The organism is Providencia sp. R33, assembly GCF_019343475.1.
Taxonomy (GTDB): Bacteria; Pseudomonadota; Gammaproteobacteria; order Enterobacterales; family Enterobacteriaceae; genus Providencia.
This window is the reverse complement of the sequence record NZ_CP072453.1, coordinates 1,894,719-1,952,389: the sequence shown is the minus strand read 5'-3', so window position 1 is coordinate 1,952,389 and position 57,671 is coordinate 1,894,719. Positions and strand designations below refer to the sequence as shown.

The 57,671-nt window shown below is 40.6% G+C and carries 53 protein-coding genes, 3 tRNA genes and 1 other RNA gene (1 of these 57 only partly in view); 26 read left to right on the top strand and 31 right to left on the bottom strand.

Annotated features, from left to right (window positions below):
* Nucleotides 1-64: 64 nt before the first annotated feature.
* The 6 genes from J6836_RS09190 to ppsR all read right to left on the bottom strand — a co-directional run bounded on the left by J6836_RS09190 (nucleotide 65) and on the right by ppsR (nucleotide 6,788).
* Complete coding sequence (locus J6836_RS09190; protein WP_219248700.1) at nucleotides 65-880, bottom strand: heme/hemin ABC transporter substrate-binding protein; 816 nt, start codon at nucleotides 878-880, stop codon at nucleotides 65-67.
* A 15-nt stretch (nucleotides 881-895) separates the two neighbouring features.
* On the bottom strand, nucleotides 896-1,945 hold the full coding sequence (locus J6836_RS09185; protein ID WP_219248698.1) for a hemin-degrading factor: 1,050 nt from the start codon (nucleotides 1,943-1,945) through the stop codon (nucleotides 896-898).
* Nucleotides 1,946-2,037: 92 nt separating this feature from the next.
* Nucleotides 2,038-4,200 (bottom strand): TonB-dependent receptor domain-containing protein, encoded by a 2,163-nt coding sequence (locus tag J6836_RS09180; protein WP_219248697.1) that lies wholly within the window; start codon nucleotides 4,198-4,200, stop codon nucleotides 2,038-2,040.
* An 85-nt stretch (nucleotides 4,201-4,285) separates the two neighbouring features.
* Nucleotides 4,286-4,519, bottom strand: coding sequence for a hemin uptake protein HemP (hemP, locus tag J6836_RS09175; RefSeq protein ID WP_255586365.1), 234 nt, complete (start codon nucleotides 4,517-4,519; stop codon nucleotides 4,286-4,288).
* Nucleotides 4,520-4,750: 231 nt separating this feature from the next.
* Complete coding sequence (locus tag J6836_RS09170; protein WP_219248695.1) at nucleotides 4,751-5,800, bottom strand: 3-deoxy-7-phosphoheptulonate synthase; 1,050 nt, start codon at nucleotides 5,798-5,800, stop codon at nucleotides 4,751-4,753.
* Between the two features lie 124 nt (nucleotides 5,801-5,924).
* On the bottom strand, nucleotides 5,925-6,788 hold the full coding sequence (ppsR, locus tag J6836_RS09165) for a posphoenolpyruvate synthetase regulatory kinase/phosphorylase PpsR (RefSeq protein WP_282560641.1): 864 nt from the start codon (nucleotides 6,786-6,788) through the stop codon (nucleotides 5,925-5,927).
* Between the two features lie 262 nt (nucleotides 6,789-7,050).
* Here ppsR and ppsA point away from each other — a divergent pair, with 262 nt between their 5' ends.
* Entirely contained in the window at nucleotides 7,051-9,429 is a 2,379-nt protein-coding gene (gene ppsA, locus J6836_RS09160) for a phosphoenolpyruvate synthase (protein WP_219248693.1), read from the top strand.
* Between the two features lie 373 nt (nucleotides 9,430-9,802).
* On the opposite strand, the gene rprA is transcribed toward ppsA, so the two are convergent.
* Together rprA and ydiK are read right to left on the bottom strand one after the other, a co-directional pair.
* An RNA gene (gene rprA / locus J6836_RS09155) (antisense sRNA RprA) lies at nucleotides 9,803-9,912 on the bottom strand.
* Between the two features lie 226 nt (nucleotides 9,913-10,138).
* On the bottom strand, nucleotides 10,139-11,254 hold the full coding sequence (gene ydiK / locus J6836_RS09150; protein WP_219249462.1) for an AI-2E family transporter YdiK: 1,116 nt from the start codon (nucleotides 11,252-11,254) through the stop codon (nucleotides 10,139-10,141).
* A gap of 255 nt (nucleotides 11,255-11,509) precedes the next feature.
* Between ydiK and ydiJ the strand changes: the two genes are divergently transcribed.
* The 9 genes from ydiJ to J6836_RS09105 all read left to right on the top strand — a co-directional run bounded on the left by ydiJ (nucleotide 11,510) and on the right by J6836_RS09105 (nucleotide 22,318).
* Nucleotides 11,510-14,563, top strand: a complete 3,054-nt coding sequence (gene ydiJ / locus J6836_RS09145; RefSeq protein WP_219248690.1) for a D-2-hydroxyglutarate dehydrogenase YdiJ — start codon at nucleotides 11,510-11,512, stop codon at nucleotides 14,561-14,563.
* Nucleotides 14,563-14,979: a 1,4-dihydroxy-2-naphthoyl-CoA hydrolase gene (menI, locus tag J6836_RS09140; RefSeq protein WP_219248688.1), complete on the top strand. Its 417-nt coding sequence runs from the start codon at nucleotides 14,563-14,565 to the stop codon at nucleotides 14,977-14,979. The genes ydiJ and menI overlap by 1 nt, the downstream gene beginning before the upstream one ends.
* 413 nt (nucleotides 14,980-15,392) lie before the next feature.
* Nucleotides 15,393-15,761 (top strand): Fe-S cluster assembly scaffold SufA, encoded by a 369-nt coding sequence (sufA, locus tag J6836_RS09135; protein ID WP_219248686.1) that lies wholly within the window; start codon nucleotides 15,393-15,395, stop codon nucleotides 15,759-15,761.
* A gap of 16 nt (nucleotides 15,762-15,777) precedes the next feature.
* Entirely contained in the window at nucleotides 15,778-17,277 is a 1,500-nt protein-coding gene (sufB, locus tag J6836_RS09130) for a Fe-S cluster assembly protein SufB (protein ID WP_219248685.1), read from the top strand.
* Between the two features lie 45 nt (nucleotides 17,278-17,322).
* Nucleotides 17,323-18,069, top strand: a complete 747-nt coding sequence (gene sufC / locus J6836_RS09125) for a Fe-S cluster assembly ATPase SufC (RefSeq protein ID WP_219248684.1) — start codon at nucleotides 17,323-17,325, stop codon at nucleotides 18,067-18,069.
* Nucleotides 18,044-19,351: a Fe-S cluster assembly protein SufD gene (sufD, locus tag J6836_RS09120; RefSeq protein ID WP_219248683.1), complete on the top strand. Its 1,308-nt coding sequence runs from the start codon at nucleotides 18,044-18,046 to the stop codon at nucleotides 19,349-19,351. Before sufC ends, sufD begins: the two co-directional genes overlap by 26 nt.
* Before the next feature lie 4 nt (nucleotides 19,352-19,355).
* Nucleotides 19,356-20,594 (top strand): cysteine desulfurase SufS, encoded by a 1,239-nt coding sequence (sufS, locus tag J6836_RS09115; protein WP_219248682.1) that lies wholly within the window; start codon nucleotides 19,356-19,358, stop codon nucleotides 20,592-20,594.
* A 36-nt stretch (nucleotides 20,595-20,630) separates the two neighbouring features.
* Nucleotides 20,631-21,047, top strand: coding sequence for a cysteine desulfuration protein SufE (gene sufE, locus J6836_RS09110; protein WP_219248681.1), 417 nt, complete (start codon nucleotides 20,631-20,633; stop codon nucleotides 21,045-21,047).
* 206 nt (nucleotides 21,048-21,253) lie between these two features.
* The gene (locus J6836_RS09105; RefSeq protein ID WP_219248680.1) at nucleotides 21,254-22,318 is read left to right on the top strand and encodes a L,D-transpeptidase family protein; all 1,065 of its coding nucleotides are present in this window, start codon (nucleotides 21,254-21,256) and stop codon (nucleotides 22,316-22,318) included.
* A 96-nt stretch (nucleotides 22,319-22,414) separates the two neighbouring features.
* On the opposite strand, the gene J6836_RS09100 is transcribed toward J6836_RS09105, so the two are convergent.
* From J6836_RS09100 to J6836_RS09075, 6 genes are all read right to left on the bottom strand, one after another.
* Entirely contained in the window at nucleotides 22,415-22,651 is a 237-nt protein-coding gene (locus J6836_RS09100) for a major outer membrane lipoprotein (RefSeq protein ID WP_047756290.1), read from the bottom strand.
* 415 nt (nucleotides 22,652-23,066) lie between these two features.
* Entirely contained in the window at nucleotides 23,067-24,479 is a 1,413-nt protein-coding gene (gene pykF, locus J6836_RS09095) for a pyruvate kinase PykF (protein ID WP_219248678.1), read from the bottom strand.
* A 405-nt stretch (nucleotides 24,480-24,884) separates the two neighbouring features.
* A tRNA-Val gene (locus J6836_RS09090) sits at nucleotides 24,885-24,961 on the bottom strand.
* A gap of 32 nt (nucleotides 24,962-24,993) precedes the next feature.
* Nucleotides 24,994-25,070, bottom strand: a tRNA-Val gene (locus J6836_RS09085).
* A gap of 30 nt (nucleotides 25,071-25,100) precedes the next feature.
* Nucleotides 25,101-25,177 (bottom strand) — tRNA-Val (locus J6836_RS09080).
* 156 nt (nucleotides 25,178-25,333) lie between these two features.
* Nucleotides 25,334-26,707 (bottom strand): MATE family efflux transporter, encoded by a 1,374-nt coding sequence (locus J6836_RS09075; protein ID WP_219248676.1) that lies wholly within the window; start codon nucleotides 26,705-26,707, stop codon nucleotides 25,334-25,336.
* 276 nt (nucleotides 26,708-26,983) lie between these two features.
* Between J6836_RS09075 and J6836_RS09070 the strand changes: the two genes are divergently transcribed.
* Nucleotides 26,984-27,649: a riboflavin synthase subunit alpha gene (locus J6836_RS09070; RefSeq protein ID WP_219248674.1), complete on the top strand. Its 666-nt coding sequence runs from the start codon at nucleotides 26,984-26,986 to the stop codon at nucleotides 27,647-27,649.
* Nucleotides 27,650-27,844: 195 nt separating this feature from the next.
* Here J6836_RS09070 and J6836_RS09065 read toward each other — a convergent pair whose 3' ends face one another.
* The 3 genes from J6836_RS09065 to punC form a co-directional block, all read right to left on the bottom strand.
* The gene (locus J6836_RS09065) at nucleotides 27,845-28,117 is read right to left on the bottom strand and encodes a putative quinol monooxygenase (RefSeq protein ID WP_219248672.1); all 273 of its coding nucleotides are present in this window, start codon (nucleotides 28,115-28,117) and stop codon (nucleotides 27,845-27,847) included.
* Between the two features lie 24 nt (nucleotides 28,118-28,141).
* Nucleotides 28,142-28,900: a helix-turn-helix transcriptional regulator gene (locus J6836_RS09060; protein ID WP_255586364.1), complete on the bottom strand. Its 759-nt coding sequence runs from the start codon at nucleotides 28,898-28,900 to the stop codon at nucleotides 28,142-28,144.
* Between the two features lie 316 nt (nucleotides 28,901-29,216).
* The gene (gene punC, locus J6836_RS09055; RefSeq protein WP_219248671.1) at nucleotides 29,217-30,437 is read right to left on the bottom strand and encodes a purine nucleoside transporter PunC; all 1,221 of its coding nucleotides are present in this window, start codon (nucleotides 30,435-30,437) and stop codon (nucleotides 29,217-29,219) included.
* Between the two features lie 123 nt (nucleotides 30,438-30,560).
* Here punC and punR point away from each other — a divergent pair, with 123 nt between their 5' ends.
* Nucleotides 30,561-31,466 carry a DNA-binding transcriptional activator PunR gene (punR, locus tag J6836_RS09050; protein WP_219248668.1) on the top strand — a complete coding sequence of 302 codons (906 nt, stop codon included), beginning with the start codon at nucleotides 30,561-30,563 and terminating at the stop codon, nucleotides 31,464-31,466.
* A 6-nt stretch (nucleotides 31,467-31,472) separates the two neighbouring features.
* On the opposite strand, the gene purR is transcribed toward punR, so the two are convergent.
* From purR to J6836_RS09035, 3 genes are all read right to left on the bottom strand, one after another.
* Complete coding sequence (gene purR / locus J6836_RS09045) at nucleotides 31,473-32,498, bottom strand: HTH-type transcriptional repressor PurR (protein WP_219248667.1); 1,026 nt, start codon at nucleotides 32,496-32,498, stop codon at nucleotides 31,473-31,475.
* Nucleotides 32,499-32,927: 429 nt separating this feature from the next.
* Complete coding sequence (sodB, locus tag J6836_RS09040; RefSeq protein WP_219248665.1) at nucleotides 32,928-33,506, bottom strand: superoxide dismutase [Fe]; 579 nt, start codon at nucleotides 33,504-33,506, stop codon at nucleotides 32,928-32,930.
* Between the two features lie 263 nt (nucleotides 33,507-33,769).
* A complete protein-coding gene (locus J6836_RS09035; protein ID WP_219248663.1) occupies nucleotides 33,770-34,549 on the bottom strand; it encodes a nucleotidyltransferase domain-containing protein in 780 nt (259 codons plus the stop codon).
* A gap of 1,124 nt (nucleotides 34,550-35,673) precedes the next feature.
* Between J6836_RS09035 and J6836_RS09030 the strand changes: the two genes are divergently transcribed.
* A complete protein-coding gene (locus tag J6836_RS09030; RefSeq protein WP_206084046.1) occupies nucleotides 35,674-36,018 on the top strand; it encodes a Grx4 family monothiol glutaredoxin in 345 nt (114 codons plus the stop codon).
* A gap of 99 nt (nucleotides 36,019-36,117) precedes the next feature.
* On the opposite strand, the gene rnt is transcribed toward J6836_RS09030, so the two are convergent.
* Nucleotides 36,118-36,762: a ribonuclease T gene (gene rnt, locus J6836_RS09025; RefSeq protein ID WP_219248661.1), complete on the bottom strand. Its 645-nt coding sequence runs from the start codon at nucleotides 36,760-36,762 to the stop codon at nucleotides 36,118-36,120.
* A gap of 126 nt (nucleotides 36,763-36,888) precedes the next feature.
* A complete protein-coding gene (gene gloA / locus J6836_RS09020; RefSeq protein WP_206084048.1) occupies nucleotides 36,889-37,296 on the bottom strand; it encodes a lactoylglutathione lyase in 408 nt (135 codons plus the stop codon).
* 174 nt (nucleotides 37,297-37,470) lie between these two features.
* On the opposite strand from gloA, the gene J6836_RS09015 reads away from it, so the two are divergent.
* Both J6836_RS09015 and slyA read left to right on the top strand, forming a co-directional pair.
* Nucleotides 37,471-37,710: a DUF1289 domain-containing protein gene (locus J6836_RS09015; protein WP_219248659.1), complete on the top strand. Its 240-nt coding sequence runs from the start codon at nucleotides 37,471-37,473 to the stop codon at nucleotides 37,708-37,710.
* Nucleotides 37,711-38,242: 532 nt separating this feature from the next.
* On the top strand, nucleotides 38,243-38,677 hold the full coding sequence (gene slyA, locus J6836_RS09010; protein WP_219248658.1) for a transcriptional regulator SlyA: 435 nt from the start codon (nucleotides 38,243-38,245) through the stop codon (nucleotides 38,675-38,677).
* 497 nt (nucleotides 38,678-39,174) lie between these two features.
* Here slyA and J6836_RS09005 read toward each other — a convergent pair whose 3' ends face one another.
* Nucleotides 39,175-39,642, bottom strand: coding sequence for a glycine zipper 2TM domain-containing protein (locus J6836_RS09005; protein WP_219248657.1), 468 nt, complete (start codon nucleotides 39,640-39,642; stop codon nucleotides 39,175-39,177).
* 528 nt (nucleotides 39,643-40,170) lie between these two features.
* Here J6836_RS09005 and anmK point away from each other — a divergent pair.
* The 4 genes from anmK (at nucleotide 40,171) to pdxY (ending at nucleotide 44,461) form a co-directional block, all read left to right on the top strand.
* Nucleotides 40,171-41,292, top strand: coding sequence for an anhydro-N-acetylmuramic acid kinase (anmK, locus tag J6836_RS09000; RefSeq protein ID WP_219249458.1), 1,122 nt, complete (start codon nucleotides 40,171-40,173; stop codon nucleotides 41,290-41,292).
* A 19-nt stretch (nucleotides 41,293-41,311) separates the two neighbouring features.
* Complete coding sequence (pdxH, locus tag J6836_RS08995; RefSeq protein ID WP_219248655.1) at nucleotides 41,312-41,965, top strand: pyridoxamine 5'-phosphate oxidase; 654 nt, start codon at nucleotides 41,312-41,314, stop codon at nucleotides 41,963-41,965.
* A gap of 162 nt (nucleotides 41,966-42,127) precedes the next feature.
* Entirely contained in the window at nucleotides 42,128-43,402 is a 1,275-nt protein-coding gene (gene tyrS / locus J6836_RS08990; protein WP_219248653.1) for a tyrosine--tRNA ligase, read from the top strand.
* A 195-nt stretch (nucleotides 43,403-43,597) separates the two neighbouring features.
* Entirely contained in the window at nucleotides 43,598-44,461 is an 864-nt protein-coding gene (gene pdxY, locus J6836_RS08985; protein WP_219248651.1) for a pyridoxal kinase PdxY, read from the top strand.
* A 66-nt stretch (nucleotides 44,462-44,527) separates the two neighbouring features.
* On the opposite strand, the gene gstA is transcribed toward pdxY, so the two are convergent.
* Complete coding sequence (gene gstA, locus J6836_RS08980; RefSeq protein ID WP_219249456.1) at nucleotides 44,528-45,133, bottom strand: glutathione transferase GstA; 606 nt, start codon at nucleotides 45,131-45,133, stop codon at nucleotides 44,528-44,530.
* A gap of 304 nt (nucleotides 45,134-45,437) precedes the next feature.
* Here gstA and J6836_RS08975 point away from each other — a divergent pair, with 304 nt between their 5' ends.
* Nucleotides 45,438-46,304 carry a DUF817 domain-containing protein gene (locus tag J6836_RS08975; RefSeq protein ID WP_219248649.1) on the top strand — a complete coding sequence of 289 codons (867 nt, stop codon included), beginning with the start codon at nucleotides 45,438-45,440 and terminating at the stop codon, nucleotides 46,302-46,304.
* A 17-nt stretch (nucleotides 46,305-46,321) separates the two neighbouring features.
* Here the strand turns inward: J6836_RS08975 and sapF are convergent, their stop codons facing one another.
* From sapF to pspF, 7 genes are all read right to left on the bottom strand, one after another.
* Nucleotides 46,322-47,125, bottom strand: a complete 804-nt coding sequence (gene sapF / locus J6836_RS08970) for a putrescine export ABC transporter ATP-binding protein SapF (protein WP_206084057.1) — start codon at nucleotides 47,123-47,125, stop codon at nucleotides 46,322-46,324.
* Nucleotides 47,125-48,120 (bottom strand): putrescine export ABC transporter ATP-binding protein SapD, encoded by a 996-nt coding sequence (sapD, locus tag J6836_RS08965; protein WP_206084058.1) that lies wholly within the window; start codon nucleotides 48,118-48,120, stop codon nucleotides 47,125-47,127. Before sapD ends, sapF begins: the two co-directional genes overlap by 1 nt.
* Complete coding sequence (gene sapC / locus J6836_RS08960) at nucleotides 48,120-49,010, bottom strand: putrescine export ABC transporter permease SapC (protein ID WP_219248647.1); 891 nt, start codon at nucleotides 49,008-49,010, stop codon at nucleotides 48,120-48,122. The genes sapD and sapC overlap by 1 nt, the downstream gene beginning before the upstream one ends.
* Nucleotides 48,997-49,962: a putrescine export ABC transporter permease SapB gene (sapB, locus tag J6836_RS08955; protein WP_219248645.1), complete on the bottom strand. Its 966-nt coding sequence runs from the start codon at nucleotides 49,960-49,962 to the stop codon at nucleotides 48,997-48,999. The genes sapC and sapB overlap by 14 nt, the downstream gene beginning before the upstream one ends.
* Nucleotides 49,959-51,644: an ABC transporter substrate-binding protein SapA gene (gene sapA, locus J6836_RS08950; RefSeq protein WP_219248643.1), complete on the bottom strand. Its 1,686-nt coding sequence runs from the start codon at nucleotides 51,642-51,644 to the stop codon at nucleotides 49,959-49,961. Before sapA ends, sapB begins: the two co-directional genes overlap by 4 nt.
* Nucleotides 51,645-51,996: 352 nt before the next feature.
* Nucleotides 51,997-52,602: a hypothetical protein gene (locus J6836_RS08945; protein WP_219248641.1), complete on the bottom strand. Its 606-nt coding sequence runs from the start codon at nucleotides 52,600-52,602 to the stop codon at nucleotides 51,997-51,999.
* A gap of 513 nt (nucleotides 52,603-53,115) precedes the next feature.
* The gene (gene pspF, locus J6836_RS08940; protein WP_219248639.1) at nucleotides 53,116-54,129 is read right to left on the bottom strand and encodes a phage shock protein operon transcriptional activator; all 1,014 of its coding nucleotides are present in this window, start codon (nucleotides 54,127-54,129) and stop codon (nucleotides 53,116-53,118) included.
* 287 nt (nucleotides 54,130-54,416) lie between these two features.
* On the opposite strand from pspF, the gene pspA reads away from it, so the two are divergent.
* The 6 genes from pspA to J6836_RS08910 form a co-directional block, all read left to right on the top strand.
* Nucleotides 54,417-55,082 carry a phage shock protein PspA gene (pspA, locus tag J6836_RS08935; RefSeq protein ID WP_206084064.1) on the top strand — a complete coding sequence of 222 codons (666 nt, stop codon included), beginning with the start codon at nucleotides 54,417-54,419 and terminating at the stop codon, nucleotides 55,080-55,082.
* A 70-nt stretch (nucleotides 55,083-55,152) separates the two neighbouring features.
* Nucleotides 55,153-55,383, top strand: coding sequence for an envelope stress response membrane protein PspB (gene pspB / locus J6836_RS08930; protein ID WP_206084065.1), 231 nt, complete (start codon nucleotides 55,153-55,155; stop codon nucleotides 55,381-55,383).
* Nucleotides 55,383-55,739, top strand: coding sequence for an envelope stress response membrane protein PspC (gene pspC / locus J6836_RS08925; protein ID WP_219248637.1), 357 nt, complete (start codon nucleotides 55,383-55,385; stop codon nucleotides 55,737-55,739). Before pspB ends, pspC begins: the two co-directional genes overlap by 1 nt.
* 85 nt (nucleotides 55,740-55,824) lie before the next feature.
* Nucleotides 55,825-56,004 carry a hypothetical protein gene (locus tag J6836_RS08920; protein ID WP_219248635.1) on the top strand — a complete coding sequence of 60 codons (180 nt, stop codon included), beginning with the start codon at nucleotides 55,825-55,827 and terminating at the stop codon, nucleotides 56,002-56,004.
* A gap of 83 nt (nucleotides 56,005-56,087) precedes the next feature.
* On the top strand, nucleotides 56,088-57,485 hold the full coding sequence (locus J6836_RS08915) for a YcjX family protein (protein ID WP_219248634.1): 1,398 nt from the start codon (nucleotides 56,088-56,090) through the stop codon (nucleotides 57,483-57,485).
* Nucleotides 57,482-57,671 carry the start of a YcjF family protein gene (locus J6836_RS08910; protein WP_219248632.1) on the top strand. It continues 866 nt past the right edge of the window, so only the first 190 of its 1,056 coding nucleotides appear in the window; it begins with the start codon at nucleotides 57,482-57,484; its stop codon lies off the right edge, out of view. Before J6836_RS08915 ends, J6836_RS08910 begins: the two co-directional genes overlap by 4 nt.

Sequence of the window (57,671 nt, the reverse complement as noted above, 5' to 3'; positions counted from 1 at the left end):
TAAATTCATTAAAATCAAAAGGTAATGAATTTTATTGCCAGTGATTAGCTTATATTGCTGAATTTTATTCAGGTAATTTTTCTAATGCTTGACGTATCTGCGCCATCACCTGGGGTGTGCTTAGGCCGAAGTGTAGCATGCCTGTTTCATCCACTATCACTAATGACTTATTCTTGCCCGCAGGTGTCATTGACATGCCGGGGAGCCGCCAAATACTTTTTGCGCCTCCAAGCGTTTTAGCACTCTCATGGCTTACGACAATTAAATCTGGTCGTCCTTCAATAACGGCTTCGGGCGAAAGAGGCTGATAGAGTGCCACGTTTGCCATGGCATTTTTAGCGCCAATTGCGGTAATCAATTTATCTGCTGTTGTATTCGTTCCTGCAATTAAGGGTAGGGCACCACCTTTATTGCTAATAAACAGGATATTTTTATTTATTGGGGATATTTTGATTTTACTGAGGTCATCCTGAAAGCTTTGGATAAGTTGTTCCCCTAAATGGACTTGATTTATTTGTTTGGCAATGATGCGAATTTTGTTAGGGATGGCTTCTAATGTCATTCCACGAGCAACTTTAATAACGTGTATTCCTTGGTTTTGTATATGTAATAAGGCTGACGAATGCCTAGCTTGGTCGCTGGCTAAAACAAGAGTAGGCCGCATTGAAACAATACGTTGAGGATCAATACGTTTTATATCTTCAATAGTTGGAGAAATTTGTGCTAAAGAGCCTAAAGTGCTTTGAGCAATGATGTTGTCACCAAAATTAAGCGCAAAAATAATTTCGGTGATATCGTTACCCAAAGACACTATGCGCTCTTTCGACATCGCATTATTTGATACACAAAGCGTTACGAGCACTAGAAGCCAGTATTGCATAAAATGACTCAGTAATTAAATATGGGGCAGAGAAAGTATTTGTTGGTTCCACAACGCTTGCTCAGGAACACCTTCAGTACGCTGCCCATACATTTGTATGATTTGATTACCTTGGTTATCGAAGACTTCCAGACTTGTCACAAACCCATCTTGTGTCGGTTTTCGAGTCACCCAACATTCAGAAATACCATTCTCAATAATATGCAAATTAAAATCATTGCTAGAAGCATTAAGCCAATCTGTTTGTGAGCTTTCAATTCTCAGTGATGAAATTTTATTGATAACACCAGTGAAAATTTGTACACAGCCACGATTGCCAACAAAAAGCATAATCTCATTTTTAGCTTGATGGGCAAGTGATAGTAATTGCGATAGTGAGTTTGTTGGTACCTGCCAAGCGAGTTCATTACTGACAATGCGAAAAATTTGCTGCCGACTTAAATTATGTGCTTTTAATAAGGTGAAAAACTGATGCACATTTGACATGTCGCGCCATTGTTGTTCAATCTGTTGCTTAGTTTCATCACTGATTTCGTTATCTGAAAATGATAAAACTGTATCGAGTTGCAGCGGAGGGTTATCAGTGGATGTATAGTGGGTAATGATGTCTTGCCACACATTCATATCGGTGTGTTCACAGGTATAAACTTTATGTATGGCATCGCCATTTTTATCAAAAAATTGAATGCTGTGCCGAATTTTATTTCCTATTTGTTCTGTAAGCGTAAACATGGAATCCCATTGAGCAAAAAACATACGTAAATCTAATTGCCCCGGATTTAAGAAAAGGCCTGCATGATCACTAAAACGGGGATTATCATATAACCCTGTTTGAATGTTTACGACATAATCATTACGTGTAATTGCTTTTGCTTGGCCAATGGTCGAGAGTGCATGGAGTAATTCAGGTAAATTGCCTGAAAGCCGTTTTGCATCATCATAGCCGACTCTATGATATAAAAGCTCGGCTTCAGTGATGTTAAGTTGATTTGCTAAGTCCCGAGCATGTTTGTCAGGGAACTGTTGTTTAATCTGCTGGTAATTTTCATAACATATTGAATTCATATTAATCTCCTTTTTCTTGATTGTTTGCAACGGCAATTAGTTGGGGTTATTCACCGTATTAATAACCCCAACTTGCCGACTTAATTATTTCGTTACCATTTATAATTCACGTTAAAATAGAAATTACGGCCTTCTTGTGGAATGCCCGTAGAAGAAACGTAGTTTTTATCAAATGCATTTTTAAGAGCTAATGTTGAACTGAGACCTTCGATAAACTGATCTGCTTTGTAGTTGATATAAAAATCATGGATGCCGTATCCCGCGTATTGCACAACTTCCTTGTGATAGCGGTCTAACCCTTGTTTCGATTTATGCTTTGGTAACTGGTAAGTTGTATTTCCTTCAAATTTTGTTTTTGCTGAAAACTCACCAACCCAACCAAGATTAAGGCCTGTTGTTAAAATAGGTGCATTAAAGCGCACAACTAGGCTTTCGGGGCGTATAGCTGAAAGTGAGTAGTTGTCTTTGTCTTCTTTACCTATGGTTTGGTTATAACTGGCATTTAAGTCAAACCAGTAGGTACTATATTGAATAAAGCTATCAAACCCATAAATCGTTGCAAAAGGGACGTTGATGAAAAATGTTTCATCGGGGAAGTAACCGCGTATGGTTTTATCATCGTTTTCAAGTGCTGAATATTTACTGTCTACGGTGATATGATTTTTGGCTTTTGTGCTAAAAAATGTTGAGCCAAATTGCAAAGAATCACCAGTAAAAGCGATTTCATCAAAACTGAAGTCTAAACCAGCTTCATAAGTTTTGTTTGTCTCAGGCTGTAAGTCCGGAGAGACTCGAAAATTAGACACCATTTTGGTGAAAGGTATCGAGAAATGATGTGAGTTATTGTATAACTCAGCCATTTTTGGAGTACGGTAGCCTTCCGAATATGATGTGCGTAATGTTAGCCAATGAACAGGGGTTGCACTAACCGCAAACCGTGAGGACCAATTTGTTTGTGTATTTGTTGCAAATTCTTTACGTGACGTTTGGTAATGGGTAAATCGTGTACCTGCTGAGAAGGTGACTGGGTAGCGAGCCAGAGTGAAGTCATCTATTAACCAGAAAGATGTATTAGCTAACTCAGAAGGGGGGTAACTTGTCGCATGGGCATTTGATTTTTGTTGTTGCTTAATATAGTCGAAACCACTTTGGATATATTGGTTTCCGATGTCGTTAATAGGAAGGTTGAAACTATTAGAAAATGTGGTTCCATAGCTATATTGATGGCGCTTTTCTTGATCATATTTATTGATTTTATTGAAAATACTATTGACCTTAACAATATCAAGCTGTTCAAAATGAAGATCTGAATAGTAAGTATCCCAGTCAGCTTGCCAGTTATATTGATTATTAAGGTTAACGTGCTGATTGATGATAACATCCCGCTGATGGCTTTTTCTCTCATGAGGCGTATTTTTGTATCGCGTCATATCGACCTGAACAGAAGGTTGCTTTAGCGTAATACTTTCGTTGCGATATTCTTTGAGCTGTAATGTAATTTGATATTCAGGGCGGGCAAACCAAGTGGTTTTTACCATCCAGTTATCAATATTTTCATCGTGGTTTAGGCTTTTTGAAGCAAACACATCATCGAGTTGTTTTTTGCGTTTACTGTAGCTTAGTAGGGTATCTAAATTACCAGTACGCCCATATAGTGCACTACCTGCATAATAGCTATGGTCATTACGGTTAATTCCGCTGTAGATTTGCCCACCTAATTTCTGACCCGGTTTCAGTAAGTCAGTGGCGTTGAGAGTTTTAATTGAAACAAGCCCTGCCAATGCCCCACCACCATGGTGAAGTGAACCACCACCTTTATGAACAGTGACTTTTTTCACTAAGGTCGGGTCAATAAAAGTGGCATCAAACAAGCCCGAGCTAAAATCCTGCGTGACATTATCGACAGTGATTTTTACACCTCGGCTATCATAACCTCGCATTTGCAGGTTTTGCCCATACGTACTTCCTGCGCCTGTAACGAGTATCCCTGATTGCCCTTTGAGTAAATCTAAAACGGAAGTGGCAGATTGTAATTCAGGGGCTTGGACGTCGATAACATCTACTTGCTGAGCAACAGCAATTTTTTCATGATTAAACGGTGATTGGCTAACATGAATAATGTCGCTGGTTTCTTGTTGTGCAAGTGTGATTTGGCTGGTAGTGGTAACGGCTAAAGCAGTAGCAAGCGTTGAAAAACGGAACTTATATTTATGTTGATGATTAGAAATTGGTGCTGGCATCAGGTTAAATAGCATAGGAAATCCTTTCCTTATGTGTAGTTTAAGCTGGCTGCCTTGATAGTATCTGGGGGGCGTGCTATAGATTATCGGTATAACTTATTTATTTCGTTAGAATTAATTTACCTGAGCGTGTTTGCTTTAGTTGGTAAATTTCCCCGTGGTGTAAAATTTCAACTTTGCCATCCTTATTAAGTAACTGCTGACTATCAACCATGCGTGTTGTTAATATCGCCTGAGTTGGTTTTGTTTCAATAGGTACCGAATGTCGTTCTTCATTTTTATCTGAAAAAAGGTTCTTCGATACCATTTGATTTGTCTTTTTTAATAAGGTCATAAAATTTTTCTCATGCGTTTTCTAACGAGTAGCGTGTTAGCAGTGAGAATTATTATCGTTAACAGAGTGAGTGGTCAAGGGTTTTTTGGAGTAAATTGGGTGATAATCAAAAATTAATAGTTATTAATATTGTGGTGAATATTGATTTTGTTTTTTTATTTTCTGAGGTGATGGTTTAAGCTCGCTTTGATAAGAAATTAATCAAAGCGAGTGGGGAGATTGAGTGAGGAATTACTTAAAGCGATGCTCCACTGCTTGAGCAAGAATTTCAATCAGTTGTTCAGTATCATCCCAACCAAGACAAGGGTCAGTAATTGATTGACCATAAACCAAAGGTTGTTCAGAGCTGACTTTCTGTGTGCCTTCAACTAAAAAGCTCTCGGCCATCACGCCGCTAATTGTGGTTGAGCCATCTTTAATTTGTTCTGCAATATCACGTGCAACTTCAAGTTGGCGACGATGAATTTTTTGGCAATTACCATGGCTAAAGTCAACGACTAAGTGCTCTGGTAATTCAAATTTACGCAATTTGTCGCACGCTGCTGCAAGGTCACCAGCACTGTAATTTGGCTGTTTACCACCACGCATAATGACATGCCCATGTGGGTTACCGCTGGTTTGGTAGATGGTCATCTGGCCATTTTTATCTGGAGATAAAAACATATGCTGCGCTTTTGCGGCTCTGATAGCGTCAATGGCGATGTTAATATTACCATCCGTCCCATTTTTAAAACCAACAGGGCAAGACAATGCGGAGGCCATTTCACGGTGAATTTGGCTCTCAGTTGTGCGCGCACCAATTGCGCCCCAGCTAATCAAATCAGCAATATATTGACCCGTTACCATATCGAGAAATTCAGTGGCAGTGGCTAACCCTATTTGGTTAACTTCAATCAATAATTTACGGGCAAGGCGAATACCCGTATTGACTTGGCATGAATTGTCTAAGTTCGGATCAGAGATTAAGCCTTTCCAGCCGACAACAGTGCGCGGTTTTTCAAAATAGGTGCGCATGACGATTTCTAAGCGGTCTTGATGGCGCACTTTTAGTTCATTAAGTTTCTTTGCATATTCGATGGCAGCATCAATATCATGAATAGAACATGGGCCAATAATCACCAGCAAACGCGGGTCTTGCCCTGATAAAATCTGTTCAATACGTTTTCGTGACGCTGTCACGTTTTCGGCAACTTCTGCGGAAATAGGAAATTCATCAGCGAGAGCTTGTGGCGTGATTAAACTGTCCACTCTCGCAGTACGTAACTCATCAGTTTTGTGCATTTTTGTTCTCAAAAACTTGAATAGGCTGTCGCCATATAAGTGATAAAGATCACAATAAACGAATATGGCTTAATTTCAACCTCCAACGTAAATTGAGTGAATATTTTTTTTTATTTTATATTCACTAAAATATACGTCTTTGAAGCCCCATGGTATCAATCACTTTTGCAGAAATTTCTTCTACAGAATAGTTAGTGGTATTTAAGTAATTGATTTTATTCTGTCTAAATAGCGCTTCCACTTCAGCAATTTCAATTCGACACTGCCTGATAGAGGCATAGCGGCTATTTTCACGACGTTCTTCACGGATTGCGGCTAACCGCTCTGGGCTAATGGTCAAACCAAATAATTTGTGGGTATAGGGACGTAGTGCTACTGGTAACTGCAAGTTATCCATATCATCCGCTGTGAATGGGTAGTTTGCCGCTTGAATGCCAAATTGCATGGCTAAATAAAGGCTGGTGGGTGTTTTACCACAGCGGGAAACTCCAATTAAAATTACCTGAGCTTGGTCGAGATTTCTTAGGGAAATTCCATCGTCATGAGCCAGTGTATATTCAATTGCGGCAATGCGTGCATCGTATTGATTCATATTCTGCATAGATAAACCGTGGGTTCGATTTAGTTTAGGCTCAGGCTCCAGACCAACTTCCTTTTGAATCGGCGCAACGAGACTTTGCACGATATCTTGGCAAAACCCAGAGCTCTGGGTAATTATCTGTTTAACTTCAGGGGAGATGATGGAATAAAACACCAAAGGGCGAATTTGCGTCTCTTCGTAGAGTAGATTAATTTTTTGTTTTATTTCTTCTGCACGGGTTAGCGTAGTGACAAAGGGCAATGTATAAGAGGTAAATGACAAGGGAAACTGTGAAAGTACAGCATGCCCTAAAGTTTCAGCTGTAATCGCTGTACCATCAGAAATAAAGAAAACAGTGCGTTGAACTTGGCTGGCCATCGTATTCATTGCTCCTAATTCGGTCATCATTATTAGTCTCTTATTGTATTTATCACTGGTTATCGAGAGATATTATCTTTGTTTAAAGTTTAAAAATTAGTTTATAGGGGGAAGTATAGCCATTTTTTGAACGATTTTTAGAACAAAAAAGTTTTCTTATTTGATGGAACGATTCACCTGTCCATCTTCTATTAGCGTCTGTGCTAGTCTATTTCACGAGGCGATATTTCGCCAACGAGATTTTTTACGATATGTACTCTGTCACTAAATTGCTATAAAAGGATCGCTTTCAATGTCCACAAATGGCCTCACTCCGTGTAATGTACTTTGGTATAACCAATTAGGGATGAATGATGTTGACCGTGTAGGGGGTAAAAATGCCTCTCTCGGTGAAATGATCACTAACTTATCTGATCTGGGTGTATCCGTACCTAACGGTTTCGCGACAACCGCACAGGCGTTTAATGATTTTCTGGAGCAGAGCGGTGTAAATCAGCGCATTTACAACCTGCTAGATGAAACGGATATTGATGATGTGAACCAACTGGCTGTAGCAGGTGCTCAGATCCGTCAATGGGTGATTGATACCCCACTGACGAAGGAGTTGGAACAAGATATTCGTGATGCGTTTGCTCAGCTTTCTGAAGGTGAAGCGGAAGCTTCATTTGCTGTGCGTTCGTCTGCTACCGCAGAAGATATGCCAGATGCTTCATTTGCAGGGCAGCAAGAAACATTCTTAAACGTTCAAGGTATTGATGCCGTTTTAGTTGCGATTAAACACGTATTTGCATCTTTATTTAACGACCGTGCGATTTCATATCGTGTACACCAAGGTTACGACCATCGCGGCGTAGCATTATCTGCAGGTGTTCAAAGAATGGTTCGTTCTGATTTAGCGTCATCGGGTGTGATGTTCACCATTGATACCGAATCTGGTTTTGATCAGGTTGTTTTCATCACTTCAGCTTATGGTTTAGGTGAGATGGTAGTGCAAGGTGCTGTGAACCCAGATGAGTTCTATGTTCATAAACCAACACTGAAAAATAACCGCCCTGCAATTGTGCGCCGTACCCTTGGCTCTAAAAAATTACAAATGGTGTATGCCAACAGTAAAGAGCACGGCAAACAAGTGCAAATTGAAGATGTACCAGAAGCGTTACGCAATCGTTTCTCTTTGACTGATCTTGAGGTTGAAGAGCTAGCTCGCCAAGCATTGCAGATTGAAAAACACTACGGCCGCCCAATGGATATTGAGTGGGCAAAAGATGGTCATAATGGGCGTCTGTATATTGTTCAAGCAAGACCAGAAACTGTACGTTCCAATCAACAAGTGATGGAGCGTTATCAGTTAAAACAGCAAGGCCAAGTGCTGGTAGAGGGCCGTGCCATTGGTCATCGTATTGGTGCTGGTAAAGTGAAAGTTATCCATAACCTTAGTGAAATGGATAGAATTCAGCCAGGTGATGTGTTGGTCACTGACATGACAGATCCTGACTGGGAACCTATCATGAAAAAGGCCGCCGCTATCGTAACTAACCGTGGTGGGCGTACATGCCACGCTGCAATTATTGCTCGTGAACTGGGTATTCCTGCGGTAGTAGGCTGTGGCGATGCAACAGAGCGCTTACAAGAAGGCCAAAATGTGACGGTTTCTTGTGCCGAAGGTGATACTGGGTTCGTATATGACGGTGAGTTGGCATTTGAAATTCACAGTTCAGAAGTGAGTGATATGCCTGACCTTAATGTCAAAATTATGATGAACGTGGGTAACCCTGACCGTGCATTTGATTTTGCCTGTTTACCAAACGAAGGTGTAGGTTTAGCGCGTTTGGAATTTATCATTAACCGCATGATTGGGGTTCACCCAAGAGCATTACTGGAATTTGATAAACAATCGCCTGAATTACAAGCTGAAATTCGTGAAATGATGGCAGGTTATGAAGACCCGATTGAGTTTTACATCGGCAAATTAACTGAAGGGATCTCAACGTTAGCTGCGGCATTCTGGCCAAAACGTGTGATTGTTCGCTTATCTGACTTTAAATCTAATGAATACGCTAATTTAGTGGGTGGCGATATTTATGAGCCAGAAGAAGAAAACCCAATGTTAGGTTTCCGTGGTGCAGGGCGCTATGTTTCTGATAGCTTCCGCGCATGTTTTGCGTTGGAGTGTGAAGCGGTTAAACGCGTGCGTAATACCATGGGGCTCACTAATGTTGAAGTGATGATCCCGTTTGTGCGTACCGTTGCACAAGCGGAATCTGTTATTGCAGAACTGGCGAAGCATGATTTAAGGCGTGGTGAGAACGGCTTAAAAGTGATTATGATGTGTGAAATCCCATCAAACGCACTGTTAGCCGATCAATTCCTTGAGCATTTTGATGGTTTCTCTATCGGCTCTAACGATATGACTCAGTTGACATTAGGCTTAGATAGGGATTCTGGCGTTGTTTCTGAACTATTTGATGAACGCAACGATGCTGTTAAAGCGATGCTTTCTATGGCGATAAAAGCGGCGAAACGTCAGAATAAATATGTGGGAATTTGTGGTCAAGGTCCATCTGATCACCAAGACTTTGCTCAGTGGTTAGTTGACGAAGGTATTGATAGCTTATCATTGAACCCAGATACTGTGGTTCAAACGTGGTTAACAATCGCAGAAAACCAATAACAACACTATTTATTAATTGAAAGGCCGATTGGGTATTCCCCAGTCGGCCTTTTTACTTAATTTGAAATATCTATTATTGCAATTGGTAATAACGATTACGTAATAAGATAGATATAAAAAATAGCGAATGATTATGCATTTAATATGACATACATATTTTAATTTCGCATACATTATTACACATAATAAGCGTAATGATGTATGGGTTGTGGTGCATCACTGATGTGATCAATTAAAAAGAAAGTATAGGGAATAATACATAGGGAGTATGTTTACTTAATTAAAGCAAGCAAATTGAAAGTTGATTTCAATCAATGCTTATAAAGTGATGATTTAATTTAGACATGAATATTATTCATTTTGAATGTTTACGCAAAAAAAAAGCCTATCATGGGCTGACAGGCAAAGACTACACACAGCAATTCGTTTGTCATTACGCCAAGAAAGGGAGGCAGCATAATGATTAAATTCATTTAATTCAGTGATTGGATAATAAACTAATTAAATTATACAATCATTAAGAACACTCTCAATATTAATATTACCTATTGTTACGTAAAGAGAAATATTCAGTAGTTTTATGTTAACATAAATTAAGCTGAATACTAACGTTAGAATGTTAAATATTGTTTCTAAATATTAATGAGAGAAGAACCATTATTGAAACAGACATGCTTAACGATAAACATATCTGCTTCACTTAATAAAATTATTTCTTAATCAAGAATTCTTCTGCGAGAAACTTTTCGGTTTCACTTAGATCTTCATTAGGTGGGGCGACTTCGTTCATCCAAGCCTTCAATAAACTGTAGGAAACCGCTAAAACAACAGGGCCAATAAACAATCCAATCATACCAAATGATAAAATCCCGCCGATAACCCCAACAAGGATCAGTACCATTGGTAAATCAGCCCCCATCTTAATCAGCCATGGGCGAAGTACACCATCCATGGTTGCAACAATGGCGGCCCAAACCGCTAAAATAATGCCCCACGTGGTATCGCCAGTCCAAAATAACCATAATACTGATGGGATCATAATTAATAGGGGCCCTAATTGCGCTACACAGCAGATAAACAGCAATACGGTCAGAATAGCCGCATAACTAATACCCGATAGTGCAAGGCCAACACCACCAACAATCGCTTGAATCAACGCGGTCACAACTACACCAAGTGCAACTGCGCGAATGGATTGTGCGGCTAAGACAACGGCAGCATCACCACGGATCCCTGCTAAACGAACGGCAAAATGGCGCATGCCTAACATGACCGTTTCGCCTTTCAGGTAGAGTAGTCCACTAAAGAGCAGCATTAATACTAAGTGGAAAACAAAACGCCCAGCACTAATTGCTTGTGTTGCAAACCAACCAGCAGCCTGCCCAAAGTAAGGCTGAATTTTAGCAAGTAGGGCATTACCACCACTGGCAACGAGGCTATGCCATGCGTAATAAATCTTTTCGCCAACCATAGGGATAGTGTTTAACCACTCTAAGTCAGGCAATGTGAGGCTTGATGGGGACTTTGCCAGCTCAATGAGTGGAGAGCTGTTTTCAATGATACTGCCGATTAAAATGCCAAGAGGGATCACAAACAGCAGTAAAATGAGAAGAACCATCACTAAGGCTGCAAGCCATCTTTTATTCCACAGGCGAGCTTCAAGGCGCAATAACAGCGGCCAAGTTGCAATGACCATCATTCCTGCCCAAACAAAACCAAGAATAAAGGGATTAAGTACCCAAAAGCAGGCGGCTATCAGTAAAACGATGGATAGCAGCCCGAAAATAAGTTTGGGTAGATCCAAACGTTTTTGCGATTTTTCCATTAATGATTGATCCTTAACAAATGAAAATTCTGCATGTGTCGGGTTTTTTAAGGCGAAAATAACGTAATTATTTTTCACGGTTAAAAAAAACAATATTGTGATATGGTTCATGACGACAATGTCATCAGCGGCTGTACTGTCTTTACAGGCTGTGAATACGTTTTTCATAAACCTAAGACACTATTGTGCAACTTAAAATAAAGATAGTACATAACGAGTAATGCGAACACTAAACAACAAGAGTCATCGTTAATAATGATCCCGCGTATATCAGAAGCACCTCATCTCAGCCAACTCGTCATCACGTTCTTGCATGAGCTACAAGAACAAGGTTTTACGGGTGATACTGGCACCAGTTATGCAGAAAGATTATCCATGGCGACAGACAACAGTATTTATCAGTTGCTGCCTCAAGCTGTCGTTTTCCCGCGCTCTAGTGCGGACGTGCAAATTATTACACGTGTTGCAGGGCAAGAAAAATACCGTGAGCTCACTTTCACACCTCGTGGCGGTGGTACGGGAACAAACGGGCAATCCTTAACTGAAGGGATTGTGGTCGATATGTCCCGCTATATGAACCGCATTTTAGAAATTAACCCAGAGCAGGGTTGGGTTAAGGTTGAGGCGGGGGTCATAAAAGACCAGCTGAACCAATTTCTAAAGCCATACGGCTATTTTTTCTCACCTGAATTATCAACCAGTAACCGTGCCACACTAGGTGGGATGATTAATACAGATGCATCAGGACAAGGTTCGCTGGTTTATGGTAAAACCTCTGATCATGTATTAGGCGTTAAAGCGATGGTATTGGGAGGTGAATGCCTCGATACCCGAGCTATGCCTATTGCTCTCGCCCAAACGATTGCGTCTGAAGATTCGGTGGTGGGGCGTATCTATAAAACGGTATTAGAGCGCTGCCTTGAACAACGTCCGTTAATTGAAGCAAAATTTCCCAAGCTTAACCGTTTTTTAACGGGCTATGATTTACGCCATGTGTTTAACGATGAGTTAACGGAGTTTGACCTCACCCGTATTCTAACGGGGTCAGAAGGGTCTCTTGCGTTTATCACGGAAGCGACGCTGGATATTACGCCACTTCCTAAAGTACGCCGCTTAGTAAATGTGAAATATGACTCGTTTGAGTCTGCACTACGTAATGCGCCTTTTATGGTGCAGGCTAAAGCATTATCCGTTGAAACGGTTGATTCAAAAGTGCTTAACCTTGCGAAGGAAGACATCGTTTGGCATTCCGTCAAAGCCTTAATTACTGATGTGCCAAACAAAGAAATGTTAGGGTTAAACATTGTTGAATTTAGCGGCGACGATGAAGATGAAATCAATCAATTGACTGAAAGTTTGTGTCAACGCTTAGATGAATTAATGGCAAGCAATCAAGCAGGCGTAATTGGTTACCAAACCTGTCATGATCTTGAAGATATCACACGTATTTATAATATGCGTAAAAAAGCGGTTGGTTTACTGGGTAACAGTAAAGGGGCCGCTAAGCCTATTCCATTTGTTGAAGATACATGTGTTCCACCTGAGCATCTTGCTGATTATATTGTTGAATTCAGAGCGTTGCTAGACAATCATAAACTCAATTATGGCATGTTTGGCCATGTGGATGCAGGGGTTTTACATGTGCGCCCTGCGTTGGATATGTGCGATCCACAGCAAGAAGTATTAATGAAACAAATTTCTGATGAAATTGTTGCATTAACTGCGAAATACGGTGGTCTTCTTTGGGGGGAGCACGGTAAAGGTTTCCGCGCGGAGTATAGCCCTGAGTTCTTTGGTGATGTGCTGTACGGTGAATTACGTAATATTAAAGCTGCATTTGACCCCGACAATCGTTTGAATCCGGGGAAAATTTGCCCGCCAGCGGGTTTAGATGCACCAATGAAACAAGTTGATGGCATCAAACGCGGTACATACGACCGCCAAATTCCGGTGCAGATGCGCCAAGAGTTCCGTGGTGCAATGGACTGTAATGGAAACGGGCTCTGTTTTAACTTTGATGTGAAAAGCCCAATGTGCCCATCGATGAAAATCAGTGGCCAGCGTATTCATTCACCAAAAGGGCGCGCCACATTAGTGCGCGAATGGTTGAGGTTACTTGCCGAGCAAGGCGTGACACCGGAGCATCTTGAAAAAGGTATCACGCAGAGCCAACCATCATTACGTGGATTGATTGAAAAAACACGCAATACGTGGCGAGCTAAACAAGGGGATTATGATTTTTCCCATGAAGTCAAAGCCTCGATGTCAGGGTGTTTGGCGTGTAAGGCGTGTTCAACACAATGCCCAATTAAAATTGATGTGCCATCGTTTAGAGCGAAATTTTTAGCGTTATATCACGGCCGCTATTTGCGCCCTGTTCGTGACCATATCGTTGCAAATGTGGAAGCAAGTGCGCCGTTACTGTCAAAAGTGCCTGGTGTTTTTAACTTTTTCTTGCGTCAAAATATCGTGCAAAAATTAAGTGAACGCACTATTGGGATGGTGGATTTGCCGCTGTTTTCGCAACCGACTTTAAAACAAGAGCTTTCAGGCCACGCTGCAGTCACAGTGACGTTAGAGCAACTTGAAGGAATGAGCGCAGGGCAACGGGAAAATTATGTGCTGGTGGTACAAGACCCATTTACCAGCTATTACGATGCGAAAGTCGTTGCAGATTTTGTGCGATTAATCGAAAAATTAGGTTATAAGCCCGTGTTGTTGCCATTTTCACCCAATGGTAAAGCGCAACATATCAAAGGCTTTCTAGCTAAATTTGCGAAAACGGCTCGTAAAACCGCGGACTTTTTAAACCGTGTGGCAAAATTGCAATTGCCCATGGTGGGAGTCGACCCTGCATTAGTTTTGTGCTATCGCGATGAATACCATGAAATTTTAGGTAAAGACCAATGCCAATTTACGGTAATGCTGGCTCATGAATGGTTAATTACCTTGCCTGAACCACAAATTGCACAAACAGGTGAAGCACAGCCATGGTATTTTTTTGGTCATTGTACCGAATCGACAGCACTGCCAAACAGTGCAAACCAATGGGCGTCTTTATTTGCACGCTTTGGGCAGCAACTTAACAATGTGAGTGTAGGCTGTTGTGGAATGGCGGGAACTTATGGACACGAGGTTGCAAACCTAGAAAACTCGAAAGGAATTTATAACTTATCTTGGAAAGGGGCGATGTCGTCACTGCCAAAAGAGCGCTGTTTAAGTTCAGGCTACTCTTGCCGCAGCCAAGTAAAACGCATGGAAAACACGTTAATAAAACACCCGATTCAAGCTTTGTTGGAGATTGTTTAATGATTTGGAAACGTCAATTTGATTTAGCACAATTAGCTGAAATGTCAAAAACTTGCATGTTAGGGCACATTGGTATCGAAATCACCAAAGTGGGTGATGATTATATGGAAGGCACGATGCCGGTGGATGCGCGAACAAAGCAGCCTTTTGGTTTGCTGCATGGTGGCGCATCCGTGGTATTGGCTGAGTCATTAGGCTCTATCGCAGGCTATATGTGCACTGAAGGTGAACAGCGCGTGGTGGGTGTTGAAATCAATGCTAACCATGTTCGTGCAGCGCGTTCAGGTGTTGTACGTGGCGTTTGCAAGCCCATTCATCTCGGCCGGCGTCAGCAAGTCTGGAACATTGAAATTTTCAATGAGCAAGGCAAGTTATGTTGCACATCACGTCTAACAACTGCGGTTTTATTTGAGTAACACCCTTCGTTTCTTTGTCTAACTCGTTTTCGGGAAAATATCTCGAAAACGAGTTGTTGTTTTTATCAATTGCCCCCACCTATATATTCAGATGAATGCATTTTCATTTTTATCAAATAAATTAAGTTGTATAATAAATGCATCTTTATTAATTTGTGTCATTTTTGTGTATTTATTAGTACAAAATTAAATAAAAAATGTAACTCTATTTATCTGTTATTTTTCATCGTGTTAAGTTCTTTTTTGGCTGTTTTTGCTTAGTAAATAAGCTCATTTCGATCAAAAAAAGCACTAAAATAGCTATAACCTCTTAAAACAAATGGTTGAAGTAGCATAGGTAATCATTACCATAGGGTAGACAGAGTTAATCTCCTGATAACAGGCTGAAAAGCCATAAGAAATGTGGGGTCAATATGACTGACGGTGTAGAGACATTTTCATTTGATGAAAACAATTGGCAGGGAGTTTGCCTGACACAAAGCGCTGCAAAACAAATCAAAAAATTGATGGTGCAAAACCCAAATACTAAAGGGCTTTCACTCGGCGTTAAACAGTCTGGCTGCGCAGGCTTCGGTTATGTATTTGAAATGATCGAAAACCCAACCGACAACCACCTGTTATTTGAACTCGATGGGGCGCACCTTTATGTGCCAAAAGAAGCAATGCCATTTATAGATGGCACAGTCGTTGATTACGTCCAAGAAGGGCTGAATCAAATTTTCAAATTCAATAACCCGAAAGCCCAACATGCCTGTGGGTGTGGTGAAAGCTTCGGCGTTTAACATGTGAAGTCAGATTATGTCACAGAGCAATGTAGAAGTTGGCGATGATGTTCAAAGCTGGCTTGATGACCAGCGTTATAAAGAGGGCTTCTTTACGGAAGTCGCAACAGATGAAATGGCAAAAGGGATCAACGAAGATGTTGTCCGCGCTATTTCAGCGAAACGTAATGAGCCTGAGTGGATGTTACAATTCCGCCTTGATGCCTTTAATCACTGGAAAGGCATGGAAGAGCCCCATTGGCTCAAAGCCCAATACCCAAATCTTGATTATCAGGATTACAGCTATTATTCCGCGCCATCTTGTGGCTCGTGTGATGATACCTGTGGTTCACAATCTGGGGCAACCCAAGCAACAGGCGTTGCTGAAACCAATAATTATTTAACGGCGGAAGTTGAAGAAGCGTTTAATCAACTGGGTGTGCCTGTTCGTGAAGGTAAAGCCGTTGCCGTTGATGCCATTTTTGACTCCGTGTCAGTGTCGACCACATACCGTGAAGACCTTGCGAAACATGGCGTGATTTTCTGCTCATTTAGCGAAGCTATCCAAGAATACCCTGAATTGGTTCAGAAATACTTGGGCAGTGTCGTTTCAAGCCACGATAACTTTTTCGCAGCGTTAAATGCGGCGGTCGCTTCTGATGGCACCTTTGTGTACATCCCGAAAGGGGTGCATTGCCCAATGGAGCTTTCCACTTATTTTCGCATTAACGCTGCTAAAACAGGGCAGTTTGAACGCACTATTTTGATTGCGGACGAGGGCAGTTACGTCAGTTATATCGAAGGGTGTTCAGCGCCTGTTCGTGATAGCTACCAATTGCACGCTGCGGTAGTTGAAGTCATTATCCACAAAGATGCAGAGGTTAAATACTCTACTGTTCAAAACTGGTTCTCGGGTGGGGATAGCGAAGAAGGTGGTATCCTAAACTTCGTGACTAAGCGTGCATTGTGTGAGGGTGAAAATTCCAAAATGTCGTGGACCCAATCTGAAACAGGTTCAGCGATTACGTGGAAATACCCAAGTGTGATCCTTAAAGGGGATAACTCAGTTGGTGAGTTCTTCTCTGTGGCACTGACCAACGGTAACCAGCAAGCAGATACCGGAACCAAGATGATCCACATCGGGAAAAACACCCGATCAACGATTATCTCAAAAGGAATTTCTGCAGGTAAGAGCCAAAACAGCTACCGTGGTTTAGTCAAAATTCTGCCAAGCGCCCAAAATGCGCGTAACTTCACGCAGTGTGATTCCATGTTAATTGGTACACAGTGTGGGGCGCATACATTCCCTTATGTGGAAGTCAAAAATAATACGGCACAGCTTGAACATGAAGCCACAACGTCACGTATTGGCGAAGACCAGTTGTTTTACTGCTTACAACGTGGAATTAGTGAAGATGATGCTATCTCTATGATTGTAAATGGTTTCTGTAAAGATGTGTTCTCGGAACTTCCTTTAGAGTTTGCCGTAGAAGCACAAAAATTGCTGGCGATCAGCTTAGAGCATAGCGTTGGCTGATCCTTATCGAGTTTATTTGCGCGCAAGCGCTAAAGGCATGTAAATATGTTAAGTGTTAAAGATTTACACGTGAGTGTAGAAGGTAATGAGATTTTAAAAGGGTTATCACTGGAAGTTAAACCAGGGGAAGTTCACGCCATCATGGGCCCAAATGGTTCAGGTAAAAGTACATTATCGGCAACACTTGCTGGTCGCGAAGAATATGAAATTGATAGCGGTTCAGTGACCTTTAAAGGCAAAAATTTATTTGAATTAGATCCAGAAGAACGTGCGGGAGAAGGGGTATTCTTAGCATTTCAATACCCAGTCGAAATTCCTGGTGTGAGTAATCAATTTTTCTTACAAACAGCGGTTAATGCAGTGCGTGAATATCGTCAACAAGACGCATTAGACCGTTTTGATTTCCAAGATTTTATTGAAGATAAAATTAAATTATTGGAAATGCCAGAGGATTTATTAGCGCGTTCTGTTAACGTCGGTTTCTCCGGTGGTGAGAAAAAACGTAATGATATCCTGCAAATGGCGGCACTAGAACCACAGCTTTGCATTCTTGATGAAACAGACTCAGGTCTGGATATTGACGCCCTGAAAATTGTGTCTAACGGTGTGAATTCACTGCGTTCTCCTGAGCGCTCATTTATTATTGTGACACACTATCAACGCATTTTAGATTATGTAAAACCTGACTTCGTCCACGTTTTATATCAAGGGAAAATCATCAAATCAGGTGATTTCAGTTTAGCGAAAAAACTGGAGGAGCAGGGTTATGGCTGGCTTATTGACCAACAGTGAAAGAGCACAAAAGCGTGCTGAAGTTGCTGCGCTCAATGAGCAAGCAATGTCACGCTTTGCAACGCTGTTCGAACAACGCTTAGGCGAAAATTCGCAGCATGCAAAAAGCCATTGGGAGCTGGCTAAACAGGTCGGCTTACCTACATTTCGTCATGAAGATTGGCATTACACGCCACTGAATAACGTATTGAATACTCAATACCATTTTAGTGATACAGATGCTGTTACGAGTGAATGTGAAAAGCTAGCGTTACCGATTGATGCTTACCGTATTGTATTAATTGATGGGCGCTATAGTTCAGCACTTAGTTCTATTGATGTCGGGCCATTCCAAGTGTCTCTGCTCGATAATCAAGATTTACTTCCTGCACCCGTCAATAGCGAAATCTTTTTACATTTAACGGAAAGCTTGGCGGTACAGCCGTTAGTTATCCACTTAGCAGCAAATAAAATAGCGGAAAAACCGTTGTATTTACTGAATATTTCGAGTGGCAGAAATGATGAACAGGTGATGAATATCAGCCAATATCGTCATCATTTAACCTTAGATACCAACAGTAAAGCGCAGGTCATTGAGCACTTTGTCAGTTTAAATGGCCAAGCGCATATGACGGGAAGCCGTTTAACCGCGGAAGTGGGTGATAACGCAGACTTTAGCCACTTCAAATTGAATGTGGAAAATTCACAGGCGCAACATTTCGCCCATAACGACATTGTGGTTGGACGTGATAGCCGCGTTAAAAGCACCAGCTTTTTGTTAGGTGCAGGCTTAACACGTAACCATACAAGTGCACGCCTTGATGGTGAAAATACTGAGCTTGAGCTTAACAGTTTACTGTTGCCAAAAGGTAATGAAATTGCGGATACACGAACGTATTTGGAGCACAACAACAGTTTCTGTAATAGCCGTCAATTGCATAAAGTGATTGGGATGGACAGCAGTAAAGCGGTGTTTAATGGGATGATCAAAGTTGCCCCAAATGCGCTGAAAACTGATGGCCAAATGACGAACAATACCTTGTTGCTCGGTGATAAAGCTGAAATCGATACTAAGCCACAACTCGAAATTTATGCAGACGACGTGAAATGTGGTCATGGTGCGACAGTAGGTCGAATTGATGATGAACAATTGTTTTATCTGCGTTCAAGAGGGATTGATGGCAAAGCGGCTAAGCATATGATCATCATCGCATTTGCCGCAGAATTGACAGAGTCTATTGAGTCGGAAGAGTTAAAGCACGCTGTGATGGCAAACATCCGCCAGCGCTTAGCGGAGGTTTAATCCCATGTCATTTGATGTTGCGTTAGTCAGGCGGGATTTTCCTGCCTTATCACAATCTGTGAATAACCATCCACTCGTCTATTTAGACAGTGCAGCGAGTGCGCAAAAACCGTTGCAAGTTATTGAGTGCGAGAGTGAGTTTACGTTACATCAGTATGCCGCGGTTCACCGCGGCATTCACACACTCAGTGCCAATGCGACAACCATGATGGAAGAGGTGCGCCAAAAGGCCGCAGATTTCATCAATGCGGGCTCTAATGAAGAAATTATCTTTGTTAAAGGAACCACAGAAGGCATCAACCTCGTTGCCAATAGCTACGGGCGCAAGCATTTCTTTGAAGGCGATAATATCGTCATTACTGAGATGGAGCACCATGCCAATATCGTTCCTTGGTTTTTATTAGCTGAAGAAATTGGTTTTGAAGTCCGCGTGATCCCTATTTCCGATGATGGAACATTACAGCTAGATAAGCTCAATGAATTAATCGATGCGCGGACACGGTTACTGAGTTTCACACATATTTCGAATGTGTTAGGCACTGTAAATCCGGTCAAAGAAATTATCCAACAAGCACGTGAAATTGCCTTACAAAACGGCAGTGAACTGGCAATTCTAGTGGATGGTGCACAAGGTGCGATGCATCAGCAGGTTGATGTACAGGATTTGGATTGCGATTTTTATGTGTTTTCAGGACACAAATTATACGGGCCAACTGGTATCGGTATTCTATTTGGCAAAAAGGCTATCTTAGATGTGATGCCACCATGGGAAGGCGGCGGGGCGATGATCCGCCAAGTTAGCTTAACTAAGGGAATTACTTTTGCTGATGCGCCTTGGCGTTTTGAAGCGGGTACGCCAAATGTGAGTGCAATTATTGGGTTAGGTGCAGCATTCGACTATTTGACTGCATTAAACTTACGTGATGTGTTTGCTTATGAAGCGCAAATCATGGCGTATGCATCGCAAAAGCTCAAAGATATCCCGTCTATCAGGTTATACGGTAACGACCAACGTGAAGGTGTTTTGGCCTTTAACCTTGGTGAGCACCACGCCTATGATGTTGGGTCTTTTTTGGATAGGTATGGTATTGCTATTCGAACAGGGCACCACTGCGCTTTACCTTTGATGGAGCATTACCATGTTCCTGCTATGTGCCGCGCGTCGGTGGGAATTTATACCACTAAAGAAGATATTGATGCGTTATTCAATGCGTTACAGCGCATTAAAAAATTGTTAGGCTAAGCACAAAGAATTAAGTGAATGGTAAAGGAAGTGAGTATGCCCGCATTACCCGATGAAAATAAATTATTACGTAATTTTGCGCGTTGTCAGGATTGGGAAGAACGTTATTTGTATATGATTGAGCTAGGTGGGCGTTTGCCTGAGCTTAATGAAACACAAAAAAGTGATAGCAATCTAATTGCGGGTTGCCAAAGCCAAGTATGGATTGATATGCAGTTACAATCTGATGGCACAATTACCTTTGCAGGGGATAGTGATGCTGCAATCGTTAAAGGGTTAGTGGCGATTGTCATTATTCTTTTTCAAGGTAAAACACCACAGCAAATTTTAGCGTTAGATGTAAAATCCTTTTTTGAGCAATTGGCGTTAGAACAACATTTAACCCCTTCACGAACCCAAGGGTTGAATGCCATGATCCGCACTATCTTAGCGCGTGCAAATGAATTAGTTTAGTTTGACCGAGGGAGCAACTTAGTTCCCTCGTCTATTTTCCCTCCTTACCTCAGTGTGTTGTCAAAATCTGATCATCCAATAAAGGCTTACTCAATAATATTAGTTAATTAAAATATTCATTAAGTATTAAAGATATTAAGAATAGTTGCTATTATGAGCAATAATCATTGCGTTATTGTAAGTACACTATTTTCCTTGGAGTAGGTATGAAAAGAGTTTTAACAGTGGCAAGTTTGTTTGTCATGAGTGCATTGTTTGCGCCAGCTCAGGCAAAAGAGTACCCATTGCCTGATAGTAACACCCGCCTAATCGGGGAAAATTACACGTATATCGTGCCGAACGATGGTCGTCCCCTTGAAGCGATTGCTAGTGAACATGAAATTGGTTTATTAGGGATGCTTGAAGCAAACCCAGGTACTGACCCTTATCTGCCAGAAGCAGGTAAGGAGCTGATTATTCCTGCACAAATGTTATTACCATCAACGCCAAGAACAGGGATTGTGATTAACTTGGCAGAGTTGCGTTTATATTACTACCCTGCAAACAGCGATAATGTCATTGTTTATCCAATTGGTATTGGCCAATTGGGACGTGATACACCTGAAATGGTCACATCAGTCAGCCAGTCGATTAAAGACCCAACATGGACACCAACCGCAAATATTCGTAAAAATTACGCAAAAGAAGGGATTACATTACCCGTTGTTGTTCCAGCGGGCCCTGAAAACCCAATGGGATTATATGCCTTACGTTTAGCCTATGGTCGTGGTGAGTATCTAATCCATGGTACCAATGCAGACTTCGGTATTGGAATGCGTGTCAGTTCCGGTTGTATCCGTTTACGTCCTGATGATATTGAAGCGCTATTTAAAACAGTTCCGAAAGGAACTCGCGTCCAAGTTATTGATCAAGCTGTGAAATATTCAAAAGAAGCAGATGGTAGCTATTACATCGAAGTGCATCAGCCATTATCTCGCTCGAGTAAGGATGATCCACAAACCATGCCAATCAAGCTCTCTGACGATTTCAAGCGTTTTCTTGAAAATGAAGGGGTAGATAAGGCTTTAGTACAAAAAGAGCTTGCTAGACGTTCTGGGATGCCTGTGCGTGTAAATAATGATCAGGGTACTAATGAACCAGCGCATGAAAACCAATATGAAGGGCTAATACCGATTGAGCCGTTCACTATTTCGCAGCCTGGCCCGATTTACGATGGTAAAATTGGCGCATTATTACCCACCAAATACCGTTCCTCTTTAGCTGTACAATAATCAGACAAAAAATTAGGGCCTATTTTCATAGGCCCTTATAAATACTATCAGCTTCTAAAAAAGCGTCGTTTCAACTAGATAACGACCAAATCGAACTTATTTTTTGTAAGTACGAACTTGGTTGTCCAGACGTTGGTTAGCACGTGCTGCTTCTTCTTGAGCTGTCTGAACATCAGAACGCAGTGACTGAACGTCGTTGCTCAGTTGATCAACTTTACCATTCAGAGTTTGTACGTCTGAAGAGAGTTTTTGCACTTCAGTGCTGTTAGAACAACCCGCTAGTAATGCTGAAGCTAATACGATAGAGCCCAGTAGAATTTTAGTACGAATCATTATTTTACCCTCTAGATTGATTATCTTGAAAATATAAAAAGCAAGTCACCAAATAATAGAGCCAAGACGATTATCTTTAAGCTTGCTATATCCCTTTAAAACAACCTAATGAAAATTAGGGTATGGCACTTACTAGGTCTTATGCTAGTACTTAATTTAAAGATTTGCTAGAAATACTTTACATTTAGTCGTAGGAAAAAGAAGAAAAATTTCAATTAAGATTAATGAAGGTTGTTATTTGAACAATTAACGAGCATTTTATGATATTACACTTAAATAGAGATAGGATATTTGCTAAGGAAATCTAAACAGACGAATAGTTAAGCCAAGATAGCATTAAATGTTCAATAAAAATAAAAAAGGCCGATAATTGAATTAACAGTTATCGGCCTTTTAGCATTCTATAAAATATTAATTACAACACGTGAACAGAAGAGGTATTAGTTGTGCCGCTCTGGACTAATGCACCCGATACCATGACAACTGCATCACCTTCAGCCGCTAAACCACTTTCTAATGCAGCACGTTTACCTTCGCGGTAGAAATCATCTGTAGAAGTGAAACCACCCACAATCATTGGGATCACACCTTTAACTAACAGTAACTGGCGTGCTGTTTCTTCATTCGTGGTTAATGCAAGAATTGGCGCAGTCGGGAAGTATTTACGAACAGACTTCGCGGATTTACCACCGTAAGTTGCAACAACAATCAGCGGAACGTCTAATTTTTCAGACATTTCAACCGCACCACGACATACCGCTTCAGTAACGCGTAAACGTTGGCTTGGTTTTTGGTTGTCAATGCGGGTTGGCATTACGCGATCAGTACGTTCACAGATAGTTGCCATGATGGTCACAGCTTCTACTGGGTATTTACCTTTCGCACTTTCACCTGACAACATAACTGCGTCAGTACCGTCTAAAATGGCGTTAGCCACGTCGCCTGCTTCAGCGCGAGTAGGGCGTGGGTTTTTGATCATTGAATCTAACATTTGTGTTGCAGTAATAACGACTTTGCGAGCCTTAACACATTTTTCAATCATCATTTTTTGCGCGAAAATAACTTCTTCGACTGGGATCTCAACACCTAAGTCACCACGAGCAACCATGATGCCGTCAGAGGCTTCTAAGATCTCATCAAAATTGTTTAAACCTTCTTGGTTTTCAATTTTAGAAATAATTTGGATGTTTTCGCCACCGTGTTTTTTCAGATGAGTACGAATTTCTTCAACATCAGAGCGTTTGCGGATGAAAGATGCTGCAACGAAATCAACACCTTGTTCGCAACCAAATACGAGGTCTTCTTTGTCTTTTTCTGCTAAGGCTGGTAGGCCGATTGAAACGCCTGGTAGGTTGACGCCTTTTTTCTCGCCCAGGTCGCCGTTGTTTAAGACTTCACAAACCACTTCAGTTGCGGTGACATTGGTAACTTTCATACCAATAAGGCCATCATCGACTAACACTGTGTTACCGACTTTTAGGTCAGCTGTTAAGCCAGCGTAAGTGACAGCAACTTTATCTTTATTACCGACGACAGATGTGTCAGTGGTAAACGTAAAGGTTTGACCTGCAACGAGAGAAACATCGTTACCGCCTTCTAATTTCATGGTGCGGATTTCAGGGCCTTTAGTGTCCAGCAGGATAGCTGCTTGTTTACCAGTTTTTGCACAAACAGAGCGAAGATTTTTGATACGTTGACCGTGTTCTTCATAGTCACCGTGGGAGAAATTCAGACGCATGACGTTCATGCCTGCATCTAACAGTTGGGTCAGTTTTTCTTCAGATTCGGTTTTTGGACCGATAGTACAAACAATTTTGGTTTTTTTCATGGCAGTCTATCTAAGGTTATAAAGGAAATCGGTATTGCCGCCGATGCTTAGTGCGCATGATAAAACTTGTTGCGCAACTCATTTATAAGAATAGGCGACAGTCTGGTGTTAAATTCAATATTATAATGAAACTTGTCACAATTTGATTCTAATTATAGTGTAGTCGACAAACTTCATTAAAGCTAACATACTGATTTATTGCTGGTGAAACCTTTCAGCCAGCGCGAGTATTATAGACAACAAAAAACTGTGAGACAAATCAAATTTTACTAAATTGAATGAAGAAATAGCTAAGATCAATTATTCGGTTGATTTTATATGAGTTAAATTGTTGCGCAACAAAATAAGACAAGTTTAAGTGACAATCAAGGAAAATATTGGAATATAAATGAAGGTGTTAGGAAATGGTGCGTCCGAGTAGACTCGAACTACCGACCCCCACCATGTCAAGGTGGTGCTCTAACCAACTGAGCTACGGACGCACTGAGAATTAACGCATTGTGTTAACTTGAAATGGTGCGTCCGAGTAGACTCGAACTACCGACCCCCACCATGTCAAGGTGGTGCTCTAACCAACTGAGCTACGGACGCACTGAAATTAACGTGTTGTGTTAACTAGAATGGTGCGTCCGAGTAGACTCGAACTACCGACCCCCACCATGTCAAGGTGGTGCTCTAACCAACTGAGCTACGGACGCGCTTAAAACTTCTAGGTGACAACGGGGACGAATATTAACGTTATGCCGTGAATCTGGCAAGGGGAAAATGTAATTTCGCGACAGTTTGCTCGTATTTAAAACTATCTGGTGCGAAATACATCTTCCCACACAATAAATTGCTTAAAAAACCGACAATTAGCGTGTTGAACGAAGTAGGACAACTTGCTCTGGTTGCTTATGGATCCACATAATGCGTGTTGCCATACCCACCGCAGCGGCACTTAGCCCAACAATAAAGCCTATCCAGAAACCTTTTGGCCCCATTGCAGGTCCAATATAGTCAGTTAAGGCTAAAATATAGCCGGTAGGTAAACCTAATAACCAATAAGCAGTGAACGTAATAAAGAAGATTGAGCGAGTATCTTTATAGCCACGTAAAATCCCTGCGCCAATAACTTGCACGGAATCCGATAATTGATAGATAGCAGCGTAAAGCATTAAACTGGATGCTAAAACAACCACTTCAGGGTTTTTGTTATACATCATTGCAATTGGTTCACGGAAAACAGCGGTAAAAATTGCAGTAATCGTTGCGACCATTAAGCCAACAGCAAGGCCTGTATAAGAAGACACTTTAGCAGCTTCGGTGGATTGCTGACCTAAGTTATAACCTACGCGAATGGTTGCAGCGATCCCCAGTGATAATGGGAACATAAACATCACCGAGCTGAAGTTAAGCGCAACTTGGTGGCCAGCAACGGCAACAACGCCTAATGGTGCAACTAACAGTGCAACAACGGCAAATAACGTGACTTCGAAGAACAGCGCTAAGCCAATTGGCGTACCTAGCACAATAATTCGCTTTAAAATTAATGGATTTGGCGATGTGAAAGGAACAGTAGGGCGAATATCGCGCTGAGCAGAAGCACGTTTCACATACCATCTCATCATCATGCACATAGCCCAATACACTGAGGCAGTTGCCACACCACAGCCTACGCCGCCAAGAGCAGGGGCACCGAAGTGACCATAGATAAAGATATAGTTAATTGGAATATTGACCATTAAGCCCAGAAAACCAATCACCATCCCCGGTTTAGTTTTCGAAAGGCCTTCACATTGGCTACGGTAGACTTGATAGAATAAATACCCCGGCGCACCCCACATGATGGCATGCAAGAAACGAACGGATTTATCAGCAAGTTCTGGGTCAATGTGTGGCATGTTGCTAATAATTAGCTGGCTATTATAAAGCAAACACATAATACCCAAGGCTAAAAATAGTGCGAGCCATAATCCTTGTTGAATTTGATCGCCAATTAAATTGCGGCGGCCGGACCCGTTCATTTGAGCAACGATAGGGGTCAACGCCATTAGCAGCCCCTGACCAAAAAGAATAGCTGGCAGCCAGATGGAGAACCCAACTGCAACTGCGGACATCTCGATTTCACTGACGCTACCTGCCATAACCGTATCGACAAACCCCATGGCGGTTTGTGAAAACTGAGCTAGAACGATAGGAATACCGAGAGCCAACAAGCTACGCGCTTCTGTAAAATATTTCTGCACGCATACACCTTTATAATAAAAATAATGAAGAAGAAAAAACGAGAAAAATAAATGCTTTAGCAATAAATCAAAGTATTATTAAAACCCTTTATTCTATCTCTTTTACCTATGCTTTCCAATAAAGATATACTGCTTATTAATGAAAGAGCACTTTTGTCTCTTAGTGTATTTGATTACAGCTAGTTATTAAGTCTGTATCTCATCACTCAAATAAGATAGATCTCAAAAAATTCTTAGGTAAACTGAACTAATTAATTCACGACACAGAGAGTCATTATGTTTACAGGTATTGTTCAAGCGACCGCTCCAATTGTTGAAATTACGGAAAGAGCGAATTTTCGTACTCATGTCATGAAATTCACCCCTGAATTACTGGTTGGTTTAGAAACTGGCGCCTCTGTAGCCCATAACGGTTGCTGTTTGACGGTTACTAAAATTGATGGTGAAAGAGTCAGCTTTGATCTAATTAAAGAAACACTCCGTTTGACAAATTTGGGTGCATTGCAAGAAGGGGATGTTGTCAATATTGAGCGTGCTGCGAAATATGGTGATGAAATTGGCGGTCATGTAGTGTCTGGGCATATCATGACCACCGCGGAAATCAGTAAAATTTTCACTTCAGAAGACAATCATCAAATTTGGCTATCCATCCATGATAAAGCATTGATGAAATACATTTTACATAAAGGGTTTGTCGCTATTGATGGTATTAGCCTCACGGTTGGTGATGTGATCAATAACCGGTTCTGCGTGCATTTAATTCCTGAAACATTGGAAAGAACAACATTAGGCCAAAAACGCTTAGGGGATAAAATTAATATTGAGATAGACCCTCAAACCCAAGCAATTGTGGATACTGTTGAGCGAGTACTCAGTCAAAAAGAACAAGAAAAGTTATTGCGACAAGGAAATGACGCTGTCGAAGAGGCCCAAGCAGAATAAGTAGTGAGTGGCGGCTGAAAATTAATGAGGCTATAGTAGATACAATCATACTATAGCCTGAATAAATACATGAATTTTAGATTTATTTAGGATAAAGGTGCTTAATCAAGTGTAAAGTTGTCAGAAATATCGAGTCAATAACACCACAGACTGCCAAAACAGCTAATTTGATTAAAACCTTGTTTTTTTGATTGGTTATTTTTCACTAAAATTAACAGAAAAACTGGCTTTATCACGTTCAATCGCTTCAACTAAACGCCTAAAGTGTGGGCTATTTTTGTGCATTTCGAGAGCATGGGTGCTTTCCCACTCTTCAAAAACAATATAGCCATTTTCTTTTGCCATAAGATCATATTGAATACAGCCTTTCTCACGGCGGCTTAGTTTTGCTAAGTCACGAACGATTTCCCTCGTTAAATACCCATCCGTTATTTCAGTTGTAATTTGGGCATACACAACAATACTCATTCCGTTCTCCTTATGTATTAAGAACTATCTTAATGGGTACTTGGTTTTTGTATTGTAAAAAAGCGAATAATCTGATTTTAAAAAGGCCGACGGGGTCATAGTAAAGTATCTTTTGAAATCTCGGTAGAAATGAGATTGATCATAATAGCCTGTTTCAAACCAGCGATAAGTATCTTGATCTATTACCATGGTTTTCAAAACGTGTTCTAAGCGGCAATTGATCTGGTAGCGTTTAGGTGTGATTCCGTACTCTTTTAAAAACTCTTTTTGAATGACACGCTGATGCAAGCCTGTTTCATCAGCTATATCGGTGATTTTTTTTGTTGGATTACGATAGAGTAATTCGATGATTTCATCCGTGAAATGCGGCTTTTTGGTCGCTTTAGTTTGTGTAAAGCAATCTAACAACTCTTTAAAAGAGGAGCAGGCGAGTGCTTCAAACCAGTTATCTTGCCATATTTCACCAAGGGCAATGGGCCTATCCGTATAATTAAATGTACGTTGGGGTAATAAGAAACGTAAAGCGTCATGGCGAATACGCAATACCATGGTTTTTGCATGGTTGGGGTTTGCTGTAAATGTATTGATTCTTGGTATGATGAGTTGAAATGGATTGGTTGTGGAGCGGCCGTCGGCAGACATACAAAAGGGATCCGATGAAACCCAAATTTCAGCCCCTGTTCCCGGAAAAATTTTAATCGTACCAGTGAATTCTTTGATAATTAAAATAGAACTAACAAAGCCTTTCAATTCATCTGGTGGATAATATTGTTTCAACATCATACTTGAGCACTCATTATTTGATATGGTAATGATAGCGTTTTTTAACAAGAAAAATAACCATTGAAAGTATGAATTTTAGGAGATAAAAAAATAAAATGACTTATTTTTAGTGGAATACGCTTTAATTAGGTAAAGGTCATTAATGGATGATGCGTTAAAGTGTTTTTTTAAGCAAACACTTCTTATTACTGAATATGACAAAAGTGCAGTCAATGTCTACAGTTAGCTTAAGAATGATATCTTTGATGAATTGGTTGGCTGTAATAAAAAACTGCGCCGCATAGTAGCGGCACAGTGTATAACGAATCTAAAACAATTAATTTGCTTGGCAATCAACAGGTTTTAACGATTTTTCATCTTTGATAGCGTAGCGTTGCATAAAGTAACCAATCGCCATTGGGATAATGGTAAAGGCCATCACACCCGTTGTTGCAAGAAGTGGGTCAAAGGCTAAAGCGGAAACGAGCAAACTTGCCAAGAAACATAAGCCAAGTTGTAAGGCGTTTTGTAAGGCTGCTGCTTTACCACTTGCGGTAGGGAAGGTATTAAGTGCCTTTGAAACGGCTATTGGATACGAAGCCCCATTCATGGCAGCCATAAAGCAAAATGGAATTAAAATCATGGTTAATGATGGTGTGGTATAGATAGCCATGATGAATAAGATGGACATGCTAACCGCATAACCAATTAATAGCAGTGGAAATAAGGTTTCAGCGCGTACTTTGGCTAAAACAAAACGGCAACCATAGCCACCAACAATGAAAGCAAGAGTTTGAGGGATATAGCTTAATCCAATATCTGCGGGGTTAAAGCCCATATTGCGCAGAATAAAGGGGGAGCCAGTTAGCCAAGCAAAAAAGCCCGCACTGCAAGAGGCATAAACTAAAACGTTGCCACTGAAGATTGGCGAACTCAGTAATTTACCAAATGAGATTTTGGCTTGAGGCTGGTTTTCATCCTCGTGCTTTTTGACAGACACATTCTTGAGGAAAAATGTTGGTAATAGTAATAACACACCGACAGCCATTAAGATTAAAAAGATAGCTTCCCAAGTTTGGTGCTCAAGTATCCACGCACCTAATAATGGTGCAAGCGCAGGGGATAGGGCGACTAATGGCATGATGGATGCGAAAACTTTTTGTGTACTTGCTTCATCATAACGGTCGATAACAAGGGCTTGCCACAAAACGGCGGCGGAGCACACACCAACGGCTTGTAAAAAACGCAAGGTTAATAATTGTGTCGCTGTAGTGACCCAAAAAATCGCTAAGCTGCTCACAATAAAGATGGTAAGGCCGACAATTAACACAGGTTTTCGACCAAGTTTATCTGAAAGTGGCCCCCAAAGTAGCTGAGCAAACGCAAAGCCCGCTAAAAAGATACTGAGAGAAGCACTGATAGCCCCTTCGGTTGTGTGCAAAGAAGTCTGCATTGCACCAAAAGCAGGCAGGTACATATCAATGGCTAAAAACCCCAACATGCTTAATCCAGCAAGGTAAAGCATAAATCCAGGGGAATTTTTTTTCACAGTCGTCATAATGATTTACTTATCTAATATTTAAAAAAATGTTAACGGTAGTGCCATTGTATAGGCTATTTTTTTGTGTTGTGAAACGGTAATATTTGGATCTTGCTATCAAAATATTTGAAAGGAAATGCTATGTGGTCTGCTCATGCTCTTGAAGTGATTGATGCGGTTGCTCGGACGGGGAGTTTCAGTGGTGCCGCAGATGAGTTGCACCGCGTGCCTTCGGCAATTAGCTATACAGTGAAACAAGTTGAAGAATGGTTGGCTGTCCCTTTGTTCGAGCGGCGACATCGAGACGTCGTTTTAACCGAAGCAGGATTGATTTTTATTAAAGAAAGTCGTTCTGTTATCAAAAAAATGACAGAAACTCGCCATCAATGCCAGCAGGCTGCAAATGGTTGGCGGGGGCAATTTAGCATTGCGGTTGACTGTATCGTTAAGCCGCAACGGACCGAACAGCTTATTCTCGATTTTTATCGCCATTTCCCTGATATTGAATTGTATATACACCCTGAAGTTTTTAATGGCGTTTGGGATGCTTTAGCTGATGGGCGGGTGGATGTCGCTATTGGTGCGACACGGGCATCACCGATTGGCGAGCGTTATAGCTTTCGAGATATGGGGTTTATGCCGTGGATGTGTGTCGCAAGTCCTGAGCACCCCTTAGCGAAAATAAAGCATAGCCTAACAGATGATGAAATGCGCCAATATCCAAGTTTGTGCTTAGAAGATACGTCTCGTAGCTTACCTAAGCGCGATACTTGGGCACTGGATAACCAACGACGTTTAGTGGTTCCCTATTGGGAAAATGGTTTAGCGTGTTTGGCTAATGGGTTGTGTGTAGGGATGGTACCTGAGCATCGTGCAGCACCGTTATGCACGGAAGGCAAATTGGTGGAATTGACGCTAGCACAGCCATTTCCACCTAGCCCATGTTGTTTAACGTGGGTAGAGAAAAATACTTCTCCAGCGTTGAGTTGGTTATTAGATTATCTTGGCGATAATGAAACTCTCAACGCGGAATGGTTATCAACATAGTATCGATTATCGACGGTAGTCGATAAATGGCCCATCAGCAACAGAACGGCGCTCAACAAGGCGAGGGTGAACTTCGATAGTTTGAGCGTCTTCGCGCTTATTCACAATACGGTCTAGTAACATAGCGAAAGCCATTTGGCCTAAACGCTCTTTAGGCTGATGGATTGTTGTCAATGCAGGGGTAAAATAGCGCGCATTGCGCACATTATCGTAACCAATGATTGAAATGTCTTGTGGGACGCGTAGACCCATTTCATCTGCCGCACAGATAGCGCCCATTGCCATGATATCACCACCACAGAAAACAGCAGTAGGGCGCTGTTTATGGCTTAAAATCTGCATCATCGCTTTATAGCCTGATTCAGGCTCAAAATCCCCTTGAACAATCCACTCATCTTTTAGGGTCACTTTGGCTTCTTCCATGGCTTTTTGGAAGCCAGTCAGACGGCCAATCCCTGTATTTCGTTCAAGGGAACCTGGGATCACACCAATGTCACGGTGACCGCGGTCAATGAGATAACGCCCTGCGAGATAGCCTCCATGGAATGAATTATCGATAATGCTATCGGTGAAATCCCCGCGGGAAGTTCCCCAATCCATCACAACCATTGGGATATTACGATAATCTTCCAGCATTCCGATAAGGGTCTCTGGGTATTCGGAACACATAACCAGTAAGCCATCGACACGTTTTTGCGCCAACATCTGTAAGTAGGCTTTTTGTTTACCTAAGTTATTGTGAGAGTTACAGAGGATCAGTGTATAACCTTTTTCGTAGCAGCTATTTTCAACGGACTCAATAACTTCTGCAAAGTAAGGGGCCTCGCTTGATGTTGCTAACAAACCAATCGATTTGGTGTGATTCACTTTTAAACTACGGGCAACCGCACTAGGTGAATAATTGAGCGCTTTTATCGCAGCCCAAACTGCCGCTTTGGTATCATCTGCCACAAAGCGCGTTTTATTAATAACATGGGATACGGTAGTGGTAGAGACGCCAGCGCGTTTCGCCACATCTTTAATCGTTGCCATGGGGGAATAAAACTCCTGACCAACTATAGGTCTCTCTAAGAATTCTAGTTAAAAAATTACCTGCATATTGATGCATAGATCCTTTGCTGGCAATAATTTAGCGATTTGTTGTCGATTTTGTCTGATCTAGCGCAAAAACGAAAGAAATAATTGATGTTATAACATGTGATATAGACACTGGTTTTGCTTTTTTGGATGTGTATACTCATTAACCTTAATGTTTGTGTGGTTATAGTTAATTCAATTTTGTTAGGATGAGAGGAACTCATGGATACAGATGTTAAATATGGAATACTAGCAGCAGTGGGTTCATTAGCGATGATTATTTTCATTGCTGTACATTTATTCTAGTTGTGTTTCATCTTCATTGGGTGAATAAATAAGGGCGAGTAATAACTCGCCCTTATTCTATTGAGAAAACATATTAAATTAAGCTAAGTTTTCTTCCACGAATTTCCAGTTAACCAGCGCCCAGAAATTTTCTAAGTATTTAGGGCGAGCATTACGGTAATCGATGTAGTAAGCGTGTTCCCAAATATCAACCGTTAATACAGGTTTGTCGTCACCTGAAATAGGTGTTGCTGCGTTAGAGGTATTAACGATAGCTAAGCTACCATCTGCTTTCTTAACTAACCAAGTCCAGCCTGCGCCAAAATTTTTGGTTGCTGCATCCGTAAATTGCGCTTTAAACTCAGCGAAAGAACCAAATGCTTTATTGATAGCGTCAGCAACTTTACCTGTTGGCTGACCGCCTGCATTTGGCGCTAAGCAATTCCAATAGAAAGTATGGTTCCAAACCTGAGCTGCATTGTTAAATACACCCGCTTCAGACGTTTTGATGATTTCTTCTAAAGACTTACCTTCAAAGTTAGTGCCTTTGATTAAATTGTTTAAGTTAACAACGTAGGTATTGTGGTGTTTACCATAGTGATATTCTAAAGTTTCAGCTGAAATATAAGGTTCTAAAGCATCTTTAGCATACGGTAGAGCGGGAAGTTCAAATGACATGACGTACTCCTTGATTGCTTTTATATCAAAACATATGGGTGTTTGCTCGTAAAGTGAGCGAAATATAGTGTTTTGTTGTTTATCTACAGTTTTATGCCAAATGGCCTGTATGATTCTTAATATGTTAATAGTAACACGATTAGTCCGATAAAGGGCAAATGTAATCGCGTTAATAGCATGTTAACAACCAAATATTTGAGTAATATTTTACTAAGAGATAACGTCGCTAGGTATTTTTCGATGCCAAAAGCGGCCTTCGATGACTATTCAAGCGCATCGAGCATTTCACGAAGAAGAGTCTCTGAAAGTACAGCGTTTGGGCTTGGCGGTAAATCCGTTCTCAGCGTGACATAAGCTGTAATCGCATTTTTTATGGAAGACTTGACTGAGCCTCGGTTGTGGCTAGCAAGCGTACTTGCTAATAATTTCTCTGGATCTAGGCCAAGTTGTTCAATGCGCCTAACTTCTCGTTGGGGCATTCCCGCGCAACGATATAACATTGGTCCCAGGATTTGCTCGCGAAAAAAAGAAATCATGCCAATCGCTTCATAGAGCTCACCACGTGCTAATTTAACGGTTGCATAATGAAGCCAAATCCATGCTCTTTCTTCAAACCAATCTGGTGATTTTTCAGGCCAATGGGGTTGTGATGAGGCTATTTTTGCATTGATGGCATTTTCTTCACGTGCAAATAATATCACTGGGTTTTCAACACGGTGCTCAAGCATATCCAAGGTGATAAATTTTAAATCCACATGTAAAAGTGGCGGGCCATATAAACAGATTAGTAACCTAGGCTCCCCTACATGGTGCCCTGTGAAGGCATTAAGCAGTGTGCCGATATTTTTTGCAAATTTTTGCTTATCAGATTGAATCTCATCGTAGTATTCATCTTTAATGACGATGATAAAATCTAAATCTGAGTATTCATCGAACCCACCATGGACAAGTGAACCGCCGCCAAGCAGCGCATCGGCTCTAATATCATGGCGGATAATCGATATTAAGTGATTGATAAACGAGTGGTGAGAAGGGGGCAACATGTTTCATAGGCTCCTAAATTTTAAAAAGCCTTACAGAATACGTTAATCAAGACATTTATTGATTAAGATTGTATTAAGTAGAATGCGTGCAGATTTTATATAAAGAGAATGCATAGGAACAATAAGGAAGAGTATGGGATTTTGTAACGGATAGTTGGCGTTAGTTCCAGCCAATGAAGGTTCGAATTAAAAAAATCAAATTTATGAATATGATAGCGGTAAGTAAGTAGATAAAAGCCTTGAGAAAAAGGGGAGTGATGTCTGGTTGTTGCCGATTTTTAATAATAAAAAATACAATGAAAATAAAGAATGAAATGAGTATGAGTAAGGTTGTAATGGGGGTGATATGCATAAGGTTTGTATTTTAAAAAAAGATAAGTTTATCCTTATTAGAGAGTAGTGCAAGCATGATGAGTATTTATACTGTTTTTGCTGATGTGCTCTCAGGGCATATGTGTGCGTATTTTTTATTTTTATCTCAGTTTTATTTGGTTGCCGTGTCATGATCCGACATCAAATATGAGCAATACCTATATAAACATTTTTTGTTGTTTTTGGATCAAGACATATCTCAAATATTTATGTTGATCTTGTTTTTTGCGGGTTATGCGACACACCTCCGCTCGATAGAGGGGCGGAATGGTGCTCCTAAGTGGAGGCTATATAGCGATCACTTCCATCTTTGACAAGAAAACCAGTTGTAGATTTAGTGAGGGATATGGTTGGTTTTGTCGTTGCACAAGCTTGTAGTATCTCGTCAATGGCGAATTTTCTCTCGTTATCCAAGTTAATCGTTTCTTTTGATAACAAAGGTTATGATATTTGGGGCTGGTATTAGCTGATCAGATAATAGAGCATGTAGAGGTGTATGAAGAAAATTAAGAATGGGCTAGAAGCCGCGGTTGGCGAAAAACAAGGCATAGATTTATTTGACTTGAATCATAAATAAGTCACAATAGTAGCAAATCAAAGGAGGGGGATTACCCCCTCTTTTTTCATACAAATAGCCGTTGACATATTTAAAACGAAATATCGTATTGCGTAGTATATTTTAGGGCTAAAAATCAACTATCTAGTTGATAAATAAAAATATACTAATCATGTTTAATGTTAAGGAAGTAAAAATGACAACAATTGAAAGAATTGAGCGCCAAATTAAAGAAAACCCAATTTTATTATACATGAAAGGCTCACCAAAACTTCCGAGCTGCGGTTTTTCTGCTCAAGCGGTTCAAGCCCTATCTTCATGTGGTGAGCGCTTTGCTTATGTCGATATCTTACAAAACCCAGATATTCGTGCTGAATTGCCAAAATATGCAAACTGGCCAACTTTCCCACAGTTATGGGTAGATGGTGAACTCGTTGGTGGTTGCGATATCATTATGGAAATGTTCCAACGCGGCGAGCTGCAATCATTAATCAAAGAAACAGCAGATAAATACCGCCCAGAAGATGACGCTAACGCATAATTACTCATAATAACCAGTAAGTGTGCGTAATAAAAAACCGCAGTAGATAAAGGTGAAGTGCTATTTATCTACTGCGGTTTTTGTTTTCTGCTCACTTTTTTACTTTTCGTCTTCAATAATTGGCCAGCCGCCAAGCTTTTTGAATTTATTCACGATTTCGCAAAATAAAAGTGCGGTACGGTTAGTATCATACAGTGCACCATGGGCTTGTTTACCATCGAACGGGATCCCTGCACTGACACAGGCTTTTGCAAGGATTGTTTGACCAAACACTAAGCCACTTAATGCCGCGGTATCAAAAGTAGCAAAAGGGTGGAATGGATTGCGTTTTAATCCTGCACGTTCGGCGGCATTCATGACAAAGCTGTGATCAAAATTTGCGTTATGTGCAACGATTATCGCGCGGTTGCAATCGGTATTCTTCATGCCTTTGCGAATGACCTTAAATATCGCGTGGAGAGCCTCATATTCACTGACTGCTCCTCGTAATGGATTTGTTGGGTCAATTCCTGTAAAAGCAAGTGCTGATGGTTCTAAATTAGCCCCTTTAAATGGCTCTACATGAAAATGCAGCGTTTCATCCATAGAAAGCCAGCCATCTTTGTCCATTTTTAGTGTAATCGCTGCAATTTCAAGCAGGGCATCAGTTTTTGCGTTGAACCCGCCTGTTTCAACATCAATAACAACAGGGTAGTATCCCCTGAAACGGTTTACTAGGGCATTCGGATTGTTTTTTTCAGACATTAGGACTTTCGATTATTAAGTTTCTGATTGGCTTATATTATGCCTAAATAAGAAAAATTGGCAGATAAGCTAAGAAGAAAGTTTAAGCAACCATTAGGTAGCTTAAACTTTAAATGATATACCTAATTAATGACCTAAACCTTTACTAGCACTTTTGTTTTCGATCAATTCGATTTTATAGCCATCAGGGTCTTCAACGAAAGCAATGATTGTTGAGCCTCCTTTCACGGGACCTGCTTCGCGAGTGACATTACCACCAGCATGGCGGATGTCATCACAAGTTTTAGCAACATCATCAACACCTAGAGCAATATGGCCGTATGCATTCCCCATATCATAGCTATCTACGCCCCAATTGTAGGTTAGCTCAATGACAGCACCTTCACTTTCATCACTATAACCAACGAAAGCTAAAGAATATTTATACTCAGTATTTTCACTTGTTCTCAGTAAACGCATTCCTAATACTTTGGTATAAAAATCAATTGAACGTTGCATATCAGTAACACGTAACATGGTATGAAGTAAGCGCATATAAACCTCTTAAAATTTACTCAATAATCCTGAATCGATTTACCTATTAATATAACGTGCTTAAATTGTTAAATACAGCGATAACAGTTTATTTTTTAGTCAAATAGTGGTAATACTCAATTTTCAAGAGTATATCATACCTTTATGATAGTTTTTGCATTTGAAGGGGGAACGATGGCTGAGCAACTCGAGTTTTTTGAAATACCTAGCCCTTGTCGTGGGATCTGCCAAACAAATGAACAAGGCTATTGCCGAGGTTGTTATCGAACCCGAGATGAACGATTCAATTGGTTAAAATTTTCCAATGCAGAAAAACGCAATATCATTCGGTTATGCCGTCAGCGTTATCTGAGATTGATAAACAAAAAAGTAATTCAAGATGAAATTACGGATAGTCAGCAATCGCTTTTTTAATGAATAAAATAGCGGGATGCGTGATTTTAATCATATGATTTGTATTTAATTAAAATTAATTCATTGCTAATTATTTTAATTTCACTAATTTCAGACTTTACATTTCAATTAAATTTTATTTATTAAATATCAATATGCTTGAATTGAAATGAATTTCACATTGAATCTTTTCAAGATTAACTATATTGTTTTGTTTTTTAAAGATTTATCTTGAATTGTATTTTCTATTGCTCTTGATAATTACGCTAAAGGCTAAAATAGATAGATCCGAAAGAAGACTCCAGTTATTCTTATTCGTAAGGAAATTGATAGGCTATAGTATTTTTCTAGCCAGATTTTCAAGTCAAAATAGATAATTATTAGTATGATACATATCACTTTCAATAGAGGGAATATCACTATAAATAGGTATTTGTTGACTTTTATGTCAATAAAAAGTTGTAAACATAAAAGGAAATTAATATATAATTTAAAAAATAATATGAGTCTGGTATATTTTTTAGACATTATAATTATATAAAAGGAGGGTAAATTGGAATCACAAATAGGGACAGAGCTATCACGTGTAGTTCGCATGTGGAGAGCATTAATTGACCATCGATTAAAACCACTAAAACTAACGCAAACTCACTGGGTTACACTACATAACATCAGTCAGTTACCCCCTGAGCAGTCGCAGATTCAATTGGCGAAAGCGATAGGTATTGAACAGCCTTCATTGGTCAGAACATTAGACCAATTAGAGGAAAAAAAACTCATTTCGAGACATACCTGTGCAAATGATAGGCGTGCAAAAAGAATCAAACTAACCGAGGAATCTGAGCCATTTATTAAAACAGTTGATCAAGTGATTAACAACACACGTATTGAAATTTTAAGTAACATTAGCCAAGAGGAACTTGACCTGTTATCGCAACTTTTATTAAAACTTGAAAAAAATATTATTCGCTTACAAAGTGATTCATGACTTATATAATTTCAAAGACAATAAATAAAGCAATGACAATTTAAGTAGGTTGTTATTAGCACGTTTGGTTTTAAATGATTTAAATGAAAAACATATAAAATCCATATAACTTTGGTTCCCCTGTAATTGAAGGCTATGGTGATGGTGTTTTAATGAAATCGCTCTAATGTGTTATAGCTATTGTGAATAGAAAACAGGATTAACCCTATTTATGACGGAATACATAGCTAACTAGCTTAATAGATAATGCATTAATTAGAATGAATAATATGTTTTATGATAATGGTAACATGTATCACTACTGCGTAGAATAAATAAGTCAGTATTTTTAGTTTATAGGCAAAGGTTTAAACGTTAACGTAAACATCATTAGTTAATTAATAAAAAATTATTCTAAGTGCAATGTAATTGATTGCTAAATGTTATTGAGTGGAAAATCATAAGTGATGTTCACCGACACTGTTGTCGGTGAACATGCTTTAATCATTAATACGAGATTAGCGAGGGGATACAGTAACGGTATTTCCGCTATTTGCAATCATGACACGTTGGCCATTACGAAACGCGCTAGGATCTTGTTTTTGTACAACGACAATATTTTTACCGCTGTCTAAACGGATCTCTAATTGAACACCTTGGCTTCTATTTAAAGCACCTTGTGCTTGCTGTCCAGCAAGACCACCTGCGATAGCACCTGCTGCGGTTGCAAGAGTATTTCCTGTACCACCACCAATAGTATTGCCTAATAAGCCACCCAGAACTGCACCACCAATTGCACCGATGACATTACCATCTTCACCCGCTTGAATAGTCACAGGACGAGCGTTCAAAACAGTACCATAGGTCACAGTCTGAACCTGTTTCGCGTCATTGGCTGAAATAGTATCACCAGAAAGTGTACTGGTATTGACACAGCCTGATAACGCTGCAACTGCAACAACACCTACAAAAACTTTCTTAAGCATAATAACTCCTATGAGATTTGCTGTTTGTAGCACTAACATAGCATCGTAAATTTGTTTCCACCATATACACAACAAGTATCGAAATAATGGTATTTAAAGCGATGGTTAGATTACTGATTCTGATTTAAATAGAGTGTAAACACTAGGTAAAATATCTCAAATTCAACAACATTTCATCGAGTAAGGCACGCTTTGTTAAATATGCCTCTCTAATCGTCATTTTATGAATGTCATTTCACATGGATAGCTAAAATGCATTCAAATGGGTTTGTTTAAAATCGAAACACTTATCATGTTTAGCGGATAATTTTATTGTAAAACATTATATTTAGAATTTTAAATCCATATATTAAAAAACGCCATTTTTATTTAGGTTGTAAAGAAATTTTTGTCCTGAAAAGAAATATTTATTATTCCTGCGAAGCGGCACGAGAAATTACATCGAATTGTTGACAAAATTCTCCTTCAAAGCACAATCTTTAATAACTGAAATTGAAAGTGAATGTGCACTCTGAAGGAACAAGAATGATGATTAAGTCAGGTCGTTACATAGGGGTTATGTCAGGAACCAGTTTGGATGGGGTTGATGTTGTTCTTGCCGCAATTAGTGACAAATTTGTTGCAGAACAGGCTAGTTTGAGTGTCACATTTCCGATTGAGTTGAAAAAAAGAATTTTAAATATCTGCCAAGGTCAAGAAACAACATTATCTGAGATTGGTAAGATAGATCGTGAATTAGGCTCGCTTTATGCGGACGCGATTAATCAATTATTGGTGCAAACAGGGTTAACAGCTGAAGATATCATAGCTATTGGCTGCCATGGGCAGACCGTTTGGCATGAACCAGACGGAGAGCAACCATTTACGATACAACTTGGTGATAATAACCGCGTTGCTGCTTTAACGGGTATTACGACAGTGGGGGATTTTAGGCGTCGTGATATGGCTTATGGTGGTCAAGGTGCACCATTAGTACCAGCCTTCCACTTAGCCGTTTTAGGCCATTCAATTGAAAAACGTATTGTTTTAAACATTGGTGGGATAGCAAACATCACAGCATTACTCCCAGGTGCTTATGTGAAAGGGTATGACACAGGGCCTGGCAATATGCTGATGGACACTTGGACATGGCGTAATCAGCAAAAAGCTTTTGACCAAGATGGCGAGTGGGCAAGTAGCGGTCAGGTCGATAATGCATTGCTCAAAGTTATGATGAATGACCCTTATTTCAAGCGTTCATCACCAAAAAGTACAGGGCGTGAATATTTTAACACACAATGGTTAGACCAGCATTTAACGCATTTCCCTCATATTTCAGCGCAAGATATTCAAGCAACATTATGTGAGTTAACGGCCGCATCTATCGCTGAACAAGTTTTATTATGCGGTGGAAGTGAGCGACTCATTGTTTGTGGGGGTGGCGCAAAAAACACTTTTTTAATGCAGCGGTTGTCAGCTCTGTTACCAGGTATTGAGGTTGCACCAAGTGATAAATTTGGTCTTAGTGGTGATGATATGGAAGCATTGGCATTTGCTTGGTTAGCTGCGCGTACAGTTGCAGGGCTATCAGGTAATCTTGCTTCCGTGACTGGGGCGACAAGGGAAACTGTTTTAGGCGCAGTGTACCCTAAAAACAGTGATAAGAAATAACCGAACTGAAGGATATCAAATGAATGAGATAAATGAAGTTGATCTCACCTCTGTCCGTCGTGAGTACACAAAAGGCGGGCTTAGACGTAATGACCTAACGCCTAATCCATTAACCCTTTTTGAATTATGGATGAAGCAGGCGTGTGAGGCAGGATTAAGTGACCCGACAGCGATGTCAGTGGCGACCGTGGATGAAACTGGGCAACCATATCAGCGTATTGTACTGTTAAAACATTTTGATGATAAAGGCTTGGTATTTTATACCAACATGGGTAGTCGTAAAGCACAACACCTTGAAAAAAATAATAAAATAAGCTTACACTTTCCGTGGTATCCACTTGAACGCCAAGTGAATTTTACGGGCGTTGCTGAGCGTTTAAACCCGATTGAAGTGGTGAAATATTTCCACAGCCGGCCTAAAGATAGCCAAATTGCTGCATGGGCTTCAGCCCAATCTTCTAAAATTTCGGCTAGAGGAATTTTAGAAGGTAAATTTTTAGAGTTAAAACAAAAATTTAAAAATGGAGAAGTACCTTTACCTAGTTTTTGGGGGGGCTTTCGTGTGGTATTTGATAGTGTCGAATTTTGGCAAGGTGGCACTCACCGTCTGCATGACCGTTTTTTATACCAACGGGAAGGGGATGGCTGGAAAATTGATAGATTAGCCCCTTAGGATCATGTTTTTTAGCTGGCACTTAATTGATATGCGCTTTATGCTATAGACACGTTTAAGAACATTGACAAATTATACTGGCGAGTATTGCGATACTTATCAAAAACTCGTTGGACATTCAAACTAAAATAGATAGACAAAATACAACTGATGGAGTCATTGATGTCTAGCAATAACCTGATTAAACAATTGCAAGAGCGGGGCCTCGTTGCCCAGGTAACGGATGAGGATGCGTTAGCAGAGAGACTGGCGCAGGGCCCTATCTCTCTCTATTGTGGCTTCGATCCTACCGCTGATAGCTTGCACTTGGGACATCTGGTTCCCTTGCTGTGTTTAAAACGATTCCAACTAGCCGGGCATAAGCCTGTGGCGTTGGTAGGTGGCGCAACGGGCCTTATTGGTGATCCGAGCTTTAAAGCTACTGAACGTAAATTAAATACCGCAGAAACCGTTCAAGAGTGGGTAGAAAAAATCCGTAATCAAGTTTCACCATTTTTAAGTTTTGATTGTGGTGATAACAGTGCGCGTCTTGCTAATAACTATGATTGGTTTGGCAAAATGGATGTACTGACTTTCTTACGTGATATTGGTAAACATTTCTCTGTTAACCAAATGATTAACCGTGAGTCCGTTAAGCAACGCCTTAATCGTGATGACGTTGGTATCTCCTTTACTGAATTTGCGTATAACCTGTTACAAGGTTATGACTTTGCAAATATGAACCATGAGATGGGTGTAGAGTTACAAATTGGTGGTTCTGACCAATGGGGTAACATTACCTCAGGCATCGATTTAACGCGTCGCCTTTATCAAAACCAAGTGTTTGGTATGACCGTTCCACTGATCACTAAAGCGGATGGCACTAAATTCGGTAAAACGGAAGGTGGTGCAGTTTGGTTAGATCCGAAGAAGACCAGCCAATACAAATTCTACCAATTCTGGATTAATACTGCGGATGCAGACGTTTATCGCTTCCTAAAATTCTTCACCTTCATGGAACTCGACGAAATTAATGCACTGGAAGAAGAAGATAAAAACAGCGGTAAAGCACCACGTGCACAATACGTTTTAGCAGAGCAAGTGACTAAATTAGTACACGGCGAAGCAGGCTTAGCGGCAGCTAAACGTATTACTGAAAGTTTATTCTCTGGTGCAGTTTCTGACTTAACCGAAGCGGATCTTGAACAATTAGCGCAAGATGGCATGCCATGCATCACTTTAGAAGATGGCGCTGACCTGCAACAAGCATTAGTTGATTCGGAATTAACGCCATCACGTGGGCAAGCAAGAACAGCCATCAGTTCTAATGCTGTTTCTATCAATGGCCAAAAACAAACTGAGCCTATGTATGTCTTTACAGAGGCAGATCGCTTGTTTGGTCGTTATACCTTGATCCGTCGCGGTAAGAAAAACGACTGCTTAATTAATTGGAAATAGCTCTGACTAACCTTTGTAATATCAGCCCGGAAGCATTTCCGGGCTATACTCGCGATAATTCAAGTTGGATGGGTGTCGATTGGGCTAGTTTCTCTGATCACTCACATGTAATTTGAATCAGTTGAGTATATTCATATGAGCAATGGCTAATCACTGATTTCTCTTCATTCGATATAACAATTCTCTGGGTCCTCAATGAAAAGCGTATTATCAATTCAATCCCATGTTGTTTTCGGTCATGCAGGAAACAGTGCTGCTGCATTCCCTATGTGCCGTATGGGCGTAGATGTGTGGCCACTCAATACCGTACAATTTTCTAATCACACACAATACCCTCAATGGACGGGAACCGTATTTCCTGCTCAGCACTTAACTGATATTGTTGAAGGGCTCGCTAAAATTCACAAACTTGAAATCTGTGATGCTGTGCTAAGTGGCTATATCGGTTCTGCGGAGCAAGGTGACGATATACTCGCGATTGTGAAAAAAGTGAAATCAGCTAATTCACGGGCTTTATATTTTTGTGATCCTGTAATGGGGCACCCTGAAAAAGGTTGTATTGTTGCACCTGGTGTTGCTGAATTCTTATGCGAAAGGGCATTAGCAGCAAGTGACGTTATTGCACCAAACTTGCTTGAGCTAGAAACACTTGCAGGTAGAACTATCAAGACAGTCGAAGAGGCCATTACTGCTGCAAGGGAACTTTGTCACAAAGGGCCGAAAATTGTTCTTGTGAAACATTTAAGCCGCGCAGCTTATCGAGCTGACCGTTTTGAAATGATTTTGGTTACCGCAGAGCATAGCTGGCACGTTAGCCGCCCATTAGTTGATTTCGGCGAAAAACAACCTGTGGGTGTTGGTGATTTGACGAGTGGTTTGATGCTAGTGAATTTATTAAAAGGTGAACCTTTAGATAAAGGGCTAGAGCATGTTGCTGCTGCAGTCTATGAAGTGATGATTAAAACAAAAGAGATGGGCGAATATGAGCTACAACTGGTAGCGGCTCAGGACAAAATGGTTAACCCTGAACACAAGTTTTGTGCCACTCAGGTAGACTGATTTTTGGTTTATGGATTATAGAATAGAGATAGCGCCCTTTAGACTTAGGGCGCTATGATTGAAATCTTAGATTAAACCTTCCGCTTTTAATGCTTCTTGGACATTCGGGCGTTTTGCAATTTTAGCCATGTAATCTTGTAAATGCGTTAAGCTTGATAAATCTAGGCCAACGTGTTTTGCCCATCCACTTACCGTAAATAAATAGGCATCTGCTACGCTAAAACTGTCGCCAGCAAAGAAGGGTTGTTTTGCTAGTACGGAGTCAACATATTTGAATTTATTCAATAATGTTTTGCGAACTGTGTCTTTATAGTCTTCAGGTGTACCTGGTGTAAATAAAGGTGAGAAATTTTTATGAAGCTCTGTTGATATGAAGTTTAATGCTTCCATTTGGTGGTAGCGTTTCATCGAGCCAGCGAGCGCAATCAGGTTTCTATCTGGTTTTTGGTCTGCAAGATACTGAACAATGACGGCACCTTCGGTGAGTTGCTCTCCATTATCTAACACTAAAGTTGGCACTTGGCCTTTAGGGTTTATTGCTAAGAAATCTGCGCCTTTCTCTGTTTTTTTCTCTTTGATATTCACACGTTCAATCGAGAAATCTAATCCAGTCTCACGTAAAATAATATGAGGAGAAAGGGAACAAGCGCCGGGAGCGTAATATAATTTCATCATAGAACTCCTAAGTTATAAAATGGACAATAACTCGCAAATAAACATCTCTCTTACTAAGTATATCACTACTTTTGTTAACAAATTGCCATAGGGTGCTAACTTCACTATAAAAAGTGAATTTAAATGAAGGTGAGTGTGAATAATGCCCCACGCCGTAAATTTAGATGTTTCTGCGGAATATGAGAAAATTAAAGAGATTTAAGATAGTTACCTTACCAGATTAAAAACGAATTTGGTAAAATCCCTCGCTGACTGATGCATAAAAATGAAGAATAAATTTAAATAATAAGTGAGTGAATAAATGGGTAGTATGAGTCATAAGCTCAATTTTTTAGGTCAATTAGACCAAAAGCTCATGGCGCATACGCCAAATAAGAGTCACGGTATCAAGCGTTTTATTTTAGAATTTTGGTTTTTCGGTCTTATTAATGCCCGTTCCTGTTTATTCGCAGGTTTTTTCTTTTTAGCGCTATTTTTAGTACCCGCCAAAGGCATTTTAGGATTACCCCGTTACGATGCTTTGCTGATTTTTGCTGTCATATTTCAAGCTATATTAGTGTGGTCAAAGTTAGAAACTTGGGATGAGCTCAAAGCAATCTGTGTGTTTCATTTGGTCGGTTTTATGATGGAGTTATTTAAAACGTCAGCTACCATTGGTTCATGGCAATACCCAGACGAGGCCTTCACAAAACTTTGGGGCGTTCCTCTGTTTACTGGGTTTATGTATGCGGCGGTAGGAAGCTATATCATTCAGTCATGGCGTTTTTTTAAGGTTAGAATCGAGCATTACCCACCGTATTGGATGGCGACGTGTGTTGCGTTGGCGATTTATATTAATTTTTTTAGCCACCATTACATCGATGATTATCGTTGGTACTTAACGGCTTTTATTTTTGGGTTGTACGCACGAAGTGTGGTGTTTTATACGCCACTTGATAAAGAGCGCAAAATGCCACTGTTGCTCGCCTTCATGTTAATCGGCTTTTTTATCTGGCTCGCCGAAAACTTTGGGACTTTTTTCGGGGTTTGGCAATACCCCAACCAAATTGGGGCTTGGTCAATGGTTCATGCGGGGAAATGGGGAGCGTGGTCTCTGTTGGTCATTGTGACCTTTACGATTGTCGTTCACCTTAAACATATTAAGGCGAACGTTACCGTGGCTCGTTAATATTGCAATATCAATAGTTACAAATCTTGCCGCCATGCATCAATCGACAAAGGCTCGCCGAAATGGCTTTCTATTAAACGACGGGTTACATCATGGAGTGGGGCGGCAAGCACTTCAGCTGTATTGCCACGCTCCACAACTTCTCCTTTATCCATCACTAACATTTTATCGCTAATATGTTTCATCATTCCAAGGTGTTGAGTTACATAGATATAAGCGATGTCATGTTTGGCTTGTAAATCTAACATTAAGTTAATAATTTGCGAGCGCATAGACATATCCAGCGAGGCGAGTGCTTCATCCGCAACGATAATCTCTGGTTGTAAAATAAGGGCGCGGGCAAGGGCGATACGCTGTTTTTGTCCTGATGCAAGCATATGAGGGTAATATTCAGCGTGATCAGCGAGTAAACCAACTTGACGCAGTGTTTGGATAATTCGCCTTTCTCGCTCTATCCCCGTTAAATCCGTATTTAATTTTAAAGGTAATTCAAGAGTTTGACCGATACGCTGCCGAGGGTTTAGCGATGTGCTAGGGTCTTGGAAAATCATGCGGATACGCTGACTACGGTAACTGTAGTCACCAAAATTTAGGCGCTGCCCGCGGATCATAATGTCCCCGCTGGTGGGCTCAACAACCCCAGAGAGCATACGTGCTAACGTTGATTTTCCTGAACCATTCGCCCCAATGATTGCAAGGGTCTGGCCTGCTTGCAAATTAAAGCTAATTGGCTTCACGGCTTGTAGCTCGTGACGATGGAATAAACCTTCACGAAAGCGGAACGTTTTTGTTAGGTTACGGACTTCTAATAACGTTTCCATTAGGGTTGCTCCTCAGTATTGAGCGGGTAATGGCAAGCCACTAAATGGTTTTTGATATTGCGTAGCTGCGGGGCTTCAATGCAGGTGCGTTGTGCATAAGGGCAACGCGGGCCAAGACGGCAGCCAATCGGTAAATGCTCTAAAGAAGGGATTGCTCCTGGCAATGTATTTAGTCGGCCTTTATGGGGAATTGGGCTTTCAAAATCAGGGATTGAACGGATTAAAGCTTGAGTATAAGGATGGCGTGGTCGCTGTAGGATGTCTTCAGGCGTAGCACTTTCCACAGTTTGCCCACAATACAAAACATTAATTCGGTCGACTAATTTTGACATCATTTCCATATCATGGCTGATGAGCAAAATCCCCATATTATTGTTTTGATTCAGCTTATCAAGCAGTCGGAATATCTGTGCCTGCGTAGTCGATTCCATGGCATTCGTGGGTTCATCTGCAATTAATAAGCGAGGTTGGTTTGCGATGGCAATGGCTATCATCACTTTTTGGCATTCGCCATCAGTGAGCTCATAAGGATAACTATGCATGATATCTTTATGATCTTTAATACCAACCCGATGCAAAAGTTCAATCGCACGACGTTTTCGCCAATTGAAGCGTTGCCACCAACGGCCTTTGTATGTCCAACCAGGGATGGATTGAATCAGTTGCTTACCAATATCAGCCGCAGGGTCAAGGCACGATTGCGGCTCTTGGAAGATCATCGAAATATTGTGGCCGATTAACTTGCGGCGTTTGCGAGGGCTAAGTTTTAGTAAGTCGATGTCCTGAAAACGAAAGCGGTCAGCAGTAACACGGATATTATCTTTGGTGACACCACAAATGGCCTTGGCTATCAAACTTTTCCCTGAACCAGATTCGCCGACTAAGCCGCGAATTTCACCCTCAGAAAGTGTCATCGAGACACGGTCAACGGCTTTGACAGGGCCATTGGCAGTCATAAACTCAATCGTTAAATTGCGAATGTCTAGGAGTGGCATTATTCAACCCCCGCATTGATGGCACGGTGTAAGCCGTCACCTAGTAAGTTCACAAATAAAACACTTATCATGATAGCGACACCAGGTAAGATCACGGCCCACGGTGCGACGTAAATCAATTCTAAGGTATCACCTAACATGGCACCCCATTCAGAAGAGGGCAACTGAGCACCTAAATCTAAAAAGCCTAAAGCGGCAATATCAAGGATAGCAATAGACAGAGCGCGGGTTAACTCTGTAACTAAAATAGGGGTAATATTGGGTAATACGGTATACCACAAAATAAAAATGTTGGATGCACCATCAAGGCGAGCAGCGACAATATATTCTTTGTCTAATTCATCATGTACAGCAACGTAAATTGTCCTTACCATTCTAGGTATCAACGCAAGACAGATGGCCAACATGGCGTTTTCAAGGCTCGCTCCCATAAATGCGACAACAATAATCGCTAACAGTAATGATGGGATAGATAACAATGTGTCGAGGATATGGTTAAAGACGGCAGATTTTAACCCCTTCGTCATCCCTGCGAGGCAGCCTAGAACTAAGCCAATAACAGTTGCAATAAAGGTAACAAAAATAGCAGAACCAAATGTAGATTTAGCCCCAATCAACAAGCGGCTTAAGATATCACGCCCAAGATCATCAGTACCGAAGAAAAAGGCTACCTCACCATAATGCGACCATGATGGGGGCGTTAATTGATACCCTAAAAATTGTTGGTCTAAGGCATAAGGTGCGAGATAAGGGCCAATAAAACACAAAATAAGCAAAAATAATACACCAAAAAAGCCAACCATCGAAACGATATCCGATGAGAATAAATTCCATACCACCCGTGTTGGGGATGGCATTTTCTGTTCACGATAAAAATTATCTGAGGACATACCAATCCTTATGTTTTAACGGGTCCATCATCGCGCCTAAAATATCGGAAAGCACGTTGACTGTAATGACTAATGCACCAATTAACATCACCCCCGCTGAAATGGCAGAATAATCTTCCTGACGAATAGCGGTCACGAGCCAGCGACCAAGCCCTGGCCAGTTAAATACCAATTCAGTGACCATGGTGAGTGTAAGCATAGTGGAAAATTGCAGGCCAAGTTTGGGAATAATTGGGGGGATGGCATTATGAAAAATATGGCGGCGAATGATTTTCATGCGTGAAAGCCCGCGAATTGCAGCAGCTTTTATGTAGTTTTCGTTCGCGATTTCCTCCGTACTGTTTCTCACCAAGCGAATGACTTCTGTTGTTGGCGCTAACGCGAGGGTGAGCACAGGTAAAATCATATGCTCTAATACGTTAATTATCATCTCTTTACGATAAGGTGAGTCAGACAACCATGCATCAACCAAGGCAAAGCCAGTTATGGGTTTTAGGTTATATAAGAGGTCAATACGGCCAGAAACAGGGAGCCAGCCAAGGTGTAATGAGAAGAATAAGGTTAACACTATGGCTAAAACAAATACGGGAACGGAAAAGCCCAGTAAAGCAAACACGCTAATGGCGATATCGGCGGGTTTATTGCGCCAAAATGCGGCGATAATCCCCAGAGGAATCCCCGTAGTTAGGGCAAAAACAAAGGCTAAAATACACAACTCCATGGTGGCTGGAAATGTGTCTTTTAGCTGTTCAGTTATTGGCTCGCCATTAATGCTGGATACGCCAAAATCAAAATGCAATAAACCGTCAAAGTAGAAAATATACGCATCAATGAGAGAGGCGCCACTGAGCGGGGCATTGGGGGTAAAGTAGCTTAGGCTAAAGCTCACCAATGATAAAAAGAACACGGTGACTAGTAACAATAAAAAGCGGCGTAACGAGTAAATAATCATGGTTGCGCCTCTTGTTTCTTCGGTGCCACTTTGGGTTTTTGCTCCATCTCACGATATACTCCGGCAAATGAAGTATTACCAAAGGCACTGATTACTAACCCTTTCATATCATAACGGTAAGCTTGCAGGCGTAATGAATAAGCCAATGGTAAAATAGGCAAGTCTTCGCCTAAAATTTGCTGTGCCTGATGGTAATAATCAATACGTGAAGCTAATTGTTGGGTCAACAGGGCTTTATGCAAAACGTCATCAAATATAGGGTTACACCAATGACTTAAGTTGGTTTGTGAGCCAATTGCTGCACAGCTAAGTAATGGGCGAAAAAAGCTATCGGGGTCGTTACTGTCTGTTGTCCAGCCCGCTAACGTCATGTCGTGGGTTCTATCCATCAGCTGATTTTCTTGGAAACGACCTTCTACGGAGCGGATATTCATGGTAATGCCAACTTGGGCTAAATCAGCCTGAATAAGCTCTGCCATTTTTAATGGGCTTGGGTTGTATGACTGTGAAGCAATAGGTACCCACAAATCTAATTTTAGATTTTCTAACCCCATATCTTTCAGCATTTGTTTGGAAAGTTCGGGGTTGTAATCGGTAATTTTTGCTTGGTTATCATAAGCCCAAGATGCACGAGGTAATATAGATGCAGCCGTTTCAGCAGTGCCATAATAAATCGATTGCATGAGTCGCTCATTATTAATTGCGTAAGCAATCGCTTGGCGAACTTTGAGCTGGTCCAGCGGAGGCTTGCTGGTATTAAAGGCCAAATAGGCAATATTCATTCCTGAGCGCATGGAAATACGTAAACGTGGATCATCCCGTAACACTTTTAGCTGGCTAGCGGCAGGATACGCTAACACATCACATTCCCCTGTGAGCAACTTAGAAATACGCCCTGTGCCACCCGCACCCATATCAACCACAACCTCTTCCATACGAGGTTGGCCTTTCCAATAATGGTCGTTTCTTAGCAAACGCACAAATTGGCCAGCTTGGTAGTCATCCAGTTTAAATGGACCTGTGCCGACAGGGCGCCAATCAATTAACTCTTGGCGATTAACGCTTGAAAGTGAGTCTGCATATTGGGCAGAAAGAATTGGGGCGTAGTGAGTCGCTAAATGCCATAAAAATGAGGCATCAGGGGAATTCAAACGAAATTCCACGGTGTAATTATTGATTTTGCGAATACTTTGTACACTACTGGCAAATTGCAGACTGTCAAAGTAAGGATAACGGCCGCCATTAATATAATGATAAGGATGGTTAACTTCAAACATACGAGCAAAGCTAAAAACTACGTCATCCGCGTTCATATTGCGGGAAGGCGAAAACCAAGGTGTTTCTTGGAATTTAACATCTTTTCTTAAGTAAAGGCGATAAGTTGCGCCGTTATCAAGCACTTCCCAGTGTTCTGCTAACTCTGGAATAAGGCGGTAGGTAAATGGGTCGACATCCAGTAAACGGTCATAGATTTGTGCGCCAAGGGGATCAACGATAAGGCCGCTACTCACTAATTGTGGGTTAAATGTTGTCACAATGCCATTCACGCAGTAAATGAATCCCTTTTGGCGAATATCCGCAGGGACTTCATTAGCCACAATGTCAGTATAACGCTCTTCGTTACTGAGCGCATTGGCAGAGGCAAATATAAGAAATAAAAACCAAAGAGTTAGTCGGCGCATTACATTGATATCGTTAACCTGAATTGACCTATTGTAGCGCAAAAAAGGGCGTTCTGGGTATAAGCAAAATTTGAGTCAATAATTGCCCAAAAAACAGTCAGTAATGGTAAGGGATATAATTTATTAAAGTTAAATTATTAGGTTTATCATTGAAGTATGTCTTAATGAGAAAGAATCTCATTAAAAAACTTTACAAATGACACTGATAACTATTGTCATTCGTTTTGTCACTTAAGTATATACTTATGTCGACAGGCATGACATTGCTCACATTGCTTCCAGTGTTTTATTTGATAGCCAGCTTGGGTGCTGGCTTTTTTTTATTTATTTTTTAGCGCACAAAGTGTACTTGTCATTCTAAACCAACAAATTTTAGATCTTCTTTAGTAACATTACCTCGCAGTGTACATAAAAAACGGACAACACCACGTTGTTCATCCTTTTCAATAATCATCATTTTTTCAGCAGCATAGGGCTCTAAACTATAATTTTGAGCCGCGTATTCATTAAATATCCATTTATCTTTTAAATTATGCCGGATCATCGGGGCGTAAATATAGCTCTTACCAATCTTAAGAATGCTAATTTTTGTCAATGTGTGCTGGATAACTTCGTCAAAACTTTGCTTTGTTTCAAATCCCCAAAAGTAGTACTGCCCACGCATGCCCATATAAGTAAAATTATCATACTTATCAAAGTCACTGTGGCTAACAAAAAAACGGTTAAAGGTGATAATACCTGTTGGGGAAAAATCAAGATCAACAGAAAGTTGTATGCCATCATTAAACGTGGTGTTTTTTAAGGTGTTAGAGATATCTTGAAGTACAGGATACTCCTTAACTTTATTAAAAAAAGAAGCATCACAATAGCTAAATGTGCGCATCAATGATTCTGCGTGAGTTACCATCGATACCCCTGAGAGCAACAAAGGGATAGCCAATATGTTTATTTTTCTCATAATAAGCTCCTTGTGCTATAGCCATCATGCCAATATAAATATCACATAAATATATTTTTCATTGTGGTGAATTATGACAATGTGTAAAAAAGAAATAATAATGGCCAGAAACGTGTTTTACCCTCTATATGTTTATTTTTTATTTTCCACGAATGCTGATAAATAAAATGATAAGCCATCTGAATGAAATGATTTTATATAAATAAACTTATCAATCTTTTTGTTTTTTCTTGGTGTTGATTTTTAACGTAAATTTTAATTTGGTCAATGGGTTTGATTTTCTGGGTTATATGGTTTGTATATATTAAATTAAGGCGTTAATTTAAAAAATAACAATTATTTTGCAATAAATATCGGGCAATGATTTGTTATTATGAGTAAATACGTAAGTATTTTAATGAAAGGACTCATTGAGCTGAAATATTTAGTAAGAAAAAATAGTAGGTCAAAAACTATTTAAATAAAAGCGGAGAAGATACTCAAGCAATATGGGTGAATATTGCTTGAGTATATTTATTCATTATCAATGGTAATTTGATGTTTTTTGACCAATCCACGTAATTGGTCATAGCTAAGGGATAGGGATTGTGCGGCTTTTCGCTGATTATAGTGACTCATAACGAGAGCACTTTCGAGCAGTTGTTTTTCAGTTTGTTGCTGCCATTGTCTCAAATCACAAGGTAACGCGGGTAGGGTGCTATGTGAAGGCATACCTTCAATCTTGCTAGTAGTGGCTTCATGTAACTCAGCCAGCTTTTCGCCAAACGGGTTGAAAATAATTGTATTTACTGGGGTTGTTTGATTGTTGTGACGGTAAACCGAACGCTCAATGACATTTTTTAGTTCCCGTACATTTCCTGGCCAAGGATATTGCAGTAAAGCCTGCTCAGCATCAGCCGTAAACCCTGTAAAATGCGAACGTTTTAGCTCCCCACACATTAAAATGGCGAAGTGCTCAGCCAACAATAAAATATCTGGTTGGCGTTCACGTAAAGGCGGGATACGGATCACATCAAATGCCAGCCTATCTAGTAAATCGGCACGGAAGCGACCTTGCTTGGCAAGTTCAGGTAAATTAGCATTCGTAGCACAAATTAAACGGACATCCACTCGCAAAGATTGGCTGCCACCCACACGCTCTAATTCGCCGTATTCGATAACTCTTAATAGCTTTTCTTGCACTGACATCGGCGCGGTAGCCAGCTCATCAAGAAACAGCGATCCCTTATCTGCTCGCTCAAAACGACCTTGATGCCGTTTTTGTGCACCAGTAAATGACCCCGCCTCGTGACCAAATAGTTCAGAATCCAGCAAATTCTCATTGAGTCCGCTGCAATTGAGAGAGATAAAGGCTTCTTGCCAACGGGGTGAAAGGTAATGCAAGCGGTCTGCAATTAATTCTTTACCTGTACCACGTTCACCAATCACGAGTACGGGTTTGTTTAATTGGGCTAGCTCGGATGTTTGTTCAAGTACATCTAAAAAATTACTGGATACACCGAGGATCGTATCGTTAGTGTTTTTCATGGTTAAATTTACCAATGGTTGGCCTTTTTGACCGATTGGTTAACTATAAACGAAACTTACTTGTTGTAAAGATGATTTATTAAACTTAATAAAATCAATTCATTATTTAAAATTTAAAAAGTTGGCACGCTGATTGCAATATTTGAATTAAGAGTTGGGTAAGAAAGATGTACCAAAGATTGAAGACTATAAAATAAATTGTTTCACTTATGGAGCGTCAGATTGGCTGGAAGCCACATCAGGTCAGGCGCTACAGAAATGATAAATCCATCAAGAGGAAATGAATAATGGGTATTTTTTCACGTTTTGCCGACATCATTAATGCAAATATCGCTTCACTGTTAGATAAAGCTGAAGATCCGCAAAAAATGATCCGCCTGATGATTCAGGAAATGGAAGACATGTTAGTTGAAATTCGCTCAACCTCTGCGCGCACTTTAGCAGAGAAAAAAGGCTTAGAACGCCGTATCGAAATGGGCGAAAAACAAGTTGCTGACTGGCAAGAAAAGGCGGAGTTAGCGCTAGTTAAAGATAAAGAAGATTTAGCGCGTGCGGCTTTAATTGAAAAACAAAAAGTTAGCGCGATGGTTGATACTTTAAAGCATGAACTGATTATTGTTGATGAAACATTGACTCGCTTAAAAGGCGAAATTTCAGAATTAGAAAACAAATTGCAAGAAACACGTGCGAAACAGCAATCTATGGTGGTTCGTATGGAAGCCGCACAATCTAGCCGTAATGTTCGTCGCCAATTAGACAGCGGTAAGATGGATGAAGCGATGGCGCGTTTTGAGCAATTTGAACGCCGTATTGACCACATGGAAGGTGAAGCGCAAAGTTACGGTATTGGTAAGCAAAAATCGCTGGATCAGCAATTTGCGGAACTTAAAGCCGACGACGAAATTAGTGCGCAATTAGCGGCACTTAAAGCTAAAATTAATAAAGATCAGTAATTGTATTTTGCCACTCTGATGGTTTGTGCCAGAGTGGCAAATAGACTAACCATATTGATAAGGAAATGTGATGGGCTACGTTTTACTGTCTCTCGTATTAATCATTTTTGTTATTTTTGTTCTGCCTGTTTGGTTGTGGTTGCACTACAGCAAAAAAAATAACGGACAGGGGAGCCAGCTAACCGAAAATGAAGTGCAGCGTTTAATGCAATTAGCTGAGCAAGCTTCACGTATGCAGCAACGTATTAAGACGCTTGAAGATATTTTGGATGCAGAACACCCGAATTGGAGGCAAAAATAATGACTCAATTTCGCAACCGTAAACTTTACCGTTTGTCAGACAGACGTGTGTTTGGTGGTGTATGTTCTGGTATTGCGGAATATTTAGAATTACCCGTAGCTTTGGTCAGGGCATTAGCCGTTTTGGCTTTATTTATGAGCTTTGGTATCACACTAATTCTGTATATTGTTATGTGTTTTGTGGTGGAAACCGCACCGAGTGGGTATCGAAGTGAGCAAGATATTGGGCCTGAAGTAAGCAGCTTGATCAATCAAATCGATATGCAATTGAAATCAGGTGAAATGAAACTACGCCAAATCGAGCGTTATGTTACTTCAGACACATATACCGTAAACAGTAAATTCCGCGATTTATAATCATTGCATAGCCATCACAGAGAAGGGGTTAGGTTTTGGCCAAATCCCTTTTGTTTTTTGTGTATAAGGAGTAGGAGTGTGCAATATGCCGAAAATACCGCATCAGCGAATTAAAAAATATGCAAAACAACGTATTTTAGCGAAAGCAATTAAACTTCTTTTTGTGTTTTTACTCACCTATGGGCCCGCAGGTCTTGTGGGAAGAGTCATTAAATTGTTGAGCAGTAAATGGATAATTAACATACTCATCAAGCGTTTAAGCTAATACAGTTTGTTTTATGCCAAATTATTGCGCAAAATAACGAGTAAGATTAAGCGTAATTACTAATGGTAAGTCTCGGGAGGAGCATGAAACGCCTGCAAAATGAATTGACGGATTTGATGAACCGAAGTGTTGATCGCCATGTCAGACTGGCAGTAACGGGGCTAAGTCGCAGCGGTAAAACCGCGTTTATTACTTCGTTGGTTAATCAGTTATTAAATGTGAATACAGGGGCGCGTTTACCTCTTTTTTCAGCGGCAAGGGACAAGCGGTTACTGGGTGTAAAACGTATTCCTCATCGTGATCTATCGGTACCGCGCTTTGCTTATGATGAAGGAATTGCATCCTTGTATGGGCAGCCCCCAGAGTGGCCAACACCAACCCGTGGTGTGAGTGAAATTCGCTTAAAGTTACACTATCGCTCTGATGACTCCTTTTTACGCCATTTTGTTGATAACTCATCCTTATATCTAGAAATTGTTGATTACCCCGGGGAATGGCTACTGGATTTACCGATGCTCGATCTCAGTTTTATCGATTGGTCAGAGCAAATGAATACCCTCATTAAGGGGGAGAGGGCAAATTTAGCCCAGCATTGGTTAAGCCTATGTGAAAAGTGCGACCCATTAGCACCCGTTGATGAAAATGTACTGGCTGAAATTTCGAAAGCGTATACGCAGTATTTAATTGAATGCAAAGCGCAAGGGCAACATTTTATTCAGCCAGGGCGTTTTGTTTTACCCGCAGAATTAGATGGCGCACCTGCTTTACAGTTTTTTCCTTGGCCAAATGTTGCAAAATATGGGGCAAAAGCCTTAGCACAAGCAGGGAAAAACACTAACTTTGGTGCATTACAACAGCGTTATCAATATTACTGCGAACATGTGGTGAAAGGGTTTTATCGCGATTATTTTCAGCGGTTTGATCGCCAAATTGTACTGGTTGATTGCTTGCAACCATTAAATAGTGGGCCTGAAGCGTTTAATGATATGCGTATGGCGCTAACGCAATTGATGCGTAGCTTCCATTATGGCAAACGTACGTTACTGAGGCGTTTATTCTCTCCATGTATTGATAAGTTATTATTTGCTGCCAGTAAATCTGACCATGTCACCCCAGATCAACACGCTAACTTAGTGTCTTTGCTGCAACAATTGGTGCAAGAAGCTTGGCAGCATGCCGCCTTTGAAGGCATTAGCATGGATTGTATGGGCCTTGCTTCTATTCAAGCAACCAAAAGTGGCATTGTGGATTATAAAGGGGAGAAGCTACCTGCGTTGAAAGGTGACCGATTAAGTGATGGGCAGCCATTGACGTTCTACCCAGGGGAAGTGCCAAAACGTTTACCCACTGAACAATTTTGGCAACAGCAAGGCTTTCAATTTGAAAACTTTAGGCCACAACCAACCCCGATTGACCAGCCATTGCCCCACATACGTATGGATAGTGCGTTAGAATTTTTGTTGGGAGATAAATTAAAATGAGCGAACCAATAAAACAGCGTCTTGATTTTGTTGATGATATTACTGATGTAAATGCAGAGAAACTAAGACAAGCCCATGTATTTGACGAGCATGAGTTTGAAAACTTCACCCCAGTTACATTAGAAGCAGAGCAAGAGGCTCAAGATGGTGAAGTTGAGAGCTTAATTAATGAAGCACTAAAACCCA

Coding starts and splice junctions, on each gene's coding strand:
- J6836_RS09190 (WP_219248700.1), bottom strand. CDS start 880: ATGCAATACTGGCTTCTAGTGCTCGTAACGCTTTGTGTATCAAATAAT.
- J6836_RS09185 (WP_219248698.1), bottom strand. CDS start 1,945: ATGAATTCAATATGTTATGAAAATTACCAGCAGATTAAACAACAGTTC.
- J6836_RS09180 (WP_219248697.1), bottom strand. CDS start 4,200: ATGCTATTTAACCTGATGCCAGCACCAATTTCTAATCATCAACATAAA.
- hemP (WP_255586365.1), bottom strand. CDS start 4,519: ATGACCTTATTAAAAAAGACAAATCAAATGGTATCGAAGAACCTTTTT.
- J6836_RS09170 (WP_219248695.1), bottom strand. CDS start 5,800: ATGCACAAAACTGATGAGTTACGTACTGCGAGAGTGGACAGTTTAATC.
- ppsR (WP_282560641.1), bottom strand. CDS start 6,788: ATGATGACCGAATTAGGAGCAATGAATACGATGGCCAGCCAAGTTCAA.
- ppsA (WP_219248693.1), top strand. CDS start 7,051: ATGTCCACAAATGGCCTCACTCCGTGTAATGTACTTTGGTATAACCAA.
- ydiK (WP_219249462.1), bottom strand. CDS start 11,254: ATGGAAAAATCGCAAAAACGTTTGGATCTACCCAAACTTATTTTCGGG.
- ydiJ (WP_219248690.1), top strand. CDS start 11,510: ATGATCCCGCGTATATCAGAAGCACCTCATCTCAGCCAACTCGTCATC.
- menI (WP_219248688.1), top strand. CDS start 14,563: ATGATTTGGAAACGTCAATTTGATTTAGCACAATTAGCTGAAATGTCA.
- sufA (WP_219248686.1), top strand. CDS start 15,393: ATGACTGACGGTGTAGAGACATTTTCATTTGATGAAAACAATTGGCAG.
- sufB (WP_219248685.1), top strand. CDS start 15,778: ATGTCACAGAGCAATGTAGAAGTTGGCGATGATGTTCAAAGCTGGCTT.
- sufC (WP_219248684.1), top strand. CDS start 17,323: ATGTTAAGTGTTAAAGATTTACACGTGAGTGTAGAAGGTAATGAGATT.
- sufD (WP_219248683.1), top strand. CDS start 18,044: ATGGCTGGCTTATTGACCAACAGTGAAAGAGCACAAAAGCGTGCTGAA.
- sufS (WP_219248682.1), top strand. CDS start 19,356: ATGTCATTTGATGTTGCGTTAGTCAGGCGGGATTTTCCTGCCTTATCA.
- sufE (WP_219248681.1), top strand. CDS start 20,631: ATGCCCGCATTACCCGATGAAAATAAATTATTACGTAATTTTGCGCGT.
- J6836_RS09105 (WP_219248680.1), top strand. CDS start 21,254: ATGAAAAGAGTTTTAACAGTGGCAAGTTTGTTTGTCATGAGTGCATTG.
- J6836_RS09100 (WP_047756290.1), bottom strand. CDS start 22,651: ATGATTCGTACTAAAATTCTACTGGGCTCTATCGTATTAGCTTCAGCA.
- pykF (WP_219248678.1), bottom strand. CDS start 24,479: ATGAAAAAAACCAAAATTGTTTGTACTATCGGTCCAAAAACCGAATCT.
- J6836_RS09070 (WP_219248674.1), top strand. CDS start 26,984: ATGTTTACAGGTATTGTTCAAGCGACCGCTCCAATTGTTGAAATTACG.
- J6836_RS09065 (WP_219248672.1), bottom strand. CDS start 28,117: ATGAGTATTGTTGTGTATGCCCAAATTACAACTGAAATAACGGATGGG.
- J6836_RS09060 (WP_255586364.1), bottom strand. CDS start 28,900: ATGATGTTGAAACAATATTATCCACCAGATGAATTGAAAGGCTTTGTT.
- punC (WP_219248671.1), bottom strand. CDS start 30,437: ATGACGACTGTGAAAAAAAATTCCCCTGGATTTATGCTTTACCTTGCT.
- punR (WP_219248668.1), top strand. CDS start 30,561: ATGTGGTCTGCTCATGCTCTTGAAGTGATTGATGCGGTTGCTCGGACG.
- purR (WP_219248667.1), bottom strand. CDS start 32,498: ATGGCAACGATTAAAGATGTGGCGAAACGCGCTGGCGTCTCTACCACT.
- sodB (WP_219248665.1), bottom strand. CDS start 33,506: ATGTCATTTGAACTTCCCGCTCTACCGTATGCTAAAGATGCTTTAGAA.
- J6836_RS09035 (WP_219248663.1), bottom strand. CDS start 34,549: ATGTTGCCCCCTTCTCACCACTCGTTTATCAATCACTTAATATCGATT.
- J6836_RS09030 (WP_206084046.1), top strand. CDS start 35,674: ATGACAACAATTGAAAGAATTGAGCGCCAAATTAAAGAAAACCCAATT.
- rnt (WP_219248661.1), bottom strand. CDS start 36,762: ATGTCTGAAAAAAACAATCCGAATGCCCTAGTAAACCGTTTCAGGGGA.
- gloA (WP_206084048.1), bottom strand. CDS start 37,296: ATGCGCTTACTTCATACCATGTTACGTGTTACTGATATGCAACGTTCA.
- J6836_RS09015 (WP_219248659.1), top strand. CDS start 37,471: ATGGCTGAGCAACTCGAGTTTTTTGAAATACCTAGCCCTTGTCGTGGG.
- J6836_RS09005 (WP_219248657.1), bottom strand. CDS start 39,642: ATGCTTAAGAAAGTTTTTGTAGGTGTTGTTGCAGTTGCAGCGTTATCA.
- anmK (WP_219249458.1), top strand. CDS start 40,171: ATGATTAAGTCAGGTCGTTACATAGGGGTTATGTCAGGAACCAGTTTG.
- pdxH (WP_219248655.1), top strand. CDS start 41,312: ATGAATGAGATAAATGAAGTTGATCTCACCTCTGTCCGTCGTGAGTAC.
- tyrS (WP_219248653.1), top strand. CDS start 42,128: ATGTCTAGCAATAACCTGATTAAACAATTGCAAGAGCGGGGCCTCGTT.
- pdxY (WP_219248651.1), top strand. CDS start 43,598: ATGAAAAGCGTATTATCAATTCAATCCCATGTTGTTTTCGGTCATGCA.
- gstA (WP_219249456.1), bottom strand. CDS start 45,133: ATGAAATTATATTACGCTCCCGGCGCTTGTTCCCTTTCTCCTCATATT.
- J6836_RS08975 (WP_219248649.1), top strand. CDS start 45,438: ATGGGTAGTATGAGTCATAAGCTCAATTTTTTAGGTCAATTAGACCAA.
- sapF (WP_206084057.1), bottom strand. CDS start 47,125: ATGGAAACGTTATTAGAAGTCCGTAACCTAACAAAAACGTTCCGCTTT.
- sapD (WP_206084058.1), bottom strand. CDS start 48,120: ATGCCACTCCTAGACATTCGCAATTTAACGATTGAGTTTATGACTGCC.
- sapC (WP_219248647.1), bottom strand. CDS start 49,010: ATGTCCTCAGATAATTTTTATCGTGAACAGAAAATGCCATCCCCAACA.
- sapB (WP_219248645.1), bottom strand. CDS start 49,962: ATGATTATTTACTCGTTACGCCGCTTTTTATTGTTACTAGTCACCGTG.
- sapA (WP_219248643.1), bottom strand. CDS start 51,644: ATGCGCCGACTAACTCTTTGGTTTTTATTTCTTATATTTGCCTCTGCC.
- J6836_RS08945 (WP_219248641.1), bottom strand. CDS start 52,602: ATGAGAAAAATAAACATATTGGCTATCCCTTTGTTGCTCTCAGGGGTA.
- pspF (WP_219248639.1), bottom strand. CDS start 54,129: ATGAAAAACACTAACGATACGATCCTCGGTGTATCCAGTAATTTTTTA.
- pspA (WP_206084064.1), top strand. CDS start 54,417: ATGGGTATTTTTTCACGTTTTGCCGACATCATTAATGCAAATATCGCT.
- pspB (WP_206084065.1), top strand. CDS start 55,153: ATGGGCTACGTTTTACTGTCTCTCGTATTAATCATTTTTGTTATTTTT.
- pspC (WP_219248637.1), top strand. CDS start 55,383: ATGACTCAATTTCGCAACCGTAAACTTTACCGTTTGTCAGACAGACGT.
- J6836_RS08920 (WP_219248635.1), top strand. CDS start 55,825: ATGCCGAAAATACCGCATCAGCGAATTAAAAAATATGCAAAACAACGT.
- J6836_RS08915 (WP_219248634.1), top strand. CDS start 56,088: ATGAAACGCCTGCAAAATGAATTGACGGATTTGATGAACCGAAGTGTT.